This window comes from Woeseia sp. D3-10, from assembly GCF_055809415.1.
On the sequence record NZ_JBVVTW010000007.1, the window covers coordinates 1958583 to 2016253 of the forward strand.

The window sequence follows — 57671 nt, forward strand, 5'->3', positions numbered from 1 at the left end:
GGAATGATAAACAAATTGATCGCGATGTATGGCGTAGATCCGCAGCGCGTCGTGGTTGTTGGTGATTCTGTTCGTGATCTTGATGCGGCCGTGGCGGCTGGAGCGGAGCCCGTCTTGGTTTTGACGGGGAACGGCACACGGTCCGCAAGTGAACTGCGCGACCGCGGTCAAAGTGTATTGGTGTTCGACGACTTATTGGCGTTCGCCAATAAAGTGACCGCATCAGGTTAACGGAGTTTGATTTTGCAGCTGATTCGCTCACTGGTTTTTCAGGTTTGGTTTTTCCTTTCGGCGGTTTTTTTCGCTGCGGTTGTGGTGCTGTGTGCGCCATTAGAATACGTCACCCGGTTTTCGATAGCTCGTGGCTGGGGTCACACGATGTTATGGGGTGGACGGTTTTTTTGTGGTCTTGATTACGTCATCGAAGGGAAAGAGAACATCCCTGAGGAGGCGAGCGTGATTATGATCAAGCATTCCACGGTGTTTGAAACCTACGCGCAATTGGTCACGTTCCCGCCGCAAACCTGGGTGCTAAAGCGTGAGCTGCAATGGATACCGATATTTGGTTGGGGACTCGCGTTAATGAAACCGATCGCCATAAATCGCAGTGCGGGAAGGCGAGCAGTTACTCAGGTCATTGAGCTCGGCAAAAAAAGGTTGGCTAGCGGTATTTGGGTTTCGATCTTCCCGGAAGGTACGCGGGTAGCGTCGGGCGAGAAGAAAAAGTTTGGCGTCAGTGGTGCAGCACTTGCGGTTGAGGCGGGCTGTGTCATCGTGCCGGTCGCGCACAATGCCGGGGATTTTTGGCCGCGCCGTGGACTGACGAAAAAACCGGGATTGATTCGTTTTTGCATCGGCCCGCCAATTGATCCTGCGGGACTTACACCGAAAGAAGCGAACGAGCTTGTGCGTGAGTGGATTGAAAACAAGATGGCCGAGATCAGCGTTGCGCATCGCTAATCCCGGCCACTGGCGTTCTGTCTAAACGTCCAGGTTGGAAACGGTCAGGGCGTTTCTTTCGATAAATTCCCGACGCGGTTCAACCTGATCACCCATCAGCGTGGTGAATACTTCATCCGCTTTTATGGCGTCTTCTATTTTCACTTGCAGCAAGCGGCGTGTTTCCGGATTAACCGTGGTATCCCACAGCTGTTCGGGATTCATTTCACCGAGACCTTTGTAGCGCTGAATAGATTGACCCTTGCGAGCTTCCGCCATGAGCCAGTCGACGGCTTCGTCGAATTTGCTGATTGGCAGTTTCTTGTCGCCGCGTGCCACGTACGCATCCGGACTTAGCAGGCCACGAAGTTTGTCGTTCAGGGCCATGATGTGCCGGTATTCACTGGTATCGAAAAATTCACGTGGCAGGTACCGGGTCGTGCCTATGCCGTGCTGAACCCGAAGGATGGCAATCCGCTCACCTTCACCATCAGCGTCACCTTTCTCGAGTGCCGCGGTATAGGTAATGTTTTTGCCATTGCCGGCGCGGCCACCGTCGGCTTTGGGCAGGGCGGCGGAAAGTTTCGCGGTCCATGCTTCGAGGTCGGTCAGGTTGTCAGACTCGAGGGTGTTGCGGTGAACGGTGTCGAGTTTTGCAATCGTGCGTAGCACCGCTTCGTCGTAACGATTGGATAATCGTTCGATCATTCGCTCGACGGCAATGTATTCGTTCGACAACGTTTCAAGAGCGGGTCCGGATAAAGCAGGCGCGTCCGCGTTGACGTGAACCAATGCATTGTCGAGGGCCGCGTTCAGAAGGTGAGAGGTCAGTTCAGCGTCGTCTTTGACGTAAACCTCCTGCTTACCTTTTTTGATTTTGTAGAGCGGCGGCTGAGCGATGTAAATATGGCCGCGCTCTATCAACTCTCGCATCTGCCGATAAAAGAAGGTTAGAAGCAACGTTCGGATATGGGAACCATCAACATCAGCGTCAGTCATGATGATGACGCGGTGATAACGCAGCTTATCGGGATCGAAATCAGTGCGGCCGATACCGCAACCCAATGCGGTAATTAGTGTGCCGACCTCAGCCGATTGAAGCATCTTGTCGAAGCGGGCTTTTTCGACATTAAGGATTTTGCCCTTGAGGGGCAGAATTGCCTGCGTGCGCCGATCACGGCCTTGCTTCGCCGAACCACCTGCAGAGTCACCCTCCACCAGGAACAGTTCGGACAGCGCCGGGTCTTTTTCCTGGCAATCGGCAAGCTTGCCGGGTAGTCCGGCGATGTCGAGTGCGCCTTTACGGCGAGTCATCTCGCGCGCCTTGCGGGCGGCTTCACGGGCACGGGCAGCATCGATGATCTTGCCAACAATGGCTTTCGCTTCCTGCGGGTTTTCCAGCAGGAAGTCTTCCAGCCGTTCAGCCATTGCTGATTCGACGATGCCTTTAATTTCTGACGAAACCAATTTATCTTTGGTCTGTGACGAAAACTTGGGGTCGGGTACTTTGACGGACAGCACCGCTGTCAATCCTTCCCGCGCGTCGTCGCCGCTCGGCGTGAACTTGTCTTTGGGGCCCGTCATCTCCCTTTCTATATAACCGTTCAGGGTGCGGGTCAGTGCACTGCGGAAACCGGCCAGGTGAGTACCGCCATCTCGCTGCGGAATATTGTTCGTGTAGCAGAACATGTTTTCCTGGTAGGTGTCGTTCCACTGCAGCGCCACTTCAACCCCAACGTGATCCCGTTCCAGGACGAAGTGGAAGACGGACGGGTGGATTGTTTCCTTGTTCCTATTAAGGTGCTCAACGAAGGCCCGGATACCGCCTTCGTATTCGAAGGTGTCCCGACGCTCATTGCGTTCGTCAATCAGCTCAATGCGAACACCGGAGTTAAGGAACGACAGCTCGCGTAAGCGCTTGGCGAGGACGTCGTAATGAAACTCGATATTCGTGAACGTCTTGTTACTCGGCTTGAACCGAAGGGTCGTTCCGGTCTTGTTGCTATCGCCGATGATCGCTAGAGGCGCAACAGGCTCGCCGCCGCGGTATTCCTGCTGGTGTACTTTGCCGTTGCGGTGAATCGTGAGCACCAGGTGCTCCGACAGGGCGTTTACAACCGAGACGCCAACGCCGTGCAGGCCGCCAGACACCTTATAGGAATTATCGTCGAACTTACCGCCGGCATGCAGCACGGTCATGATGACTTCGGCAGCCGAACGGCCCTCTTCGGGGTGTATGTCTACGGGAACGCCACGACCGTCGTCAGTAACCGTTACCGATTCGTCAGCATGGATGCTGACCGTTATGACACTACAATGGCCGGCGAGGGCTTCGTCGATGGAATTGTCGACCACCTCGAAAACCATGTGATGCAAACCAGTGCCGTCATCGGTATCGCCGATGTACATTCCCGGCCGTTTTCTGACGGCCTCAAGGCCTTTTAAAACCTTGATGTTACTGGAGGTATATTCGATATCCTCTGCCATTACCTGTCCTCAAAAAGCTAGCCGGGCATTGTACCAGTTTGGCGCCCGTCAGGGGCTGTCTTTAGGGCACTTTGCAAGGGTTGAGCGGGCCGAACGCCGGGCAGCAAGCTAGGTAGGCTCGGCAGGGTGTAACTGCCCTTGTTCCACGTGGAACAGGGCGTAGTCTGCGGGTAGTGGCACCGCATTGACACTTAATGCCGTCGCAATCACCTGGCCGTTCAGAGAGCCCACCGCCGACATCAACTTGCTCAATGAGTTCTGATCCAGTTCCGCCGCTGGGTCATCGAGCAAGAGCAACGGCACGCGGCCTAAGGCATCGCTGGTTACCCGCAAGGAGCCCAATACCATCGCGCAAGCCAGCAGCTTCTGTTGGCCGCGGGAAACCAGCCGTTTCGCGAGTCTATCCTCAACCCGTAAACGCAGATCACCTCTATGAGGCCCCACATTGGTAGTGCCCGTCGCAACATCGCGAGATCGCCCGGCTAATAATTGCGCTGCAAGTTCCGAACCATCAGACCAGCCGCGTTGGTACTCAAAGCGGGCTCCAGTGCCCAGTAAACCGGTCGCGTCTTGTTCCAGAACCGGAATTGCCGCGTCCAACACCTTCGTTCTAGACTCGTGCAAGGCCAAGGCAGCGTTCACAAACTCCCGATCCCAGCTGTCCAGGGAGGCCCCACCGTTCTTGAGCACTGCGTTTCGTTGCTTCAGAGCACGGCGAAACCGCCGCCAAATATCAAGATAGCCACGTTCCACGTGGAACGTCATCCAATCCATGAAGCGTCTGCGCTGATCCGGCGAACCCCCAACCAACTCATGAACATCAGGGTCAATGATCTGTAACGGCAACACATCAGCCAACGCCGCCGTGCCACCATCCCGATCGCCATCCACGCTGATCTCCAGCCCCGACTTGCCGTTCCTAACCCCGAGTCGGCGGTTACGCCCAGAAACCTCAACGTTTCCCCGCAACAAAAACTCAGCATTGCCGTAACGAATCAGGTCCCGAGTACTGGCACCACGGAAAGACCGCCCACGACCCAAGTAAGCGACAGCCTCGAGGAGGCTCGTCTTACCGGAGGCATTTGCTCCGCAAACCAGAGAGAAGGAGGGATGCGGTTGAAATTCAACCGCACCCAGGCACCTGAAGTCGGTGCACGAGAATTGACGCAGCGGCAAGAGACCGCCCGCGGACTACAGACGCATCGGCATAACGACGAACCGCGTGTCGTCAGAATCCGGCTCACGAAGCAAACAACTGGAATTACTGTCCTGCACAGACAATGTCACCTGATCCGCTTCAATCGCACCAAGCGCGTCCAGAAGGTAATTCACGTTAAAACCAATCTCGATATCCGCACCACTGTACGCAACCTCGATCTCTTCCTCTGCTTCTTCCTGTTCCGGGTTGTGCGCCTGAATGGTCACACCACTGTCCCGAATAATCAGCCGAATACCCCGGTACTTTTCATTCGACAGAATCGCCGTTCGCTGCAGAGCACTTCTCAACACCAGGCGATCCGCCGACAACTGGTTACTGGTGTCCTGCGGGATAACCCGCTCGTACTCTGGAAAACGCCCGTCTATCAATTTAGAGGTGAACCGGATCCCGTCCAGCTGAACCCGAATATGATTGCTGCCGAATTCCAGCGAAACCGCTCCTTCGCCTGACAACAAACGTTGCAGCTCCAGAACACCTTTCCGCGGCACAATAACCTGCTGTTCACTCAACTTCGCACCGATAACTTCCTGCTGACACAACGCCAAACGATGCCCATCCGTCGCCACCGCCCGCAGAAACTTATCGCCGGTTTCCAGCAGCAAACCGTTCAGATAATACCTAACGTCTTGTTGTGCCATGGAAAAATGAGTTTTCTCAAGCAACTTAACGAGAATGCTTTGTGGCACATCAACCGTCTGCGACGAGTTAATATCCTCAACCGTCGGAAATTCCGCAGCCGGCAATGTAGTTAACGAAAACTTGCTGCGACCGGACTTAATGGAGATCTTCTCCCCACTCCGACTAATCGATATCACGGCCTTTTCCGGAAGGGCCCGGCAGATATCCAGTAATTTCCGCCCGGGAACGGTAACTTCACCCGCCGTATCAACCTCGACATCAGCGCACGCCACTAACTCAACTTCCAGGTCTGTCGCTGTAACCGCCAACTGTCCGTTTTTTGCCACCAACAAAACGTTTGCCAAAATTGGCATAGTCTGCCGACGTTCAACAACACCAATTACCGCCTGTAACGGTTTCAGCAGAGTTTCGCGAGCCGCGCTTAACTTCATGAAAGCCACCTGTTAATAAATATTGAATATAAAACTATATTTACTATTATTAAGCAGACCAAGTCTTGTGGATAACTTTATAATAGTACGTTTAATCAACGACTTGCGCCCGTTTTTCTTTGTTCCAACCCGGTGTGTGAACACGGTCGAGCTTGTGGTTTAGCTGTGGATAAAAAGCCATGCAAAAGTTGTACACGACTTATCCACATCATCCTGTCAGAGTTCTGAGCAAATTCAAGTAGTCATCGTCCAGTCGCTTTTCGACTTCCCGGAGACTCGCAATCCGCCGACAACCGTGCAGCACTGTCGTATGGTCGCGACCGCCAAAAGCGTCGCCTATCTCCGGCAAACTGTGATTGGTCAATTCTTTCGCCAGCGCCATCGCCATTTGTCGAGGTCTAGCCACCGAACGGCTCCGCTTTTTCGACAGCAGATCAGCCACCCTCAGTTTGTAATAATCGGCAACGGTCTTTTGAATGTTCTCGATTGAAACCAACCGCTCCTGCAACGCCAGCAGGTCCCGCAGTGCCTCCTTCGCAAACTCAAGACTAATCGCTTGCCCGGTAAATTCCGAATTTGCCATGACCCTGCGCAACGCGCCCTCCAGCTCACGAACATTCGAGCGGATCCGTTTTGCAATAAAAAAGGCGACTTCTTCGGGTAACGCCACCCCCGCGGCTTCCGCCTTACTCATCAAAATTGCGACGGACGTTTCAAGCTCAGGCGGCTCTATTGAAACCGTAAGACCCCAACCAAAACGCGATTGCAGCCTTTCCTCAAGTCCGTGCACCTCTTTCGGGTAACGATCGCAGGTCAGCACGATCTGTCGTTGCCCCTCGAGCAAAGCGTTGAAGGTGTGAAAAAACTCTTCCTGGGAACGCTCTTTGCCCGCGAAAAACTGAATATCATCGATCAAAAGTGCGTCAAGTGAACGGTAAGATCGCTTAAATGCCGATATCGTGTTGTGTTGCAGTCCCTTCACCATGTCGCCAACGAAGCGCTCCGAGTGCACGTAACTCACCCGCGCTCCGGGATTCCTCGCGAGCATCGCGTTGCCAATCGCCTGCATAAGGTGGGTCTTCCCCAGACCAACACCGCCATAAATAAAAAGCGGGTTGTAGCTCTTGCCAGGATTCTCGCCGACCTGGCTCGCTGCCGCTCGCGCCAACTGGTTGCTCTTGCCTTCCACGAAGCTGGAAAACACGAAACCGGGGTTCAGGGTACTGACGACCGGATCTGCTGCGGCACCGGCACCGGCACCCCCAAAGGAACGACCCGGTGACCTGTTTGGCTTAACCTCAGGCGCCACTTGTCTCGAGCCAACCTCGATCACGACCACCATGGCGTCGTCAATCGCGCCTACCAACTTGTGAATCTGTTCTATGTAATGCTGTTTCAGCCAGTCCACAACAAAGCGGTTAGGTGCCAGCAACCGCAAGGTCTGCTCACTTTCCACGGCCTGCAAAGGCCTGATCCAGGTGTTGAACTGTTGCTCTGGAAGCTCCGCCTGGAGGTCGCGAACACAGCGATTCCAAAGCGACGAATTGCCCTGCAATTGAGCCCCCAAGGGTATAAACCTGAAAGAAAACCGCCGATTGGCGAGTGGACGCGCCAGTCTATACCGTCTAACGGGGTCGCGCCAGCAACCGAGCTCCGTGCAAAAAGGCGAACCAAAGCAGCCTTCTATTGACACAAATTAAGGCGCCGCGTACCCTTGCCGGCTCTTTTTAAGCCGGGGATAAACCCTGGTCGATTTACAGGTATCCGGCACATGAAACGCACGTTCCAGCCCAGCACCCTCAAGCGGGCCCGTACCCACGGCTTCCGCGCTCGCATGGCAACCAAAGCCGGCCGCCTCGTCCTGAAGCGTCGTCGCGCAAAAGGCCGAGCGCAGCTAACACCGTAATTACCCGCGAACCGGACAACGTCACGTCACGCCATTCTGGCAGGGACTCTGACGCAGCACCGTTCTCGTTCGGACTTAACCGACGCCTTCCCAATAAAGCCGCCTTTAGCCGAGTTTTCGCGAAAGCGCGCCGCAGCAGCGATCGATGTTTTACTGTCCTGTACCGACCCAGCGAGCAACCCGCTGCACGGCTCGGTATGGCTATCGCGAAAAAAAATTGTCCGAAAGCGGTAGCAAGAAATCGTCTGAAACGCATAATACGCGAATCATTTCGTATGCATCAGGCGAGCCTGGCTGGTATCGACATCGTCGTTCTCAACAGGCCGGGCGCTGAACGCATGAATAACTCCGAGCTTTTCACGAGCCTTGCCCGGCATTGGCGGGCTTGCCAAACCACCGCACAGCGCGGGCAGGAAAACCGCTAAATGGAAAATCAAAGACTGCTGATTTGGGCTACGTTCGGCCTCATGTTGTGGCTCAGTTATGAAGCGTGGATGCAGGACTACGGCCCTGCGCCGCAAGCCGCAACCAGCAGCGAAACTACCAGCGCTCCCTCTGAACCATCAGTAACAGATGATTTGCCGCAATTGGCCGCGACTGCAGACGCCGCGACCGCTGACGGACCGAGCCTGATGGAACCGCAAGCGCAAGCGACCGCATCAACAACGGCAGCGCCAACCGTGCACATATCTACCGATGTGCTGGATCTGACCATTAGCTTGCGCGGCGCCACGATCACCGACGCTCACCTCAAGAAATACCCGATCGCCAAAGATCAACCGAACAAAGTGATCGCTCTGTTGAGCACCGAGAGCGGTGAAACGGGCGCATTGCAAACGGGATTGCGGGCAGCCGATGGTGCGCCGGAAGCCAACCACCTGACCACCTTCAGTACTACTCGCGCCGACTACGAGCTTTCCGGCGATGTACTTGAAGTACCTTTTACCTGGACAGACGAAAGCGGTCTCGTCGTTGAAAAACGGTTTCGTTTCTCGCGAGGCAGTTATCGAATAGACGTCGTCCAAACTGTTCGTAACGGCTCCGCCTCCGTATGGCGCGGCGCGAGTTACGCGCAACTCCAGCGGCGCTCCAAAGCGGCCGACCGCTCTATGTTCAATGTCGACTCTTATTCCTTCGATGGCCCGATCATTTACGACGGAGAAAAGTCCACCAAACTGCAACGCGACGACCTTCTGTCTGATGGTGCCTACAGCGTCACCGCCAGCGACGGCTGGGTCGCCGCCATCGAACACCATTTCCTGAGCGCCATTATTCCGCCGAAAGCAGACGCTCAGCGATACAACATCGCGATCAGCAACGATGTCGTCGTTGCCAGCACCATCGGCCCCGCGCAACGCATTGCGCCTGGCGCAGAAATGGAGTTTCCGACGACGTTGTTTGTCGGTCCGAAACTCCAACGGCAACTGGACCAGATATCTCCAAAACTGAAACTGACCGTCGACTACGGATGGTTGACGCTTATCTCCGGACCGTTGTTCTGGTTGTTGAGTAAAGTGCATACGCTGGTGCAGAACTGGGGCCTGGCGATTATTCTCGTCACCATTCTGATCAAGCTCGCGTTCTACAAGCTCACGGAAGCCAGTGGCCGTTCCATGGCGAAGATGCGCAAAATACAACCGCGCATGAAGGCCCTTCAGGAGCGTTATAAAGACGACCGCCAAGGCCTGAGTCAGGCCATGATGGATCTCTACAAGCGAGAGAAGGTCAACCCGGCTGCGGGCTGTCTGCCGATTCTGATTCAGATGCCGTTCTTCCTGGCCTTCTACTGGGTGTTGCTCGAAAGCGTTGAAATGCGCCAGGCACCCTTCGCGCTGTGGATCACCGACCTGTCATCGCGCGACCCGTATTTCATCCTGCCCATCATCATGGGCGTCGCCATGTTGTTTCAGCAACGACTGAATCCGGCGCCAGCCGATCCGATTCAGGCACGGGTCATGCAAATAATGCCCATCGTCTTCACAGGCTTTTTTGCCTTTTTCCCGGCAGGCCTGGTCCTCTACTGGGTGACGAATACCTTGTTGTCCATTGCCCAGCAATGGCGCATCAACAAGGTTGTCGAACAGGAAGACAAGAAACGCAACAGCGGCCAAAAAATTAAAAAGAGCGGCGACGGCGACTGATCGATACCCTAGTTACCCGAACGGCGGCGAAGGCGCGCAACCAAGCGACCAACAGAAAGCGTCTTCACCTGAAGATCACTGTCTTCCGGTTGAGCAGAGCGGCAATAGGTTTGCCGCTGCGCCGTTCAGCTCAGCAGAGTCGCCTACGAGCGAGCGAACCACTAACCTCAGCAGTCCCAGCGACAGCGAGTTATTTCACGCAGGGCATTACGCCTTGAAGTTGGTCACGTGTTGGGCGAACAATGCTGCTGGTATTTCTCGCCGCGACACACCCGCAACGTGCGCAGACGCTTGACACCCCCGACCAGCTTCACAGAACACGCCTTATGACCGCACACGACAGCCATTACATTGCAGACACTATTGTTGCTGCTGCCACACCGCCCGGCCGCGGGGGCGTGGCCATCGTCCGTTTGTCCGGGCCCGATGCCGGCCGCATCGGCCAGCAGATGCTGAACCGACCGTTACGCCCGCGGCAGGCAGTGCTCAATACATTCTGCAGCGCGACCGGCGAAGCGCTTGATCGAGGTGTAGCGCTGTGGTTTCCAGCGCCGGCATCGTTCACCGGCGAAGACGTTCTGGAATTGCACGGTCACGGCGGACCACTGCCGGTCGCTGCGTTGATAACGGCAGCCACCGATCTCGGTGCCCGCCGCGCCGAAGCTGGCGAGTTTTCCCGACGCGCTTTCCTGAACGGCAAACTGGATCTCGCCCAAGCAGAAGCTATTGCCGATCTGATTGACAGCGGTACACAGCAAGCAGCGCGCGCGGCATTGCGAACCCTGAACGGCGACTTTTCCAATGCCGTTCACCACTTGCTCGAACAGCTCATTCAGCTGCGACTGCACGTCGAGGCCGCCATAGACTTCCCCGAAGAAGAAATCGACTTTCTCTCTGACCGCCAATTGCTCGCGCGGGTGGACACCGTCGCTGCTGCACTAACCGACCTCGGTGAACGCGCCCGCGCAGGAAGGGTCCTGCGCGACGGCTTGCAGGTGGTCATCGTCGGCGAACCGAATGCGGGCAAATCAAGTCTCTTGAATCTCCTGTCCGGCCAGGACGCCGCCATAGTTACTGAAATCGCGGGGACCACCAGAGACATACTTCGTGAACGTATCGATATCGACGGCTTGCTGGTCGAACTCATCGATACCGCGGGCTTGCGCGATAACCCTGACCGCATCGAAGCGGAGGGTATACGCCGGGCTTTAGAGGCCACCCAAACGGCAGACGCCGTCCTGTGGGTCATCGACTCCGCCAAGTATCCGAGTCAGGAGCCCACACCTCCGGCAGAAATTCCGCCTGGAATTCCTGTGCTGAAAATTCGTAACAAAATTGACCTAAGCGGAGAAGCCGCCGGTACCCAGACCACCGCGACCATTGGAATATCTGCTCAAACCGCTATCGGCGTAGATACCCTGCGAGCAGAACTAAAACGCGTTGCTGGAATCGGCGATCTCGGCGAGGGAAGTTTCACTGCCCGCCAACGCCACCTGGACGCGCTTGCGCTGGCCCACAAACATTTCAAACAAGGTGTCAGCGCTTTGCAGCAAGATGCGGCCGGCGAATTGTTTGCTGAAGAGTTACGGCTGGCGCAGGACGCGCTTGGAACGGTTACTGGCCGCTTTAGCAGCGATGACTTGTTGGGCCGTATATTCTCAGAGTTCTGTATAGGTAAATAACCCCACGCCGCGACACCGAAAACGTTCTTTTAGCCGAGCAAGCCCTCGCGTCGGTACAGACGCGCGCACAACCATGCGGTTGCTGCACCGAGCGCCAGAGTCGCACTCGCCGATACTGTAACGTGCAACAGGTTAACGGGTTCGTTGCGAATCAGGCTATTGAGTAGCAAGTGTTGACTAAGGCTTGGAATCAGCATCAGTTCAATACTTGGACGAACCTGCAAAATGCTGACTATGAGTATGGGCAACGTCGGCGCCAACAGAACGGCACTCAACCAGGTTTGTGCTTCCTTGTAGCTGCGCGTGAAGGATGCGACCAGCGTCATCAGTGCCGCCCCCAGCAGTGCAAAAGGTACCAGCAGAAAAAACGCCGTTACCACAACGAGGGGGCCAAAATTCGGCGTCATGCCAAGTTGTTCCAACGGCACGAAACGCAAGGTCACGTAAAACGAAACGAGGCTCAGGCTCAACGACAAGGCCATGAACAAACAGGCGGCGAGTATCTTGCCAACTATCAACTGGTCACGCGATACCGGCAGGCATAACAGCGGTTCGAGAGAGCCACGCTCGCGTTCCCCCGCCGTGGCATCAATGGCCAGGTTCATTCCGCCCGTTAACAAAGCGAAGATGAAAAAGTAACTCAACATGCCGAGCAATATCGCCGACCGTCCACTCGGTGTCGAAACATCAACAACGTCAATATTCAGCGGCCGCATAAGCATCGGATTAACACCGCGCAAGGACAGGCGCAGTCCCGCCAGCTCCCTGCCGTAACCGCCCAATGCACGCATTGCCCGTCGCGCTTCACGTTCCGCGCCGGTGTTGGCCTGGTCCGATATGACTTCAATTAACGCCGGCACAGCCGCTGCCAATTGCTGGCCGAACTCTTCCGGAATAATGACAACGACATCATGAGTGCCGTCCTTAACCGCTTGCAGCGCAGCCTCGCGATCAGCGGGTCCCTCAACAACCTCGATGTTTTCGCTCTCCAAATAACTCAGCAAGTTCGGTGCGTACTCTTGACCGATCACCGGCAACGACAGCGCCTCGGAATCATTGCTCAGCGACTGATTGAGTGAAAGATTAATAACGAAAGCAAACAGAATGGGCCCGAACAACGGACCCATGAGCAAGGCCGACAAAAGAGTTCGCCGGTCACGGAAATTATCCATGACCTCTTTCCTGAACACGATGCGAAGTGTGCGCATCAGGTTTCACCCGGTTTCGAAATCGCGCTTACGAAAGCATCTTCCAGGTCATCGCAGCCGGTTGCGTTCCGAATGCCGTCCGGACTGTCGTGCAAGGCAACTCTACCGTCCGCGATAATGACGATCTCATCGCATAGCGCCGCCACTTCCTGCATGACGTGACTGGAAAACAACACACAGCGCCCTGCGTTTTTTAGTGTACGTACGAGCTCCCGCAAGGAGCGCGTTGCCATAACATCAAGACCGTTACTTGGCTCGTCGAGCACCACATTCTGGGGGCCGTGCACCAACGCCCGAGCGAGCGCGACTTTGGTTTGTTGGCCCTGCGAAAAACCGCGGGTCCGGCGATCGGCAAAGTCACGCAGATCGAGTTCGTCAATCAGGCTTTCAATTCGTTCTTCAATGCTGTCTTCCGCCACGCCATACAAGCGGGCGTAATAACGAATGTTCTCGCGGGCCGTGAGATGCGGATAAAGTCCTGAGCCGTGTGGCAGTGTGCCAATCTTGCCGCGTGCTTTGAGGCTGTCGTTGACCACATCGACACCATCAATGGTCGCTGTGCCGCTGTCCGGTTTCAGTACCGTGTAAAGGATGCGCAGAGTGGTCGATTTGCCGGCGCCATTCGGTCCAAGCAGGCCCGTAATCCGGCCGTCATCCGCCGAAAAACTAACGCCATCGACAGCCTGGACGGCACCAAACGATTTACGCAGATCGTTAACTTCAATCATGGCGCCGGCCCCGAAAAGTCGAGAAAGAACGGCATCGCGAACATTTGCTTTTCGAGGCAGCTCGCGTCGAGGTCCTGCACTGAAGCTGTATCCACAAACTCAGCGATGAGGTCAGGTACACAACCGCGCGACACGAGGCCATGACCCTGATTTCTGCCGACAAGGTGCCGGGCGTTGCGTAGCTCGACGGCTGCCAGTTCAGCGTATGCCGGTGGAGTGATCGGATCTGCCTCGCCTGACAGTAGAAGAACCGGCAGGTCAGTGGCGAGCGGCTGTTTGAAATCGTCGTCGATGACCCCAGCCGGCCAGACCGAACAGGCAATGCGCATGCTATCGAGTAGCACCGGACCGATATAGGTTTGCCCAAGCGCCGCCCGCTCATCCGCGCCGACCTTTACAAACGGAATATCTTCTGTGCAAACAACTGCGTTGTGCATGCCGAGACTAATCGACTCCGAGAGTGAGCCGGTATTCTGCAGATACTGTCCGGCGACAGGGGCGAAGTTGTCGCTAGCCGCTTCGTGGATCAACAAGGGCATCAATGCAATCGTACTTGGGTGGTAACTGAGTAAACGTAAAGCACCGGCAAGCTCGGCCGTGCCAAATTCGAGCGTGTCAGGCCTCCCGGTTAGCGGGTCATTCAGGGTCACCGTGACCGGCTTGGCCGCGAGCTGCGCTTTGAGTTCCGCAAACTCGGCGTCCAACTGTGGAAAACGGTCATTGCAGCCGGCGTCTTCCCGACAACGCTCGAACACGGAATCAAGTGCGCGCTGAGCTTCGATGGCAATTGCCGGGCCCAAAGCAAGCTGCGGTGGCACAACACCATCGAGAATTACGCTACGCACGGAATCGGGATAACGGCGAGCGTAATGCTGGGCCACCCGGGTACCGTAGGAAATGCCGTACACATTGAATTGTTCATAGCCCAGCGCTTCGCGCAGCGCCTCAAGGTCCTGCACGGCGATACTGGTCGTGAAATAACGCGGATCGTGCTCCAGTGCCCCGAGGCAATCGCTGGTGGCATCCAGCGTTTGCTGATCATCTATCGTCGCCGTGATCAGCGGTTCCTCGACCGCGCAATCAAGGGCGGATGATTGGCCGGTACCGCGCTGGTCGAGTAGCACGATGTCGCGCGTTCTGCGGATATCCTCAAAAGCCGTAGCAATCGCCGCGTAGAACTCGGTAGAGGCCTGACCCGGACCACCGGCGATGGGAACAAACGGGTCGGCTTGTGGCTCAAGGCTCAGGGCGGGCACAACGGCTACGTTCAAATCGATGAGTGGTGACCCGGCATCGGCCGGGTTCAAGGGTCGCAAAAGAATGCCGCAGCGAGCTTTGATGCGCGGAAAGCCAGGCCCTGCGCTGATCCGACAGTCCTGCAAATCAATGCTATCAGCGGGTGCCGCTGGCAACAGGCCCGGTAACAGGCAGAAGGCGGCAAGCAGTGCTGTTCTCAACAATCGGGCCTCGGTCGACAAGCCGCTCATCTTCCGTTTTGCGGCCAGCGGAGTCAAAAGGAGTCGACGAGGAGGGCGGCATTTCACGGGCTTTTCTGGCAAGTGGCGGGGCCGACGATTAGAATCCGCCCTCCCGGAGCTTGCCTGTCGAGTCCCCATGTCCCAGCAACAGCAATTTGATGTGATCGTCGTCGGCGGCGGCCATGCCGGCACCGAAGCGTGCCTTGCGGCGGCGCGCTCGGGCGCGCGCACGCTGTTGCTGACGCATGCCGTGGCAACGCTGGGCCAGATGAGCTGCAACCCGGCCATCGGCGGCATCGGTAAGGGCCACCTGACCCGCGAGATCGACGCGTTGGGCGGTGCGATGGCCCGCGCCATTGATCAGGCCGGCATCCATTTTCGGACATTGAATGCCAGCAAGGGACCGGCCGTGCGCGCAACCCGTGCACAGGCCGACCGCGACCTGTACCGGCAGGCCATACAGCGCATCCTGCTCAGCCAGCCCGGTCTCACGATCGTGGAACAGCCGGTCGACGACCTGGTGGTCCGCAACGAAAAAATCGGCGGTGTGGTGTGCGCCAACGGCGATCGTTACACCGCCGCAGCCGTGGTCCTGACGGTAGGCACCTTCCTCGGCGGTCGCATTCTGATTGGTCAGACCGAGCGGCCCGGCGGCCGGGTCGGCGATCCGCCCTCAATCCGACTCGCCGACCGGCTGCGCGAACTGCCGTTCCGGGTAGCCCGTTTGAAGACCGGTACGCCACCGCGCCTGGACGGCACCACCCTCAATTACGCCTTGATGGATGAACAGCCCGGGGACGAACCGGTGCCGGTGTTTTCATTCCTCGGCAAGCGCGCTGAACACCCGCGCCAGATCAGTTGCTTCATCACCCGAACCACCGAGCGTACCCACGACATCGTGCGCGGTGCGCTCGATCAGTCCGCCATGTACAGCGGCAAGATCGAAGGCGTTGGCCCTCGCTATTGCCCATCAGTCGAAGACAAGATCGTTCGCTTCGCCGACAAGAGCTCGCACCAGATCTTCGTCGAGCCGGAAGGCCTGACGACCAGTCTTGTTTACCCGAACGGCATTTCGACCAGCCTGCCGGAGTCCGTGCAGGAAAAATTTGTGCACTCGATCCCGGGTTTCGAGAATGCCCGCATTACCCAGCCCGGTTATGCCATCGAGTACGACTATTTTGATCCGCGGGATCTGAAGCTAACGCTGGAAACCCGGTTTATCGGCGGTCTGTATTTCGCAGGGCAAATCAATGGCACGACGGGTTACGAAGAGGCCGGCGCACAGGGTTTGCTCGCGGGCCTGAATGCGTCCCGCCATTCGCGCGGTCATGCAGGGTGGCAGCCCGCCAGGCACGAAGCGTACCTCGGCGTGTTGGTCGACGATCTCGTGACCCGCGGCGTCAGCGAACCGTACCGTATGTTCACGAGCCGCGCGGAATACCGCCTGATGTTGCGCGAAGACAATGCCGACCAGCGGCTGACACCCATCGGCCGTGATTTTGGCCTGGTGGACGAAACACGTTGGCAGACCTTCAATGACAAGTGTGCGGCCGTGAAGACCGAGCGTTCACGTCTCGCCGGCATCGTGCTGCACCCGGCGGCCATGACGGCTACGGACAACGAGTTGTTAAGTTCGCCGTTGCAACGTGAGGCAACCGCCCTTGACCTGATCAAGCGGCCGGAATTGAATCACGCCAGTTTGTGTTCGCTGTCGGCCGTTGGCCCCGCGGTCTTCGACACCCTCGCAGACGAAGTTGCAGACCAGGTCGCGCTAGCCCTCAATGTCGAAGCGAAATACGCGGGTTACATCGAGCGACAGGAGCGGGAAATTGCGCGCCATGCCCGTCAGGAAACGCTCGCGCTGCCCGCCGATATCGATTACTCGACCGTAACCGGGCTGACCACTGAAGCACGGCAGCGTCTCGAGGCCGTGCGGCCGCAAACCCTGGGTCAGGCGTCGCGCCTGGAAGGCGTAACGCCATCTACCATCTCCCTGCTGCTTATCCACCTCAAAAAACAGACCTTCCGCCGCAGCGCCTGAGGGTGTAAAAACTGCGACGCGGTTGCCACCCGTTGCCAGCATTTGCGCTATGCTCACGTGCCCCGGGGCTGGGAAAACAACAACTTGGAAGCCAAGCACCACAAGCTGAGCTCATGGTTACTGACGGCTGTTGCCGTGTTGGTTGTGCCGCTGTTGTTCGCTTGTTCCGGACCGCCGGACACGGCAGGCTCGCTCCTGAACCGCGGCGTCGGACCGGAGCCGGAGTCACTGGACCCGCACCATACCCGCACGACCCAGGCGCACCGCGTGCAACGCGACTTGTTCGAGGGGCTGGTCGGTTATTCCGCCGATGGCACACTGATCCCCGCCGCCGCCGAACGCTGGGAAATTTCCGAAGACGGCAGGACCTATACTTTCTGGATCCGTGAAAGTGCACGTTGGTCCAACGGTGACCCGGTTACCGCTGATGACTTTGTTTACAGCTTTCGGCGGCTGGTCAATCCGGATACTGCCGCGTTCTACGGTGAGTTGCTGATCGCCGTTACAAACGCGCCAGCCATCATCGAGAAACAAAAGAGTGCCGACACGCTCGGCGTTACCGCAGTGAACCCGCGGCAACTGCAGATTCAGCTCGACTACCCCGTACCGTATTTCATTGGCCAGCTCGCATTGGTCAGTGCTTACCCTGTGCACGCAGCGAGCATTGCCGAACACGGCGACAGTTTCGCGCGCGCCGGCAAGCTCATCAGCAACGGTGCTTATCAGTTGCAGACCTGGGAGCTGGGCTCGTTCATTGAGCTTACGCGTAATCCGCATTACTGGAATAACGCCGCAACCCAGATCGACCGGGTTCGGCATCACGTGACCGTCGAGGCGAGCGCCGAGTTGTACCGATACCGTGCGGGCGAACTCGATATCACGGCGGTTGTACCGTCGGAGGCCTATGCGCAACTGGCGGAAGACCGGCCCGATGAACTGCGGGTGGCGCCGTTTCTTGGCACGTACTTCTACGGCTTCAACCTCATGCAGGAAAAGCTGCGCGATAACCCGAAACTGCGCGAAGCACTGTCCATGGCCATAGACCGCGATGTGTTGACCGAGAAAGTGACTGCGCGTGGCGAGAAACCGGCCTGGAGCTGGGTGCCGCCCGGCATCACCAACTACGAGCCGCAACGTTTCAGCTATGCGGATATGCCGCGGGCAGAGCGGCATGCGGCCGCACGCGCGCTGTACCTGGAAGCTGGTTACGGGCCCGATAATCCGCTGCAAATAGAAGTTCGCTACAACACCGCCGAAACGCACGAGCGTTTGGCGCTCGCGATTCAATCCATGTGGCAAGACGTGCTTGGCTTCGAAGCAACTCTGATCAACGAAGAGTTTCGCGTCCTGGTAACCAACATTCGTGAAATGCGCATTACAGAGTTGTTCCGCTTGAGCTGGAACGGCGACTACAATGATGCGCATTCATTCCTGAGCATTTTTGAATCCGGTAATGCGTCTAACCTTACCGGCTACCAAAACCCGCGGTTTGATGAGCTGATGCAAGAGGCCGCGCAGCAGGTTGATCCGCAGGCGCGGCGGCAATACCTCGAACAAGCCGAACGGGAGATGCTCGACGATCACCCGGTAATCCCGCTCTACATTCATGTCAGCAAACACCTGGTAAGTCCGCGTGTACGTGGCTGGCAAGACAACGTGCTCGATTTTCACTACAGTCAGCACCTGAGTTTGCGCGACAGCAACGACCCAGAATAACGCGCGACAACCATGGGTAACTGAATGCACAGAACGGGCGCCATTCGCTTCGCCTTGTTTCGCCTGTTGGCTGCGATCCCGACCTTGTTGCTGGTCATCGCTATCGCATTCCTGATGGTGCATGCCGCACCCGGCGGCCCGTTTGACGAAGAACGCCGGCTGCCGGCCGAGATCGAAGCGAACATCGCGGCGGCCTATCACCTCGACGAATCGCTCCCCGAACAATTCTGGCGTTATCTTTCGGGACTGGTGCAGGGCGACCTCGGCCCCTCCTATCGCTATCGCGAATACAGTGTTGCGGAACTCATCGGTGCGGCGATCCCTGTTTCTCTGGCGCTCGGTGCGGTTGCGATGCTGCTGGCTTTGCTGGTCGGCGTCAGCGGCGGGGTGGCTGCCGCGCTGGCACACGGAAGTCGTCGCGATCGCATTGTCTCCGCACTCGCGATGAGCGGCATTTCATTGCCGGTATTCGTCATCGCTCCGGCGCTCTTACTGTTTTTTGCTGTTTATCTCGGCGTGCTACCGGCGAGTTGGAGCGGCGCAGACGGAGGGGCGTCGCGGTTCGTGTTGCCGGTGATTGCGCTGGCCTTGCCGCAGATTGCGTACATCACACGCCTGACCCGCGCGAGCATGATCGAAGTGTTGAACAGCGATTTCATTCGCACCGCGCGCGCCCAGGGCCTGCGAACCGCAAGCGTGGTCCGACATCATGCGCTGAAGCCCGCCATGCTGCCGTTGTTGTCGTACATGGGGCCAGCTATTGCGGGCATCCTTACCGGTTCGGTGGTCGTTGAACAAATCTTCGGAATTCCGGGTCTTGGGCAGTTGTTCGTTCGAGCGGCTCTTAACCGCGACTACACGCTCGTTCTCGGCAGCGTAATTTTTTACGCGACGCTGGTCATACTGCTGAACCTGCTGGTGGATATGCTGTACGGCTTTCTCGATCCACGGATACGTCAGCGATGAACCCGGCGATACAAAGACTCACAGCGCGTATTACGTCGAGCCGCACAGTGCGTGCCTGCGGACTATTACTGATCGTCATTGCCGCCTTTGCGGTGCTTGGTCCACTCGTTTCCCCGAACGACTTCCGTACAGCCGACTTCGATTTGCGGTTGGCGCCACCGACGCTGGATGGGCTGCACCTGTTCGGTACTGACGATCTGGGCCGTGATCTTTTTGTGCGAGCAATGATGGGCGTGCAGATCACACTGGTCGTTGCGATCGTCGCGAGTCTGGTCAGTTTGCTTATCGGTGTGGTGTACGGCGCTATCGCCGGTTACGTCGGTGGCCGTGTGGACGCACTGATGATGCGTATTGTCGATGCCTTGTACGCGTTGCCATTTATCTTCCTGGTTATTCTGTTGATGGTCGCGTTCGAGAGAAATTTTTTGTTGATATTCGTCGCTATCGGCGCGGTCAACTGGCTGGATATGGCGCGCATCGTTCGGGGCCAGACGCTCGCGTTGAAGGAACGGGAGTTCGTCGCTGCGGCCCGGGTTAGCGGCGTGTCAACATCGAGAATAATTTTCCGGCACATAACCCCGAACTTGCTGAGCGTTGTGATCGTGTACGTTACCTTGACAGTGCCACAGGCAATTTTGATCGAGTCGTTCCTGAGTTTTCTTGGTCTCGGAATTCAGGAACCGCGAACGTCACTCGGCGCGCTGGTTGAAGGTGGGACCGGGCACATGGAACAAGCGCCGTGGGTATTGCTCCTGCCGGCAGTGTTGCTGGCGATCATTCTCTACTGCTTTAACTTTCTCGGCGACGGACTTCGCGACGCGCTCGATACGACGGAGCACGACCGGTGACCCTGCTCCATGTCAGCGACCTGCAGCTTCGTTACGGCCAGAACACCGTGCTGCAGGACTTACATTTCACTGTTGAGCGCGGTGAATCAATCGGCCTGGTGGGTGAGTCCGGCAGCGGTAAGTCGCAAACTGCGCTTGCGCTAATGGGCTTGCTGCCAAACGGTGCCGAGCTCCAGGGCAGCATTGCATTTGCGGGCACAGAACTGCGTGGCGCCGGTATGGACACGTACAACAGTGTCCGCACCCGCCGCATGGCGATGGTCTTTCAGGATCCGTCGCAGGCACTGAATCCGTACCTGACCATCGGTGCTCAACTGCAACGCGTGTTGCTGGAACACAAGCTGGCAGCAGGCGCTGCGGCGGTAAGCCGCGTTACTGACATGTTGCGACAGGTTGGTTTGCCGGATCCGGCGCGACAGTTGCGGGCTTATCCTCATCAATTGTCCGGCGGCATGCGTCAGCGAGTGATGATCGCGGCAGCCTTGCTGGGCGAGCCCGAGTTGCTCATTGCGGATGAGCCGACCACGGCGCTGGACGTAACGGTGCAGGCACAAATTCTTGACCTGCTGGCGGAATTGCAAGCGCGCTACGGCAGTACCTTGTTGTTGATCACTCACGACCTCGGCATCGTCGCCGGCATTTGCGGGCGGACGCTCTTGCTTGATCAAGGTCGCATCGTTGAGGCGGCGGACACGGCGGCATTTTTTGCCGCACCGAAACACGCGCGTGGCAAATTGATGCTTGCCGCGAGCCCGGCATTGCATGACATCAAAACGGTGTCGCCGTTGCCCGTGACGGCGCCGCTCATTGAAGTGCTTGATGTCAATGTCAGTTACTTCAGCAAGCCGTACGGCGCTGTCTGGAAGCGTGATGAAATCAAGGCAGTCCGCAACGTCAGTTTTGAGGTGCAGCGAGGCGAAACGGTCGCGTTGGTCGGTGAGTCTGGATCCGGAAAAAGCAGCCTTGCCCGCGCGTTGCTTGGCTTGCAGCCGCCCGCGTCGGGGCGCATTCGTATTCTTGGTGCTGAGCTCGAGGCTCTGACCGAAGACAGGCATCAAACCCAACGCCGCGATATGCAGCTCGTGTTTCAGGATCCACTGGCATCGCTCGATCCGTCGATGCGGGTAGCGGCCATTGTCGAAGAACCACTGCGCGTGCACGAACCGCGGATGGCGGCGGCAGAACGCCGCGCTGCCGTTGCCACGATGTTGCAGCGAGTCGGATTGTCGGGTGCGATGGAAAGCCGGTTTCCGCAGCAGCTGTCCGGCGGTCAGGCGCAGCGGGTTGCACTGGCGCGCGCGCTGATAGTCATGCCGAAATTGCTGGTGCTCGACGAAGCCGTGGCCGCGCTCGATGGGGAGGTTCGTGCCGACGTGTTGCGGCTATTGCGCGAAGAACAATTGGCACGGGGTTTGTCGCTGTTGTTTATCTCGCACGACCTGAGCGTGGTGAAATCGATAAGTCACCGGGTGCTGGTGATGTACCTCGGCACAATATTCGAGCACGCGGCCAGCGAGCAGTTATTCCGTTGGCCGCGCCATCCGTATACGCGTGCCTTGATCGATTCCGTGCCGATTCCGGACCCGACGGTCGAGCGGCATCCGGCGGCCGTACCCGGCGAAGTGGCATCCATTGCCGCGCCGCCCGCCGGCTGTCGATTTCATCCGCGCTGCGCGTACGCCGAGGAACGCTGCCGATCGCGAGTGCCACCGCTGTGCAATGTGGAGGGTGCCTGGGTTGCCTGCCACCGCGTTGGCGAACTGGACTTACGTTTGCCGCTGACCAGTAATCACCCTCAATCGTCCTGAGCACCCAACAGGGGAATAGGTATCGGCGCGCCGTTAATCGTTGCGAGGCCTTTCGCATATGCGGCATGCATGACGTAATTGTCGCCGTCGCGGCGCAGGAAACCGGTGGCAATCAACGGTTGTAGTTGCAGGGCCAGGTCCGGCATTGCACTGACCAGGTTGACGGGCAATTCGACATCCGCTTTGCCATCGAGCACGAGCAGCAGGCCCGGCCAGCTGCGCAGACGGTCTGACGCGGGTACCTCCAGCGCCATCAGGGCCGCGATCACGCCATCGTCGGTTTCCACGCGCAGCTCGTCGATAGTCAATTTGCTGCCCGCTGACAACAGCAGACGCAGTTCTTCATCGGCCTGCGCATAAGTGAGGTCATTCAGTGCAGAAGGGTCGGCAGCAGTGGTCGACATCCGGCGCAGCACGGGCCGCAGAAAGCGTGCTTGCAGCTCACTGACTGAAGCCTGCAGATGGACATCTTGCTCACCGCGCGCGCCGTTCAGGTCGGCTATGTCCAGACGCAGACTGCCGTTGAATAAGTCGTCCTTCAGTGCTGATTCCGCGTTCGCCGTCAGTGCCGACCAGCGCAGCTCCGAACCCGCCGTCTGGCGTATCCGGGTGTCCGTGAGTTCCAGGTTGAACGAGCCAACGGCGATACCCCATTCGCTCATGACGATATCCGTGACGGATGTCAGGCTGGCGAAGGACAGCGCTTCGTCGCCAAGGTTGATGGACCAGTCGACCAGCTTCGCCTCGGCGCGCAATGCGCTGCCGTCGGTACTGCTGGTGGCATAGATGTCTGCCGAGGCCCAACTGGCGGCAATGCCATTGGCCTCGCGGCGGTCGGCTGGCAACTGGTAGTGGAAGCGAGCCGAGCCGTTGATGCCGAGCCGGCTGACCAGCTTGCCCGGCAGATCGACAGTACGTCCCGGCGCCAGCTCGAGACGCAGGGTGGACAGTCCGCTCGCGATGGCCGGTAACAACGAGCTGGCTTCACGGCCGATAGCTCCGAAGGGCAGCAGCCCATGGTCGAGCCGGGTATCAATCAGCAACACCGGGGTCACGCCGGCTTCCGCGGCCGAGCCGGCCATCGCGAGTGCCAGTTCGGCCAGCTCCGGATCGGTGATCGGGACACGGTATTGGCCCGCAGAGGTGAACCAGCCGCGTTCGAAGCGGGTCGTGTCGACAGCGAGTTCCGGATCGCGGGCTTCGGCAAAGTCTATTTGCTTTTCAATAGCGCGTTCAGCCAGGTGACCGACGATCCCGGGCGATATCAACAACAACCCGGCCAGCGCCAGCAAACCAACCAACAACCAACGTTTCAAGGACAACCTCCACGGTCACACGGGGGCAGGGCCGTTTCGCGTGCATGCTAGCACGCGGTTTCACGGTGGCAGTTTGCGAAATCGGCACACCGTCTCTGGAAATACGCCGCCGCTGCCACTAACATAGCGGCCTCCTATTGTGTCGGGCACGTCGTCCGACCATCGTAAGTGCCGGAAACCCAACGTGAATATTGTCAACAGATACGCCGCCCTCGCCGCTGCCGTGCTTGCATTCAGCGCGCTTGCTCCAGTGACCGCCTACGCCGATGGCAATCCGGAGCAGGGCGAACAGCTCGCCTATACGTGCATGGGGTGCCATGGAATCCCTGGCTACCGCAATGCCTACCCGTCTTACCGGGTGCCAAAACTGGGCGGCCAGAAAGCCGCTTACATCGAAACGGCGCTGAAGGCATACCGCGATGGCAATCGGCCGCACCCAACGATGCAGGCGCAGGGCGAAAGCCTCTCCGATCAGGATATCGCTGACATAGCGGCCTATTTCCAGGGCGCAGAAATGGCGACCGACACAGTGACGGCTGATGACATCGCCGGGCTGGATGCCGCTAAAACCTGCCTTACCTGCCACGGTGCGCAAAGTGCCGGTATGGTACCGACGCCTGCCACCTTGTCCGGCCAGCATCAGGATTATTTGATACACGCACTTGGACAGTACAAGAGCGGTGAGCGCGCAGGCACGGTGATGTCCGCATTTGCCGGCATGCTGAGTGACGACGACATCGAGGCTATCGCTCGTTTCTACAGTCGTCGCGACGATGGCGTACACACACCGGACAAGTCCGACTGAGCAACGACAGCGGAGATGCCATGACGACGGCGCGTAGTACGCATCTCGGTCATGGCATTACGGCAGTGGACACGGACTACGTCCGGCCACTGCTCGCGGCGAGCCATCTCATCAATGAAGGCGGCCGCTGCGCCTTCGTTGACACCGGCAGCAACCACAGCGTCCCGTTTCTACTGGATGCGCTCCGTCAGCAGGGCCTTCCGCCCGCGGCGGTCGACTACGTTTTTCTGACCCACATTCACCTGGATCACGCGGGCGGCGCCGGCTTACTTATGCAGTCGTTACCCAACGCGCGAGCTGTGATACATCCGCGCGGTGCGCGGCACATGATCGATCCCTCCAGGCTGATCAAAGGCTCGCAGGCGGTCTACGGCGATGACGTGTTTGCCAGCTTGTACGGCAAGTTGCAGGCGATCGACAAGGCGCGGGTGATTGTTGCCGAGGACGATCAACGCTTCGATCTCAATGGTCGCGAACTGCATTGCTTCTACACCGAAGGCCATGCCCGGCATCACTATTGCCTGCACGATGCCAAGGCGTCTGCGGTATTTACGGGCGACAGTTTTGGTGTGTCTTACCGGGAACTGGACACAGCCAACGGTGAGTTTATTTTTCCAACAACGACCCCGGTTCATTTCGACCCGCGCGAAGCGCATCGTACGGTGGACCGAATCGTTGCACTGGCACCAGCCCAGTGTTTGCTGACGCATTACAGCAGGGTGACTGATATTGCGCGCCTTGCAGCCGACCTGCACCAGTGCCTTGATGACTTCGTTGCCATGGCCGAGTCCTGCCGAAACAGCGCGACGCGCACATCGAGTCTTGAAGCGGCCATGTTCGACTATCTGCGTGATCGTGCTGCCCGGCACGGATTGGCGCATGATGAGGAGCGCCTGCGCGCCGTCATCGGCATGGACGTCAAACTGAATACGCAGGGACTGGAACACTGGCTCGAACACGGATCACCGTCCGACCGCTAGAGGATTGCCAATGAGCAGCACACAGAGTTTTCGCGCCTACCGCATCGACAAAGATGACGAGGGAATCAAAACCGGGTTTTGCGATCTCGGTCTGGACGACTTATCAAGTGGCGACGTGGTGATCCGCGTCAGTCACTCAACGATCAACTACAAGGACGCGCTGGCAGCGACCGGTGCTGGCCGGATTCTGCGCAGCTACCCGCTGGTCGGCGGCATCGATCTGGCCGGAACCGTCGAGCCGAGCGAGAACCCGGCCCTTGAACCCGGCACCCGGGTGGTGGTTAACGGCTGCGGTCTGAGCGAAACCCGCGACGGCGGCTACGCGGAGTTTGCCCGCGTGCCGGCCGATTCGGTAATCACGTTGCCGACCGGCATCAGTCAATTGCTGGCGATGCAACTTGGCACGGCCGGTTACACGGCGGCGCTGGCTATTCATCGGCTGGAACAAAACGGCCAACTGCCGGAAAACGGCCCGATCGTGGTCACCGGTGCAACCGGCGGTGTTGGCAGCATTGCAATCGACATGCTGGCCGGTCGTGGCTATGAGGTTGTTGCTGTTACCGGCAAAGCCGAGCAAGCCGACTACCTGAAGTCGATAGGCGCACAGCGAGTACTGCTGCGCGATGAAATTGATTTCGGCACACGGCCAATGGAGAAAGCGGAATGGGCGGGCGCCATCGATAATCTGGGCGGCGACGTCTTGTCCTGGCTGATTCGCACCACTCAGTACGGCGGCAATATTGCGAGCATCGGGCTTGCAGCGAGCCACGAACTACAGTCCACGGTTCTGCCTTTCATACTTCGGGCGGTGTGTTTGCTCGGTATCAATTCGGTGGAGACCCCGCGCTTGTTGCGGCAGGCCGTATGGAACCGGATAGGCGGCGATCTCCGGCCGCAGCACCTTGAGGCCATAGCGACGGAAACCGTGGCGTTCGCGGATCTGCCGAAGCATTTCCAGCGCTTCATCGACGGCAAGGTTACTGGCCGTCTGGTTGTCACAATTCCCTGAGCCGCTTTATCTGCCGTAGTGAGTCACCGCCTGGCGTTTTTCCGCCCGGATCTCCCGCTGCCTTTAAGCGGCAGCGATTAGTACGAGTGGTAGATTATTCGCCGCCATGCAAGCGCGTTCAGCGGCCTGCGCGCCCAACCACCATTTGGGAAACGCCTGTTCGGTAGTTTAGAATCCGCTGCTCCGGGTCCCCCTACGTGCATCGCTGGCCAATAAGCCGCTGGCTGGCGCGCAGCTCCCGGTTTTAATCTGCATTAGAATTTGGAGCAACGTGATGGCAGCAGGTGGCAGCAAACGGTTTTGGCAGGCTCTTGATGAGGAGCGGCCGCTGCAAATTGCCGGCACGATCAATGCGTACGCGGCGTTGCTTGCTGAGCGGGCGGGCTTCAGGGCGATCTACCTGTCCGGTGCCGGTGTCGCCAATCACTCCTTCGGACTCCCCGATCTGGCGATGACTACCCTGAACGATGTCTGCGAGGACATCCGCCGAATCACTTATATCAGTGAGTTGCCGTTGCTCGTCGATGCCGATACTGGCTGGGGCAGCGCCTTCATGATCGGCCGCACCGTCCGCGAAATGGCGCGCGCCGGTGCCGCTGCCTGTCACCTCGAAGACCAGGTTGCCGTAAAGCGTTGCGGCCATCGGCCGGGCAAGGCGCTGGTCGACAGTCGCGAGATGTGTGATCGGATCAAGGCCGCTGTCGATGGTCGGGATGACGAGCAGTTCGGGATCATGGCGCGTACGGACGCGCATGCGGTTGAAGGCCAGCAAGCGGCCATCGATCGTGCCGCTGCCTACGTGGAGGCGGGTGCTGACATGATTTTCGCTGAAGCACTGACGACCCTTGACGAATACCGCGAATTTACAACGACGATCAAGGTTCCGGTGCTGTCGAACCTGACTGAGTTTGGCCAGACCCCGTTGTTCACGCTCGACGAACTGGAATCCGTCGGTGTGCGCATGGCGTTGTACCCACTCAGCGCCAGCCGGGCCATGGCCGCGGCGGCGCAGAAGGTCTACGAAACCTTGCGCCGCGACGGTACGCAGCAAGCAGTCATCGAGCGGATGCAGACCCGGGCGGAGCTGTACGAGGTTCTCGGCTACCACGACTACGAACAAAAACTTGACCAATTGTTCGCCGAACAAGGCAGCAAGCGCGACAACTGAAATTCGCACCGAGTGAGGAATTAAAATGGCAGCAAGCAAGAAAACAGGTGGACTCGCGGGCGTTGTTGCGGGTGAAACAGCGCTGTGTACTGTCGGTAAGGAAGGCGCTGGCCTTACCTACCGCGGCTACGATATCTACGATCTCGCCGCCAACGCCCGCTTTGAGGAAGTGGCCTATTTGCTGATGCACGGTTCGCTGCCGACTCAGGCTGAGTTCGATGCTTATATCGCGCGCCTCAAAACCTTGCGCGGCCTGCCCGATGCATTGAAGACAGTGCTGGAAATGGTTCCGGCGCACGCGCACCCGATGGATGTACTGCGCACCGGTGTGTCGATGCTCGGCAATCTTGAACCTGAAACCGACTTTTCATTGCAGGCTGACGTGGCGGATAAGTTACTCGCCTGTATCCCGTCAATGTTGTTGTACTGGCATCGCTTTCATACCGACGGCAAACGTATCGATGTGGAAACCAGTGACGACAGCGTCGCCGGACACTTTCTGCACATGCTGCACGACAAACCACCGTCGGCGTTGCACCAACGTTGCCTGGACACGACGCTGATCCTGTACGCGGAACATGAGTTCAATGCATCGACCTTTACCGCGCGGGTCATCACCGGCACTTTGTCCGATTTCCACTCGGCGGTAACCGGCGCTATCGGCGCATTGCGCGGCCCGTTGCACGGCGGCGCCAATGAAGCTGCGATGGAGCTAATCCAGAAATTCTCCTCACCCGAGAAAGCGACAGCAGGCGTGCTTGGCATGCTGGAACGCAAAGAAAAAATCATGGGCTTCGGTCACCGCGTTTACACAACTTCGGATCCGCGTAATTCCGTCAACAAAAAAATGTCGAAGCAACTGGCAGAAGAGGCCGGTGATACGCATCTTTACGACGTATCTGAAGCGGTTGAGACCGTCATGTGGGATCAAAAAAAATTGTTCGCCAATGCGGATTTTTTCGCTGCCAGCGTTTACCACTACATGGGCATACCGACGTACTTGTTCACGCCGATCTTCGTTTGCTCCCGGATCACGGGCTGGTCCGCCCACATCATGGAGCAACGTTCGAACAACAAACTGATCCGTCCAGGCGCGGATTACATTGGTCCCGCCCTGCAAACCTGGGTGCCGATAGAAAAGCGTTAGGCGCGACCACGGTACTGACAAACATTCCGTTACAACCCGGCGCGGTTGCTACCGCGCTGCAATTATTTTGAGGAAGCTTCATGTCCGGACACGACATCCGCTCGGCCGAACGGCCGGAACCCGATCAGGTCCTGCGCGACATTGCCGACTACGTTTGCAACGACAGCATCGACTCGGCACTGGCATACGAAACTGCACACTACTGCCTGCTCGACACGCTGGCCTGCGGGTTTCAGGCGCTGGATTATCCGGCTTGCACCAAACTGTTAGGCCCCGTTGTGCCAGGCGCAACTTTGGCCGGCGGCGCGCGGGTACCGGGTACCTCGTATGAGCTGGATCCGGTGCAGGGCGCGTTCAATATCGGCGCCATGGTGCGCTGGCTGGATTTCAACGACACCTGGCTCGCGGCCGAATGGGGTCATCCGTCCGACAACCTCGGCGGTATTCTCGCAACTGCCGATTACCTCAGCCGCAAGCATCGCGCTGAAGGCAAAGACCCGCTGACGATGCAGGACGTGCTGACCGCCATGATCCGCGCCCATGAAATTCAGGGCGTGCTGGCACTCGAAAACAGCTACAACCGGGTCGGTCTTGATCACGTGTTGCTGGTGCGCATTGCGTCCACCGCGGTGGTTACGCGGATGCTCGGCGGCAATCGGGACCAAGTCATCAATGCGGTCTCGAACGCCTGGATAGATGGCGCCGCGTTGCGCACCTACCGTCATGCGCCGAACACCGGTTCACGCAAGAGCTGGGCGGCAGGCGATGCCACGAGTCGCGCAGTCCGCCATGCGCTGATCGCGATGACCGGCGAGATGGGCTACCCGTCAGCGTTGACCGCGAAGACCTGGGGCTGGTACGACGTACTGTTCAAGGGCAAGCCGTTCGCGTTCACGCAACCTTACGCAAGTTACGTGATGGAAAATATTCTGTTCAAGATTTCCTACCCGGCCGAGTTCCATGCACAAACCGCTGTAGAGTGCGCGATGCAGCTGCATGGCGACGTGAAAGACCGTATCGATGACATTGAGAAAATCGTTGTCGAAACTCAGGAGCCAGGTGTTCGCATCATTGACAAGACCGGACCACTCGATAATCCGGCCGATCGGGATCACTGCATCCAGTACATGATTGCGGTGCCATTGATCTTTGGTCGCCTGACCGCTGCGGACTATGAGAACGACGTCGCTTCGGATCCGCGGATCGACCGGCTGCGGGGCCTGATGGAAGTCAGCGAGAACAAGCAATTCACCAAAGACTATTTTGCCGCCGACAAACGTTATATCGGTAACGCGATCCAGGTTTTCTTCAAAGACGGAAGTTCCACCGCCAAGGTCTCCATCGACTTTCCGATTGGTCACCGTCGACGCCGCGACGAAGGGATACCGGTGCTCAAGCAGAAGTTTACCGACAGCGTTTCTGGCAAACTGGCGGCAGGTCAGTGGCAAGCACTGGCAGAGCTGGCTGCAGCGCCGGAACAACTGGCGAGTACCGCAGTCGATGACTTCATGGCACTTTTGGTTGCCTGACCGAACCGGGGAAATGTAAATGACGTACCGTCTGCTGGGGTCGCTGGCTTTTCTTTCGCTTTCAGCGACGGTACTCGCGCAGGACCAGCGAACTGCCAACAACGGCAATCTGGTCATGGAAGACATCCCGACTATCCCGGCTGAAGTTGTCGCCGACCTGAACCGTTTCCAGAACGTACGCTCCGCCAGCTTTCTGGACTGGAGTGCCGACGGCAACAGCATCTTCATCAGCACCCGGTTCGCTGATGTGAACCAGTTACACCGTGTTGATCGTCCGGGTGGCGCACGTCATCAGCTGACGTTTTTTGACGAGCCGGTATCGGGGGTCCTCCGCCGACCGGGTAGCAACACATTGAGCTTCCAGCGCGATGCGGGTGGCAGTGAGTTCGCGCAGTTATTCTTGCTGAACCCGGATGATGGTGTTGCCACGCTGTTGAGTGATGGCGAGTCACGCAACGGCGCAACCGTCTGGAACCGGCAGGGTAGCCAGCTCAGTTTCCTGAGCACGCGGCGCAACGGTGCCTCTAACGATATCTGGGTTATGAACCCGGACGATCCGGACAGCGCCCGGCTGGTACTCGAATCGCAGGACGGTAGCTGGTGGGGTGCTGCCGAGTATTCGGCTTCCGGCAGCAAGCTGCTGGCCTACAACTACGTCAGCATTGCCGATTCGCGTATTCATTTGCTGGATCTCGATACCGGCGAACACGTTCGACTGGCTGGCGGCGGTGAACAGACGTCGTCCAATTACCCGCTGGCGTTCAGTGAGAACGATGACGGCATGTGGCTCATCACCGACAGTGGTGGCGAGTTCGATCAGCTCGCGTGGCAGTCGTTGCAGCCAGGTAGCCGACCTGAGCTGGTAACCGCGGATATCCCGTGGAATGTCGACGCCGGCGCAATCAGCAACGACCGTAAACGCATTGCGTTTTTGGTCAATGAGGACGGCCGCTCTGCTTTGTATCTGCTGGACACGAAAAGCCGGGAATACCGCCGCGTGGACAGTTTGCCGACCGGCCAGGCTTACGGCCTGGAGTTCAGCCCGAACGATCGCAAGCTCGGCCTGACCCTGAACTCGCCGCTGTCGCCGGCCGACAGTTACGTGCTCGATCTCGGCCCGCGGCCACTGGATTCGGGTGCGCTGACGCGCTGGACATTCAGCGAAGTGGGCGGACTGGATACCACGCAATTTGTGACGCCGGAACTCGTGCACTACCCGACCTTCGACCAGGTCGACGGCAAGCCCCGGCAGATTCCGGCGTGGGTCTATAAGCCGCCCGGACCGGGTCCGTTTCCGGTCGTGGTTTCTATCCACGGCGGGCCGGAAGGTCAATCGCGACCGTACTTCAGCAGCACCTACCAGATGTGGCTGGCGAAGCTCGGCGTTGCCGTGGTCGTGCCCAACGTGCGCGGCTCGGCTGGCTATGGCAAGAGCTATCTGGCACTCGACAATGGCTTCAAACGCGAGGATTCGGTACGGGATATTGGCGCGTTACTGGACTGGATAGCCGATCAGGATGATCTCGATGACGATAGAGTAGCGGTCTATGGCGGTAGCTACGGCGGTTACATGGTGCTCGCGAGCGCCGTGCACTACAGCGATCGTCTCGCCGCCGCAGTGGACGTTGTCGGTATCAGTAACTTTGTTACTTTCCTTGAAAACACTCAGGACTACCGGCGCGATCTGCGCCGCGCTGAATACGGCGATGAACGCGACCCGGCAATGCGCGCGCACCTGCAAACCATCAGTCCGCTGAACAATGTGTCGCGTATCAAAGTACCGATGCTGGTCGTGCAGGGTGAAAACGACCCGCGCGTGCCGGTGACCGAAGCCGTCCAAATGGTGTCGGCGCTGCGCGCCCAAGGCAGTCCGGTGTGGTACATGAATGCGCTCAATGAAGGTCACGGTTACAAGAAAAAGGAAAACCGCGACATCTATCAGCAAGCCATGGTGCTGTTCTTTCGCCAGCATTTGCTAGACGGAGAATAAGCATGACTCCGGCAGCGATCGCGACCGCGATCAAACGTGGTGCGGCCCAGTTGCCGCAGGAAATGACCGACACGGCGGCGGACAAGCTGGCACTCCTGCTCCTTGAGCTGCAGCGCTGGAACGCGCGGTTCAACCTGACCGCGATCCGCGATTTACCCGGCATGATCAGAGGGCATGTCCTCGACAGCCTGACCGCGCGGCCATTGCTGAAGGGCACACGGATACTGGATGTCGGCACCGGCGCCGGGTTTCCGGGCCTGCCGCTGGCGATCGTAGATCCGGATCTGGAGATCACTCTGCTGGACAGCAATGGCAAGAAGATTCGCTTCGTGCAGCACGTCATTGGCGAGCTGGGCCTCCGCAACGCCAGCACCGTGCATTCGCGCGTCGAACGGTATGCCCCGGAGGAGCGCTTTGATACCGTAATCGCGCGCGCCTTCGCGCCTTTGCCCCGAATGCTGGCGCAGACCGGACATCTCATCGCGGAAACTGGCATGCTGCTCGCACTCAAGGGAAAATACCCGGCCGCGGAACTTGCCGAGCTTGGCGAGGCCGCTGAACCATGGAAAGCAGACGTGAGCAAACTGAAAGTACCCGGTCTCGACCAACATGAGCGGCACGCGATATGCCTGACGCGGCAGCTCGAGGTGCGCGCATGACGCGCATTATTGCCGTCGCCAACCAGAAAGGCGGCGTAGGCAAGACCACCACTTGTGTCAATCTGGCCGCATCACTGGCCGCTACCCAGCGCCGTGTGCTCCTTATTGATCTCGATCCACAGGGCAATGCCACGATGGGCTGCGGCGTTGACAAACGCGAGGTCGAAAGCACCGCCTGCGACGTGTTGCTGGGTGAGGTGTCGGCGGCGGATGCCATCGTTTCTGTGCCGGAAGGCGATTTCGCACTGCTGCCGGGCAATGAAGACCTGACCGTCGCCGAAGTGCAATTGCTGCAGGAAATCGGCCGCGAAATGAAACTTCGCACGGCATTGAAGCCGGTCGCCGGCCTCTACGATTTCATCCTTATAGACTGCCCACCCTCTATCAACATGCTGACCGTGAATGCCCTTACGGCTGCGGATGGCGTCCTGATCCCGATGCAGTGTGAGTACTACGCGCTTGAAGGGTTGTCGGCATTGTTGAACACCATCGAACAGGTTCGGGCCAGCGTAAACCCGGACTTGAACGTATTCGGATTGCTGCGCACCATGGTCGATCCGCGCATAAACCTGTCGAACGAAGTTTCGGATCAACTTATCGCGCATTTTGAAGACAAGGTCTTCCGCACCGTGGTCCCGCGCAATGTGCGCCTGGCCGAGGCACCGAGTTTCGGTCGGCCAGTGCTGTACCATGATCGCAATTCTCGCGGCGCTTTGGCGTACCTGGCGCTTGCGGGCGAAGTATTGCGGCGCGAAGATGAGCGCGCTTCCGCCGGACACTGACTGGCGCTGCTAAAAAACCATAAGAACAGCAGCCAGGCGAAACCCTCGATGCAGAGATCAAAATGACAAAGAAAAAACGACTGGGACGCGGTCTGGACGCGCTGTTGAGCAAGCCGGCCGCCGCGCGTGCGCCGGATACGGCCGCGGCCCCCGCGCCAGTGGCGGCAAGCGGCGAAGACGAGCTGCGCAATATTCCCATTGAGCAGTTGCAGCGCGGCCAGTACCAGCCACGCGTCGATATGCGTCAGGACACCCTTGAAGATCTCGCCCGTTCAATTGAAGCGCAGGGTGTTGTTCAGCCGATTGTCGTGCGTCCACTGGACAAAGGCGCCGACGGCCAGCCGCGTTATGAAATTATTGCCGGTGAACGCCGTTGGCGGGCCTCGCAAATCGCGCAGCTGGATGAAATTCCAGCGATCATCAAGCAGATTCCGGATGAAGCGGCCATCGCCATGGCTCTCATCGAGAATATCCAGCGCGAGAACCTGAATCCGCTGGAAGAAGCACGCGCTCTCGAACGATTGATTCGTGAATTCGAACTGACCCATCAGGAAGCTGCGCAAGCGGTCGGCCGTTCGCGCGCGGCGGTGAGTAACTTGCTGCGCTTGATGGACCTGAGTGACAAGGTCAAACCGATGCTGGAATCTCGCGAGATAGAAATGGGCCACGCTCGTGCCTTGCTCGCGTTAAGCAATCCGGCGCAACAACTCGATGCCGCACGGCAGGTGGCCAAAAAGAAACTGTCCGTACGTGATACCGAAGCGCTGGTGCGACGCATGCAGTCCGACCGGCCAGCTGCCAAACCCGGAAGTAAGCCGAGCGCGAACGGTGACATCCGCCGTCTGGAAACTGAGGTGACCGACAAGTTGGGCGCGACCGTACGGATAGACCATACGGCCAAGGGCAGCGGCAAAATGGTTATCAGCTACAACAACCTGGATGAGCTCGACGGCATCCTGAAACACATCAAGTAAGGCGATCGCGGCGGGATTGCTGCAGCAGTTTGCAGCCGGCGAGTATTTCCGGCGTTAGCGTTGCCCATGGCTGTTACGCCTGGCTGTCAGGCCGAGACTCCGCAGCAAACCCGGCTTGTTCTCAACAGGGAATTCACAGGTCATTTCATCAGGGCCGGCGCCTGCCTGGCGCTGGTGTTGTCCACGGACACTGCGGTACGGCCCGCCTACTTTGGCTCAACGATCAGGTAACTGGACGTTGTGTCGCCAACGTTGAGCACTTCGTGCCATTCGACACCGGCACTCGTCCAGCTCGCACCGCTGGTTAGCGTTTGAGTACGCGTCCCGCTGGAATCCGTGATCTGCATACGACCACCTTCGATGATGTAGCCGAAGTGCGCTGCGTGAAAATGCCGCACGTGGCCGCCGCCAGGAGGGAAAACGCAACGCAGCACGCGTTGCCGGGCATCCTCGTGGAGCTTTTCGCAAACAGGTTCGTCATTCCAGCCGGCGGCGAGTGGATCAGGAAGGTCACCAGCCAGCGCCAGTGAAGCAAACAAGGACAAAATCAGTAATCGGTGCACAGGGTTACCCAGCTACAAAATTAAGCGCGGGAGTCTACCTGTCTCAGACCTCAAGAGCAGCAAGCGCTGGCGAAGTACCACCAACACCAGCCGCGTAGCGCGATCGGTGGACGTTTGCTGTCAGGAGGTTTGCCTTCAGATGTTCGCAGATGCGGTGTGCAGCAATGCTTCAGGCCACAGCGTGTATATCAATACTTTCGGCGCTATACCCGCTTTGAATCAGGTCCGGCATGACCGCCTCACTGATCAGGTAACCCTGCAACTTGTCGCACTCGATCTTCTCAAGAAAATCGTAAGTTTCCTGATCTTCCACGCCCTCGGCACATACCGAGATGCCGAGGTTGTGTGCAAGGCCGGTAACCGCTGCGAGCATTTTTTGGGCAACGTCGTCTTGCCGGGCACGTTTCAGTGCGGCGGAATGAATCTTGATTTCATCCACCGGCAACTCGATCAGTTTGCCCAGTGATGCAGCAGCGATCCCGAAGTGGTCCAGCGAAATGCGAAACCCCCGTTCCCGCAACCGTTTGACGACCTGCAGATGCGGCGCATCCGTGTCAGCAAGATTGTGCTCGACAATCTCGAAGGTGAAATTCGAGCATTCCAGGCCACGTTCTTTGACGATCGCCTCATAGCGGTCTGGCAGCTTCGGCTGATTCAACTGGCTCGAGGCAAGATTGATGCACGAACTGAGGTCGAGCCCACCTTGCCGCCATCGGATCAACTGTGCCGCGGCCTCGTGCAACACGAATTCGCTGGTAGCGCGCATCATGCCAAACGCTTCCAGCTCTGGCAGAAAGTCCATAGGACTGACGTTGCCGCGTGTTGGGTGTTCCCAGCGCAGCAATGCCTCAACCTCGGCGGTCTTCCACTCCTGGCCATCGCCCCGTACAACTTTGGGCTGGTAGCGCAGTGAGAATTCTCGATTGACCATTGCCGACGCCAGCTCGAGTTCGGGAACCTGCAATAAGGCCTGCCTGCTGTTGCGCACGGCGGTCAGCAGCTCGTCACTGCTGAACTTCGGGCGCAACCATTGAATGTTCGGGATAGGCGCCAGTTCATCGATCAGGTAATCCTGATTCCGGAGACGCAGCGCTTCCCGGTCAACGCACACCACCAGGCCGAGCGGTGCTTTTCTTGCCGCTTTGTTCAGGACCGCAACCGTGCCGGCACTGATGTCATGCTTGGTGAGGAGCACAATCCGCCGAAGTTTTCCGGCCAATTGCCGATCGAGGCCAAGGGCTTCCGAAAACCTGCCGGGGATCAGGCTGAATTCGCGCGCGACGTCGATGGTATTGAGGTTCTTGGCGGCGAATTCACTGGTCAAAAATAGCATTGCATCTCCTGCCAGCATGCGGCTGGTGATTCTTCCCTGCCGGTTCTGGCCACTTGATTCATGGCGGTTGGTCTTCGCGCATTTATACGCAGGATCGTCGGCCGACATTGTGCGACAGGTCGCATTGTCGAAATTTGACCAATTATGACCGTTGCGGGCTTGACCATTCAGCATCTGGCACCATCCTAGGGAGAGATCTCAGGGGAAATCCGGTGCCCGGTTCTGTTGCCTTAGCTAGACCTCACAACTATAATGCGCGGCCTAAACGCAGGCCCGCTACGTTTGACAGTGATTTCGACGCCACCCACCGCCGGATACCCGGTGGACGTGGCGTTTTTAATGCCGGAGATACACGAGAAATGACGGTAAAGGCCGGGGAGCAAACCAAAGGCTCCGCTGCTCACCCCCTCATTTGGCTGCTGTTGTTGCAATTGGGCCTTTGCGTGGCACTGGCTTTGTTGTTTTGGGGCACAAAAGGACGGATAGCAGGCTATTCGGCGCTTCTGGGCGGCTTGACCTGTGCAATCCCGAATACCTGGCTAGCGATGCGTCTGGTCGCGCCCCGGCGAGATCCCGGCGCGCGAGCCCTGCTAAACGCAGCCTATATTGGAGAGACGGGAAAGCTCGCGCTGACCTTAACGATGTTTGCACTGATCTTTGCGCTGGTACGGCCGATCGCCGCGCTGCCACTGTTTATGACGTTCATCGTCTGTCAACTGGCAACGCTCGCGGGGTTGTTAATGCGTCATCAGGAACCACACCGAGATACGGATACGACAAATGGCGAGTGAAAGCGGACACGGCCCGGTAAGTTCCGGCGACTATATCCAGCATCACCTGCAGAATCTGCAGTTGTGCCGGGCTGATGGCGAATGGGTCTGGAACCAGTGCGCAGGCAATTTCTGGGCGGTTAATGTTGATTCGATGGTCATTTCCATCGTGCTCGGGCTGGTTTTCATTCTGTTGTTCCACAGCGTCGCCAAGAAATCGACCAAAGGCACTCCTGGCAAAATGCAGGCAGCGGTCGAGCTCATCGTAGATTTCGTAGATTCCAACGTCCGTGACACGTTCCATGGCAAGAGCAAACTGATCGCGCCATTGGCGCTGACCATATTTGTCTGGGTGTTCATGATGAACCTGATGGACCTGCTGCCGGTCGATTGGTTGCCGTTCACCGCTGCTGCGGTGGGCGTACCCTATCTGAAGGTCGTGCCCACGGCCGACGTCAACGTCACGTTCGCCATGTCTATCGCCGTGTTCCTCCTTATTATTGCCTACACAATAAAGAGCAAAGGCGTCGGCGGCTTCGTTGCCGAGCTGACCTTGCATCCGATTGCACCGCCGACCAAGGGCCTCGGCATCATTGCTGCGCCTCTGATCATCACGTTCAACTTCCTGCTGGAATCGGTCTCGCTGCTGGCGAAGCCGCTGTCACTGTCATTGCGTTTGTTCGGTAATATGTTTGCCGGCGAATTGATCTTCATACTTATTGCACTGGTTGGCTGGTACCAGCTGCCGCTGCACTTCGGTTGGGCCGTTTTCCACGTCCTGATCGTGACCCTGCAGGCCTTTATTTTTATGATGCTGACTATTGTTTATCTGAGCCTTGCCTCGGCTGAGCATTAACAGCGGACGCTCAACCTATTTTTAATTGTTCGACTTGATCCTCGACAGGAGATACTGATGGAAACTGTTATTGGTTTAACCGCGATTGCCGTCGCGATTATGATTGGCCTTGGCGCACTCGGTGTGGCCTTAGGCATGGGCATGTTGGGCGGCCGCTTCCTGGAAAGTGCAGCGCGGCAGCCAGAGCTGGCCCCCATGTTGCAGGTCAAGATGTTCCTCGTTGTGGCGCTGCTTGATGCTGTAGCCATGATCGGCGTAGGTGTTGGCCTGTTCTTCGCGTTTGCAAACCCATTCGTTGCCCAGCTGCAGAACGCAACTGGCGGTTGAATGCCGTTTGCTGCAAAGCAAGGGATAGTAGCTCGACCCCAAGGAGTCTCTAGTGGACATTAATATCGGTACCCTGGCCGGCCAGACAATCGCGATGATCGTGTTTGTCTGGTTCTGTATGAAATTCATATGGCCGCCGATCATGAACGCTATCGAAGCACGCCAGACGCAGATTGCGGATGGCCTCGCGGCCGCCGAGCGCGGCCAGCACAGCCTCGAGAAAGCACAAGCGGAAGCGGACGAAATCGTTGCCAACGCGAAAAAGCAGGCTACTGGCATACTTGATCAGGCGCACGGCCGTGCCAACGAGATCGTTGCAGAGGGCAAGGCTGACGGCATCAAAGAACGCGACAAGCAGCTTGCTGCCGGGCGTTCCGAAGTCGAGAAAGAAATCAGTCGTGCACGCGAAGAGTTGCGTGGTCAGGTTTCCGCCATTGCTGTTGCAAGTGCCGAGAAGATTCTGCTGCGCGAAATTGATCCGAAGGCGCATGAAGACATTCTCAGCAAACTTGCTGCGGAACTGTAACGCGGAGTAGAACTGGCAATGGCAGACAACAACACGATAGCGAGACCCTACGCCCGCGCGGCGTTTGATCTTGCGCGCGATGCCGGCGAGCTCGGCCCGTGGTCCGACGCGTTAAATATCGCCGGTAGTCTGCTGGCTGACGGGCAGGCTGCAAAGTTCATGGCCAGCCCTAAGCTGAACGACGCCGCGCGGCTGAAGTTCCTGACCGGCCTGATTACCTCGGCCGGCGGCAATAACGTTGTGTTTGATGGCAGCAACCAGCAGGGCGAGAATTTTCTCAAGTTGCTGATTGAGTACGATCGGGTTGACGTGTTGCCTGAGATCGCCGTGCATTTTGACCAGCTCAAGGCCGAAGTTGAAAACACGATCGACGTTACCGTTACGGCGGCCGTGCCGCTGAATGACGCACAGCAGCAGGAGATCGCGTCGGCGCTGAAAGCCCGCCTTGGGCGCGATGTTCGGCTCACGATGGAAACAAATGACACACTCATCGGCGGCGCGATCATACGCGCTGGCGACGTAGTAATTGATGGTTCACTGCGCGCCCGACTGCAAGGTCTGGCTACCGCACTGACCGCATAACGAGGAAAGCAACATGGCACTCAAAGCTTCTGAAATCAGCCAGCTGATTAAAGAGCGAATCGAGAATTTCGAGTCCGCAGCCGAAGCTCGTGACGTTGGCACCGTAATCGGTGTTACTGACGGCATCGTGCGTATTCACGGCCTCGCCGACGCTCGCTACGGCGAAATGCTCGAGTTTCCGCAGAACACCTTCGGCCTGGCCCTGAACCTTGAACAGGATTCGGTCGGTGCGGTTGTTCTCGGCGAATACAAGCACATCTCGGAAGGCGATACGGTCAAGACTACCGGCCGAATTCTTGAAGTGCCGATTGGCGAAGAGCTGCTGGGTCGGGTCATTGATTCCCTCGGCGAGCCCATCGACGGCAAAGGCCCGATCGGCGCGAAAGAGACCGCGCCTATCGAAAAAGTTGCTCCCGGCGTAATTGAGCGCAAGTCGGTTGATCAGCCGGTGCAGACCGGCTTGAAATCCATCGACTCCATGGTGCCCATCGGTCGTGGCCAGCGTGAGTTGATCATTGGTGACCGCCAGACCGGTAAAACGGCTGTGGCGATTGACGCGATCATCAACCAGAAAGGCACCGGAATTAAATGTATCTACGTTGCTATCGGCCAGAAAGCCTCGTCGATTGCCGGTGTTGTTCGCAAGCTCGAAGAAGAAGGCGCCATGGCCCACACAATTGTGGTCGCGGCCTCGGCCGCCGACTCAGCGGCCATGCAGTACATTGCACCGTATGCCGGAACCACGATGGGAGAATACTTCCGCGACCGTGGTCAGGATGCGCTGATAATTTTTGACGATCTTACCAAGCAGGCTTGGGCCTATCGCCAGATGTCGTTGTTGTTGCGACGTCCGCCGGGCCGTGAAGCCTACCCCGGTGACGTGTTCTATCTCCATTCCCGTTTGCTGGAACGCGCCGCACGGGTCAGTGCCGAGTACGTTGAAGAATTTACCGGTGGCAAGGTAAAAGGCAAGACCGGCTCACTGACCGCACTGCCCATTATCGAAACCCAGGCCGGTGACGTTTCGGCGTTCGTACCGACCAACGTAATTTCCATTACCGACGGCCAGATCTTCCTGGAAACCGACCTGTTCAATGCTGGCATTCGTCCAGCCATTAACGCTGGCTTATCCGTATCGCGCGTTGGTGGGGCGGCCCAGACCAAGATCATCAAGAAACTCGGTGGTGGTGTCCGTCTTGCACTTGCACAGTACCGCGAGTTGGCGGCGTTCGCCCAGTTTGCATCGGACCTCGACGAGACGACCCGCAAGCAGCTTGAGCGTGGTCAGCGCGTTACCGAATTGATGAAGCAAAAGCAGTACTCACCGCTGTCTGTTGCCGAGATGGGCATTTCACTGTACGCAGCAAACGAAGGCTTTATCGACAAAGTGCCAGTCAACAAAGTTGTTGCCTACGAAGAAGCTTTGCATGACTTCGCACGGGCGAATCACGGCGACCTGCTCGACAAGATAAATTCAACGGGTGATTACAGCGACGAAATCCAGGCAGGCCTTAAAGCGGCGTGTCAGGCTTTTGCCGACAATGGCGCGTACTAACACGTTCACATCTGGCAGTAGTGGCCGACCTTGCGGTCTGACGCTCACTTAAGCACGCAGTAAACGACGAGAACAGAGATACGATATGGCGGGCGAAAAAGAAATTCGCACCAAGATCCGCAGTGTTAAAAATCTGCAGAAGATCACCAAAGCGATGGAGATGGTCGCAGCCAGCAAGATCCGCAAAGCGCAGGATCAGATGGAAGCGTCGCGTCCCTACGCCCAGCGTATTCGTCGCGTAGTCGGTCACCTTGCGCTTGCGAATCCGGATTACAAGCATCCGTACCTCATCGAGCGCGAAGTGAAACGCGTTGGTTACATCGTTATTTCCACCGATCGCGGAATGTGCGGTGGCTTGAACGTCAATCTGTTCAAGAAAGTCATCGGCGAGATCAGCCAGTGGCAGGAAAAAGGTGTTGAGGTCCAGTACTCGCTGGTGGGCTCGAAGGCGGTGCAGTTCTTCAAGCGTCTGGGTGGCAAGGTGCTGGGTACCACAACCCACATTGGTGATCGCCCGAGCGTCAATGAATTGATCGGCTCGATCAAGATCATGCTTGATGCTTACAGCGACGGCCAGATCGATCGCTTGTACCTCGTCAACAACAAGTTCGTTAACACAATGACGCAGTCACCAACGATAACGACGCTGTTGCCGGTCAGCCAGATTGACCTTGGCGAAGAGTCGTTGCAGGACCATTGGGATTACATCTATGAGCCTGATGCAACTGAGCTGCTCGACGATGTACTGATGCGTTACATCGAATCGCAGGTTTACCGCGGCGTGGTAGAGAACCTGGCCAGTGAAATGGCAGCAAAAATGGTGGCGATGAAATCTGCCACAGACAACGCCGGTGACATCATCGAGGATCTGCAGCTAGCCTATAACAAGGCGCGACAGGCAGCGATCACCCAGGAAATTTCAGAAATTGTAGGCGGCGCAGCTGCCGTCTCAGGTTAGAGGTCAAAATAATGAGCACCGGAACAACTGTGCAGATCATTGGCGCTGTCGTGGACGTGGAGTTCCCGGCCGATGCCATCCCCAAGATTTACGATGCGCTCGTCATTGAAGAAGGCGGCATCACGCTTGAAGTGCAGCAGCAGCTCGGCGACGGTGTGGTGCGCACGATTGCGATGGGTGCCAGTGAAGGGCTGAAGCGTGGCATGAACGTCCGCAATACGGGCACGGCCATCCAGGTGCCGGTTGGCGAGAAAACCCTCGGCCGCATCATGGACGTACTCGGCAAGCCCATCGACAACAAGGGCCCGATCGGCGCGGAAACGGAAATGCCGATTCACCGCGCAGCGCCAACTTACGAAGAACAGGCGGCCGCTACCGAACTCCTCGAAACCGGTATCAAGGTCATCGACCTGATCATGCCCATCGCAAAGGGCGGCAAGATCGGCCTGTTCGGCGGTGCCGGTGTGGGCAAGACGGTAACCCTGATGGAACTCATTCGTAACATTGCGGCTGAGCACTCGGGTTACTCGGTCTTTGCCGGTGTCGGTGAGCGTACTCGTGAGGGTAACGACTTCTACCACGAAATGACTGAGTCGAACGTTATCGACAAAGTTTCACTGGTCTACGGTCAGATGAACGAGCCACCGGGCAACCGCCTGCGTGTGGCACTCACCGGTCTGACCATGGCCGAGGCGTTCCGCGACGAAGGCCGTGACGTGTTGATGTTTATCGATAACATCTACCGTTACACCCTGGCCGGAACCGAAGTATCCGCACTGCTTGGTCGTATGCCATCTGCTGTGGGCTATCAGCCAACACTGGCAGAAGAAATGGGCGTCCTGCAGGAGCGTATTACTTCAACAAAAACCGGTTCTATTACCTCATTCCAGGCCGTCTACGTGCCTGCGGATGACTTGACCGATCCGTCACCGGCCACGACTTTTGCTCACCTTGACGCAACGCTCGTACTGTCGCGTCAGATTGCCGAGCTGGGTATCTACCCGGCCGTTGACCCGCTCGACTCAACCAGTCGTATTCTTGATCCGCTGGTTATCGGTCAGGAACATTACGATTGCGCGCGTGGTGTGCAGGCGGTACTGCAGCGCTACAAGGAATTGCAGGACATCATCGCGATTCTCGGTATGGACGAATTGTCAGAAGACGACAAACAGTCCGTTACCCGCGCGCGAAAAATCCAGCGCTTCCTGTCGCAACCGTTCTTCGTTGCTGAAACCTTCACAGGTAGTCCGGGTAAGTACGTTTCACTCGCGGAAACCATTCGCGGTTTCAATGGCATTGTTGCCGGCGATTACGACCACCTCCCCGAGCAGGCGTTTTACATGGTTGGCTCGATCGAAGAAGCGGTCGAAAAAGCCAAGACGATGCAATAAGCATCGATCAGGAATAGACAATGGCAACGATCCAGGTCGACATCGTATCCGCCGAAGGCGAAATTCATTCAGGCGAAGCCAGAATGGTTTTCGCACCGGCAAGCATGGGCGAACTTGGCATCGCGCCGCGCCATGCTCCGTTGCTGACTACCTTGAAGCCGGGCGAAGTTCGGGTTGAAGATACGGAAGGCAAGGAGCACTTTTTCTACATCACGGGTGGCATGTTGGAAATTCAGCCGCACCTGGTCACCGTGCTTGCTGATACTGCGTTGCGCGGTGAACAGCTGGATGAAGCGGCTGCGTTGAAAGCGCAACAGGATGCAGAAGAAAGTCTGAAAGGTGCCTCCGGTCACACTGATCTCAAGCGGGCTCAACTGGAACTGGCCGAAGCGCAAGCACGGTTCCGCGCTGCGCAGCGCTTGAAAGGTAAAAAATAGGGCGATAGCTCGGGTTTTGCTCGCCGGCCGTAAGCTTGGTGTTGGCTGCGGTTGGGTTGGTGCAACAACGAAATAGGAATGCCGGATTGGTTACGACCGTCCGGCATTTTTTTTGCACCGGATGCTGATCGCGACAGGCAACACGAAGGCTACGTTTTCTGGCGGTTGGTGCTACCGGATAGCGGACGATCGAGCAACTTACGGGAACATAGCTACGGCGGACTGAAAGTTCTCCCGCCGAACAGCAGGACGGATCAATCGCAAAGAGCCTTACGGCGGCGGTATCGGCGACACGCTTGCTGATGCGATTCGCATCGTGGACTTACTACGCTGAAGAAGCCATCTCATCAAGCAGCCATTGACGAAACGCTACCAGCGGCGGAAATTCGGCGCGATCCGTTGGCCAAAACAGGTAATAACCGCCGGGAGTTTGCATGGGGCGGTCTATGGCACAGACCAATGACGACCGTTTCAATTCTTCTTCGAACAAGAAAGTGGGAAGCAGAACAACTCCGAGCCCGGCAACTGCCGCGGCCGCGGCCGTCGCCAACTCGTCGAACAACATGCCACGGACGTGGTCTGCTTCTACGTCGTTGTTCATTAACCATTGTTCCCAGCCGTCCGGGCGGGACTTCAGGTGCAGTAGCGGCGCTTTCCGCACGTCTTTCGGTTCCTTGAACGCGAATTTATCTACCAGTTCCTGACTGCAGTAGGGCAATACAACGTCATTCGACAAAAACGCACTTTGCGCTTCCGCCCAATCTTTCGTTCCGTAGTGCAATGCTGCATCAACCGATTTCTTGCGGAAATCAAACGGTGCACTTTGAGTGACCAGATTCAGCGTTATATCCGGGTTCAAATTCAGAAACTTTGGAAGCCGCGGTACGAGCCAGTTCTTCCCAAAGGTAGGCATAACCGCAATATTCAGAACGCCTCCGGTAGGATTCGCTCTTAAGTTCATCGATGCGGCACCGATGTGTTCCAGGCTTTCCCGGATTTCACGCGCGTAAGCGCGACCCGCTTCCGTCAGACGAATCGTTTGCCGTTCACGCCAGAACAACGGCACTTCCAGTTGTGACTCAAGTAACTTTATCTGCCGACTAACTGCACTCTGAGTGAGATTCAAATACTCAGCTGCCGCGGTCACGCTACCCGTACGTGCAGCTGCTTCAAACGCCGAAAGTGTAGCTAAAGAAGGTAAAAACCTACGCGGTATCTTCATGTAACTTCATTCCACCTAGGAATAATGTATTGCGAAACATCTCGTATCTTGTGCAGGAATGCTTGTCCATTATATGTACAAATAGTTTGAGGTCGTCAAGACAATAAATGTCATGACCGACTTCCAAAAAATACTGAATTGTCAGCAAAAATCTAATGCTGCTGGACGCCAACTAGTACATAAAATTTGCAAGCAACGGACCGCCGTTATGAGTAAAGAACCGTACCGTAGTACTTATAGACAGCACGCTTTCTCTGGTCTCGCGCAACATTGCAACTACCAACCGTCAGTCTTCATCGCACCCGTTACGTTTATCCAACGTACACTGAAAAAAGCTCGCGTGCTTGTCCACGCAGACTGTATGCCGCAGGAACACCTGCCTACGAATCACTATCGGCCACTATTTCCAACTATCTGTGCTGTCTAGAGTGGCACCGCTTTGCCATGGCCGAAGACTGCACCTGACAGCTGTCAACATTAGTGTCCACTGAAACCGGAACTGATATTTACGAAACAGACATGCTTACGTAATCGGACCCATAGAAAACTCTTGGTTCCGAACCAGTCGCGAAGCAGGTCATCGCTTGAAAGGAGAAAACATGTCTGCGCCAGGTCGAGATCTCATACCGCTTGAGATTAGTTTTACCGATGATCCCCGTGTTGTGAAAGAAGCAGCAACGGAGGATTACACTACTCATGTCGTTCCACATTCGTGGCGTAGCAGCAAGAAATCACTCTCCATGTCGTGGTCTTCTCTGGTTAGCGGCATCTTCTACCTTGTCACCGCAGCTACCATCGCCAGCGTAGTCGGCACGGTCGATACCTTAATCGGTATAGTCCTCGCGTGTGCCGCGTTCGGAGCCCTCGGGCATGTTATCTCGGTGTATTCAGCGAAGACCGGCCTGACGGTTGCCCTGGTTTCGCAGCGACTGTTTGGCGCATCGGGTTCGATAGTTGCTCCGTTAATTCTGACGGCAACCGCCATGTACTACGCCGTTTTCGAAAGCACCATGATCGCACACGCTTTTGACTCCTATTTTGGCGGAGTCGATATTCGCGTTTGGTATGCGGTCGCGGTGCTGATGAACTTGCCGCTCGTTATGGGCGGAATCAGGCGCTGGATGGACAAGTACAACGCGTTCTTGCTGCCAATTTATTGGGCAGGCCTGATCATTGTTGTCGTCATGGCTGCTGCTCAGTTCGATACTTCGGGCTGGCTGACACACGCGCCTGCGGCTGCTCACGAACTGAACGCTCCCGGCTGGTTGTACGCGTTCTTCGTCTACCTCGGTGTGCTCGTCTTGATGATGTTTACCGTGGACTTCGCGCGTTTCGGCAAAGTTGAAGATACGAAGTTCAACGGGATAGTCACCTTCGGCCCCGTGTTCTACGCATTCTGCTATCTCGGCAACGGTCTCCTCGGTATTTATATCGCCTACGCTGCTGGCCTTTCCGGTGAAGTTTCCACGGCAGGTATCGTGAACTTCATCGTGACGCTGATGGGCGGCTGGGGTTTGATCCTGGTCTGGGTAACTCAGGCGAGAATCAATACTGCGAATTTCTATGTTGCGTCAACCAACATGGAAGACCTTTGGGCGCGACTGTTCCGGCATAAAATTTCGCGGGTCGGTGCTGTGCTTGTCTGTGGCGTCATCGTATACGCCTGCATGCTCACCGATGTGCTTAGCTATCTGTTTGTCGCGCTGGCATGGCAGGGCGCGTTCATTGCGTCCTGGGTCGCCATCATGCTGGTCCACGTAGTCCGCGCAGGCGATGAGCTGGCCGAATTCCGGCCGGGTCGCCTTGCCAGTTTCAGCGCTGGTACTTGGATCTGGGTCGGTAGTTCCTTGTTCGGCGTGCTGTTCTACGAGTTCGGCGGATCCGCCGGAATCGTCTGGTCGACACCTGTCACGTTCATTGTCAGTGGCTTCCTGTATGCATTGACCTACGAAGTTCAACGTCGCAAGGTTCTGCTCCAAAGAGACGGCGATCCCCGCAACGAAGTGGACAACGTTTGGGAAGCCCGCGTGAAGTGCCATGTCTGCGACCACAGTTATATCGCTGTCGAAATGGACCGTGACCCCAGTGTGGACGGTAGCCCGGCGATCTGCCTGGCGTGCTCCAGAATCAATCTCGACTATCGCAGAGCGTGCATCACTGAGCACGAACACACCGTGGTTGCCCGAGCGTCGGCGATACCCGCTGAACAACCGGTCTAGAAAGGCAAACGCAAAGCAACGGCTTGCCGTTGCGTGTGCGAACGTTGCGGCCGGCAAGCCGGGTTAACACCCCTTGCCGGTCCCGCAACGGATCGGTTTCCCAAGCTGCTGCTGTCAATGGCAGGCTTGTTATTGGCGCGCAGACCGCAGGAGCAACATTCGTTGCTCCTGACTACGCCGTGACACTACAAGCCTGCGAACTTATTGTGTTTGAGTAGCGCCGCTTGTCGAGGCTCCCGAACAAACATGCGATAAACCATGCTGGAGTCTCTTACCGCTTGCCGGTATGTGCAGCCAATACACAGAAGAACCAGTTACTTTCGGCAGCATGTCTCCTGTTCCTTGCAACGAAGTTCGTCGCGCACCGTAGCGATGCCATGGAGCCTGGGTCGATCTGCAGGGACGGGATGCCAATCGGCTTACGGCCAGAGAGCTCCCTGCAAACAGCGAAACTGGTCAGGTATTCAGCACGAACGTGCATGCCTTGCGCCGCGACCGGCACAGAACATTAATGGCATAGAAGCCCGCAGCCTATTCGCAGCAATGGTAAACACTGCGAACAGGCGAGCTCACTGTAATGTAACGGCCAACGCCGTCATGCGCAGACGCGCAGGGGGCGCGCGGCTGCGGGAACAGAAGCGCTTTGATCAGCGCTTCGTCCCGCCGGGACAAGTCAATATTGTCCCTTAGATAAGGGTTTCAGCGATTCTGCGGACTGTGGGCCAGGCACACAACCTCGACCAGCAATCCGAAGGCCATCCCGTTCGTGGCGAACGAGCTACGTGCCGGGCGCTTCCCGGGCGTGAAGAAACTGACATAAATATCATTGAATTCAGCCCATGTCGACATGTCTGCCAGCATCACGGTGCATTTGAAAACGTCGTCCATGCTGCCACCATGTTGCGCCACAGCGGCAGACAGGTTCTCCATCGTGAGCCGGGTTTGAGCCTGGATACCCTCAGGAATACTCCCATCCGGACGGATACCTACCTGCCCGGAGAGGTACAGCACATCGCCAACTCTGACGGCATCCGAGTACGGTTTGTCGAGCCCGTCGGCGAAGAATTCGATTGGCGCACGAGTGTCTGACCCTGCAGCGCAGCCAGCACCGAGAACAAGTGCGAGGCACAAACTACCGATCAGAAAAATCCTATTCATATATACGTCTCCAAGCGCCAAGAAAAAAACATAGCCGTAAGCTGATTGGCGAAGCCAGGCCGTTGCCGGGTTTCCCCGTACTTCGTGTTGCTGGCATTCAGTTCGGTTCGAACTTATGAGCTGATAGCCGCAGATCCATGTCCCTGCAAACTCAGGTCTGGGTGGTGCCCTGCCGTACCGCAAGTTCGGCTGCAGCCAGGTCTTCGAGCGCTGAACCGACCGACTTGAACAAAGTAATTGCTTCCGGTGAGCGCCGAGGCGTGCAGGTTCCGCGAGTCAATTCGAACAGGTCACCCACAATATCGGCTCGCTCAAGCGAGCCGGACTTCATGGCTTTGACAATTTCTCCAGCCTCAACCAGTGCGCCCGCGTAAGTGTCGACATAAACGTCCGACAGCGACATCGCCTCATCGTCGGCTTCGCTCATCTCGGGAGTGAACGAACCAACAAGATCTACATGCTGCCCTGCACGCAACCAGCCGCCTTTAACCAAAGGCTCGGTTGCCAGTGTTGCGCAGGAAATTATGTCGGCCTCTTCCGCCGCGGATTGAATGTCTGCCACGAAGGTCACCGAATACGGTTCGTCGGCCAGGCTATCAGCAACTGCCTGCGCGGCTTCCTGCCTGCGACCCCAGATTAAAACGCGCTCAAGGGGGCGAACTGTCGCGTGGGCCCGAATCAGGTGGGGCGCCAGTTTGCCCGTACCAACCATCAGCAAAGTGGATGCGTCAGCTCGCGACAAATACTTTGACGCCAGCGCAGACGCTGCGGCGGTGCGACGCACGGTGAGCTCCGCACCGTCCAGTATGGCCATCGGTTGGCCGGTAGTGCCGTTCATCAACAGGTAGCTGGCATTAACCGACGGCAAACTTTTCTTCATGTTGCTCGGGAAAACTGTCGCAATCTTGATGCCGAGGACGCTACCTGTGCGCCAGGCGGGCATCAGCAATAACGTGCCGTCCGCTTCGTCCGGGACCTTAATCTGGTGATGCGCTCGATCCGGAACGTCAACTTCGCTACGGAAAGCTTCTTCCAGTGCCGCTATGAGTTGATCGTAAGGTAAGGAATTCGCGACAGCTTGTGCATCAAACGTCAGCATATTGAAACGTAGTCCGGCATTTTTATGGGCACCAAAAGTGGGTGAAGAACCAGTGTAGAGATCAAGAACGCCGAATCACAGCCAAGGGTTTGTTAACCGGCCAGATCAAGGCGCGCGCTGTTCATTGGACAGGATAACCAAATTTCCGGCTCTCGTTCACCTACAAAAAATGCAACAGGAACCTCATAGCGCGCTTACGCCTTGCAGTAGCTTGCCCTTCGCAAACCATTGAAGGACTGAACATAAGAGTGTCGCAGCAACTACTTGTTGCACGCGTCACCTGCAGAGGTTCCTTTGCTCACGTACTCATTATCGACCGAGGTGTTGTTCGCTGGTCATTACAATTTTGAACTACATGTTGCCGAAACCTCGTTTTTAATCGCATGCGTTAAGCCCGACACTCTGGGGCCATGCGGATTAGCTCAAATAAAATCAGCGGGAAAAGCATGGCACTTATTCTCGTATTGACTGCGGAGGCAGCGTGACGTTACGGCTAAATGGCATCGCATTCGAAATGAATGAGGCAGCTGACACCGAAACCGGTGCTTGCCATGCAGTTCTGGACTTGCCATCTGCGCCGCACCTGTCAGTAAGCCGGGGTGCTGGCGATGTGTTGACCACGCTTGCCATCCGTAACTGGCACACCAGTAACTACACCAGCTTGTACAGCGCAAAAAAATCCCGCGTCTATCGCGGTCCTTCGATGACTTGCAATCATCGGAGTGTGTAGCAATGCAGAATGACCCGAGGACACACGGCTTATGGGAGGTGTCCGCTCCCCCGGTGCCCCCGACAGAAGTTCTGAAAGCTGACATCACTGCAGACGTCGTGGTTATCGGCGCGGGCTTTACAGGCCTATCAGCCGCCCTGCACCTGGCCGAGCAAAAGCATCGTACGGTGGTGCTTGAGGCTGGGGAGATTGGTTTTGGTGGCTCGGGCCGTAACGTTGGGCTGGTTAATGCCGGGATGTGGGTCAAGCCGTTCGACCTGTGCAATACCCTGGGAGAAACGCTGGGCCGACGGCTTATTGAGCAACTTAGCGAAGCACCGGCTATGGTTTTTCAGCTTGTTGAAAAATATGGCATGGACTGCGAAGCGCTCAATAGCGGTACGCTCCACTGTGCCGTCGGCAAGAGCGGCCTCAAAGAAGTGACTGAACGTGCACGTCAGTGGAAGTCACTGGGCGCGTCCGTCGAGTTGCTGGATGCCAAGAGTACCCGGGAAAAGGTTGGTACTGATACTTACAGTGGTGCGTTGTTCGACAGGCGAGCCGGAACAATTCAACCTCTCGCTTACGCACGGGCATTGGCCCGAGCCGCGATAACGGGTGGCGCAACCATTCATACCTCGAGTCCGGTTCTGTCAGCAGAATCGGTGTCTGGCGGCTGGAAAATCAAGACCAGTCGCGGGAGTGTCACCGCACCCCGGGTGATCGTCGCTACCAACACCTACTCGAACGGTTTCTCACAGGCACTGCAGACTGAACTCGTTCGATTGCCGTATTTCAACGTCGCTACCCGGCGACTCAGTGACTCGCTACTCGCCACAATACTGCCCGAACGTCAGGGTCTCTGGAATACGTCAGCCGTCCTGTCATCGATGCGTCTCGACGCCGAAGGCCGTTTGGTATTCGGCAGTGTCGGAGCATTACGCGGCACCGGCAAACAGGTACATCGAAGCTGGGCGCGGCGGGCACTTTCCAAGCTGTTTCCACAGTTGAGCGACGTCGAATTTGAGCACGAATGGTATGGCTGGATTGGGATGACGCCTGATTCTTTGCCACGTTTTCATCGCCTCGACGAAAATATTTTTTCAATTAGCGGCTACAACGGTCGCGGTATAGGCGCTGGAACATCATTCGGTCGCGATCTCGCAAGGCTCGCTACCGATGCCATGGCCGAGTCCGAACTGGCACTGCCAATCAGTGAGGTCGCGAGCTCGCAGTTCCGCGTTGCGAAAGAATCCTTTTACGAAATTGGTTCACAGGTAGCGCACATGGTGGGCCACCGATTTTAGAAAAAAATGAAAGAAAAGATGGGGATGGGGATCCGGGCCATGAACTGAGTTCGGATTATTCACTTGATAGTGGGGAAATTAAGATGATTTTTATGCATGCCATTGACCAGCACTTGGCAAAAACAGAGCTGAGTACTAGGCCTGACACTGAGCTAAAGACTATTAGCAAAGTGTTCTTACTGATAGCAGCAGCTTCGTTTGCTGCGCCAGGGCTAAGTTTGGCCCAGTCAGCTGACACATCCGAAGATCAATCGGCAGCGGACGACAGACCGATCGAACAGATCACCGTCACCGGAACGCGTATCTCGCGGGTTGACGGCTACGAGGATCCGACGCCTGTATCCATCTTGAGCGACGAAATGCTCAATTCTTTTGGGTCAGAGAACATCGCTGAAGCGGTAAACACTCTTCCAGTATTCGCCGGTAGTTACACGCCGGGTTCCAGCATCCAGAACGCGAGCTCTGGTACTGCGGCAATGAATATCCTGAACCTCAGAAGCCTGGGAACGAACCGCACACTGGTGCTCCTCGATGGCAGACGTGTCGTACCTTCTGTTATGGAAGGGACCATTGACGTCAATAACATCCCGCAGAACCTCGTGAAACGCGTTGAGGTGGCCACAGGTGGTGCTTCCGCCGTTTACGGTTCAGATGCTGTTGGCGGTGTCGTTAACTTCATTCTGGACAAAGAATACACCGGCCTTAAAGCCAGTGTGTCCGGTGGTGCTACCAACTACGGCGACCGTGACAACGTCGGTGCGTCGCTGACCGGCGGCATGGACTTCGCCGGCGATCGCGGCCATATCGTAGCGAACGTTGCTTACAAAACGGCTGACGGCATTTCAATCAACGACCGCCCCTGGAACATGAAGGGCTGGCAGTTCATGTACAACCCGCACTACACGCCAACCAACGGTCAACCGGAGCGTATTCTCCTTGATCAGGTTGCAACCAGTAATGGTATTGCAGGCGGCATCATCACCAACACAGCGCTACGCGGTACGGCGTTTGCCGAGGGTGGCACACCTTATCAGTTCGTATACGGTGATCTGGTTTTCGATCCGGACATGCGCGGTGGTGACTGGAAGAAGGCCGACGTCCGTCCCACAAGAGCTGGTCAGACATTGGCTCCAGAGGCGGAGAATCGGAATTTCTTCACGCACGCCAACTATCGCATCAATGATTCGGTCGAAGTCTATGCAGAGCTAAGCTCGGATTACAGCAAGACATACAACTGGGCCTACTCGCTGGAATGCAACGGCTGTATCACGATTCAGGACGACAACCCGTTCATCCCTGCAAGCGTCGCGACGGAAATGGCAACGCAAGGTATAACGGAGTTCCGGCTGGGTACGCAGCATCCCGATCTCGGCATTATCGGCACCGACGGTGAGCACGAGGTAAATCGCGTGGTCCTGGGTGTTAATGGCCTGTTTGAAGCCTTTGGCTCCAACTGGAACTGGGACGCGTACTACACGAAAGGCGTTTCCAAACACACGGAAATTGCAGATCATGCGCACTATATGCCCAATGTTGCTCTTGCACTTGATGCCGTTCGCGATCCTGTAAGCAACGAGATCGTTTGCCGCTCGACGCTTACCGATCCGACCAATGGTTGTGCGCCTTACAACCCGATGGGTATTGGCGTTAATACGCAAGCTGCTGTGGACTTCATCGAAGGTGCAGGTGTCAGAGCGTTTCGTAAGCAAGAGATCACTCAGGATGCAGCGGCATTCACGATCTCGGGCGAACCGTTCTCCGTCGCGGCAGGTCCGATATCAGTAGCAGCCGGCCTCGCTTACAAAAAGGATTCCGTCGAAGGCGAGAATGATCCTTACTCACGCGACCGCGACTGGTACATCGGTGGTTATGGCGTTGCCAACGGCAGCGTCGATTCGACTGAAATTTATATGGAAACGGTTGTTCCGGTGCTCCGCGATGTATCCTGGGCCGATTCACTGGACCTCAATGGCGCTGTTCGCGTCACTGACTACAGTACCTCCGGCAATCTTACGACCTGGAAAGTAGGTGCCACGTATCAGCCGGTCGAAGGTATCCGGTTCCGCGCTACGCAGTCACGAGATGCCCGTGCCCCTAACCTGGCCGAGCTGATCAGCGAAGGCGGCGGCGGTATCGTCTCCGGCATCAACCCATTCACGGGTGATCCGTTGATCCTGATTCCTGCACCACGTACCGGTAACCCGAACCTCGTGCCGGAACTGGCCGATGCAACAGGCGTAGGCATTGTTCTGCAGCCGACCTTCATGCCGGAGTTCAGCCTGTCCCTCGACTACTGGGCTGTGGAAATCGAAGATTCAATCGATACGCTGTCTCTGCAGGAAACGCTTGACCGATGCTTCCTCGGCAACCAGCGCTTCTGTGATGCGATTGACTTTGTTCCGGGCACTCAGGACATCACCGAGGTTAGACGTTCACCGTTTAACTACGTTGAAGAAACGGCAAAAGGCTACGACATTGAAGCCTCTTACAGCCTGCCGATCATGGATGGCAACCTGCAAGCCCGTGTCCTGATGTCACGTTACCTTGAAAGAACCACCAACGACGGTAGCGGTGTAATTCGGGAAACAGCCGGTGAGAACAGTGCTAGTGAGCCGCCGAACTGGCGTCTGAATGCCAGCCTGTCTTATGCCACAGAGCCGATGACGGTTTCAGTATCCGCCCGCGGAATCAGCGCCGGCGTTTACGACAACCGCTACATCGAGTGCAGTGCGTTCTGCCCGCCATCAACGGCTGCGCACCGGACGACCAGCGAGAACGACATTGCCCGTCAGTTCTTCTACGACGCGGCGTTCAGTTACAAGGTTCCGTTCGGTGATAGCGAGGTCGATTTGTTCCTGAACATCCGAAATATCTTCGACACGGACCCGACGGTTGTAGCGGCAAATCCAGGTTCTGATGGATTCTTCTACTCACCTGTCAACCATGCGCTCTACGACTACCTGGGTCGTGTTTACCAGGGTGGTTTCCGAGTCGAGTTCTGATCGGTAGCTAGCGTTATTGTTTGGAATGAGGGGGTGGTGGCACATACGGATGTAGCCACCACCCCCGAATTTTAACGGTGTAGGGTTATTCATCGTTAAAACCAGGAGCAGGCGCACCCGCGCCGGAGTTCTACCTCAGACTGCGCTCCTGCAGGCCTTCCCGATCCCCGCCAGCGACTACGTTCCGTTCTACTCCGGATCGAATCGGGTTGAACGCAGCCAACGAGCATCAACCGCTGCACGGACGCGAACAAGCTCCTCGCAGTGCGTTTCGATGACCTATCGACTATCGGTACAACCGAGATTTCATTGGCCTACGTGCACGGTGTGCGTCGTCGGTCGATCCCACCGGGCCGGGCGTCGAACCGGAGTTCGCCGCAGCCGCCGACAGCGATGACCACTCATCGTCTGTCGGCGACACTTACTTGTCAATCAGGTAGTGACGCGATATTCACTCACTGAATCAAGGGCATAACTCTCCTTGCTCAGTCCTGCGCGATAGCCTTGTTGACCGCATCAGCCGTTACAGTCGCACGGTAATCAATCAACTTGCGGCCCCATTCGACTGTCTTTTCTCTATCAGCGATTGAAACGCCATCGATGGTTGCCTGGCCGGTCTTGACTCGCTGTTCCCAGCGCACCGTCTCAGGGTCCGTTACCATCATGATCAGTTCGACAGTTGCGTCATCATGAACGCCGTCACTGACGCCCGCTTCCTGCACGCCTTTCTCTACCAGCATGTCCTCAACCGCACCCCAGCTCCTGTAATACTCGGGTATATACAGAACCGCCTGAGTGCCCCACGCCGCGTTCAGTTTTTCGGCCACAGCCTGCATGCCGGGTCCGACGCTGCCACCGTTGTCACTGATGAGCACAATATGTTCGAAGCCGTGTGCCTTCATGCTTCGTGCGGTGTCCGCAACGATTGCTTCGTACGTGCTCTGCTCGACGCTGATCGTACCGGCGGTGTTCATGTGGCCTGTCTTCTTTTCGATATCGCCTTCTGGCACGAACTTGATGACCGGCGCGCATAACGCGTTGCCAAGCTTTCTGGCAATCGCGTCACAGGTCGATTGCAGAATGTAATTGTGCTTGCCCAGCGCCGTCCACGGACCATTGGGCTCAACTCCACCGGTAGGAATAATGATGGTCTTCTTGCCATTGGCCATGGCATCGCGTACATCCATCCAGGTCATTTCTTCAATCCAGACCGAGTCAAACCTGGGTAACGGGTTCGGTGTATCGTTGCAGTTCAAACGATTCTTCTTGCACGCTACGCCGTCGGCCGAACGTGCATCCACAGGTTGCTGGGCATTAGCAGTAACCGCGAAAAACAGGCAGCAAATAACGCTCGCGGTGGCAAAGAATTTTTTAACGATACTCATAAACGATTTTCTCCAGAAGTAGATCGGCACGGGGTTGGCCGCTGACAATGGCTGAATCGGTAATCGGCCCCAGTGACTCGATGTGTCTGGCGGCGGATTCTTTCGCAGAACTTGTGTGTCGTATCGACAAGACGACCAAAGCTTTCGCTTTGGCCGTACAAGACGTTGTGCAAACTTTTTAATTGTTGTTCGTGACGAGTCTACACATGCACCCATAGACTGAGAAGCCATCGCCAGTGAGCAACCGGCGCTAAAAGCGCTACACGACTTTGCGTTGTAATCGAGGAAAATACGCTTCGAAAAATGCTTGACCGTCGCCCCTGGCGCGGTGCCGCAATCGTCGCTGAAAGCGGCTCTGCACCTGCATTGTCAGCGATTACGGGCTCTTGCGGCCTGACCGCCTGCAGCGGGTTTTCAGGTCGTCGAAAGCCTTACAAAATAACCCCCGAAAACCAGATAAATCAGACTGTTAGTAAATACGAGTCATAGTTCATAACTTTTTATCAAGATCGAAGCGGCGATATCGGATAAGGGACCTGATAGCATCCAAGAGCATAGGCGGCTCTACAGGTGAACCACATGGTACCGACGGAAAACGCTTCTGCGCTTCTGTTAAATAGAAGTTCCAAACCGGCCTCTCATGGCCAAGCTAAAACGTGGTTGCGCGGCTGCACTGTCAGTCTGCTTTCGGCGTTCGTTCTTGCTGGCTGCTCGGCATCCGCACCGGAGCCCGAAAGCGCCGGAACGCCACCGCGTGCGTCCCTCGTTTCTACCGCCCAGTACTTCAATTCCTTACGGTACGTTTTTGGTTCCAGTATCGACCTGCAAGTCGAGTTCCCTCCCTTCGAACGCAAAGAAGGTTTGCTTGCGAACGGTGCGGCAATCGCCGGTGTCAGCAGTTCTCAACTTGAACAGTTCCAGTCGGCGGGTACAACCGTAGCCGCACAAGTCGTTGGACCCACGCACCGCGAATTCTTGCTGCCGTGCAAGCCCGCCAACGCCAAGACCGCGGACAAAGCGTGCGCCACCCAGTTTCTGTCGGAAACGGGTCGCTTGCTGGTTCGTCGCCCTTTGACGGATATTGAACTCACAACGCTGGTCGACAATGCCGGAATGGGTGCTGAGAAGTTGGAAGACTTCTACGCTGGCCTTGAAATCGCACTCGAAGCCCTGTTGCTTAGCCCGGAAGTCCTGTTCGTCGTCGAGCAGTCCGAACCAGACCCCGATAACCCCGGGCAGTTGCGCCTCGATTCGTACTCACTCGCCTCGCGCTTGAGCTACTTTCTCTGGGATGCCGCGCCGGATGCCGAGTTGCTGGACGCCGCTGAAAGCGGCGACCTGCAGACCGAAAGCGGACTGACCCAGCAGGTAGATCGTATGCTGGCCAGCCCGCGACTCGTCGCTGGTATGCGGGCGTTCTTCGGCGACATGCTGCACTTCGCCGATTTCCAGACCCTCGCGAAAGATCCAACCATCTATCCGAACTTCACAGGTGTGACCGCGGCAGCCGCCCAGGAACAAACCCTGCGCACCGTGATCAATCACCTGTTGACAGAAAACAAGGATTACCGCGATCTGTTTACAACCCGGTCAACGTTCATGACCCCTGAGTTGGCGATTCAGTTCGACATGCCAGCGGGTCCCGGGTGGGTACCTTACGAGCTTCCGGCAGACAG

The 57671-nt window shown here is 57.1% G+C and carries 49 protein-coding genes (2 of these 49 cut by a window edge); 35 read left to right on the forward strand and 14 right to left on the reverse strand.

What is annotated here, in order from left to right; genetic code table 11:
• Both gmhB and AC0L8N_RS09275 read left to right on the forward strand, forming a co-directional pair.
• Positions 1 to 231, forward strand: the end of a protein-coding gene (gene gmhB / locus AC0L8N_RS09270) for a D-glycero-beta-D-manno-heptose 1,7-bisphosphate 7-phosphatase (protein ID WP_473667358.1). 318 nt of this gene lie to the left of the window's left edge; the window shows 231 of its 549 coding nt (coding positions 319–549); the start codon falls outside the window, past its left edge; it ends in the stop codon at positions 229 to 231.
• A gap of 12 nt (positions 232 to 243) precedes the next feature.
• Positions 244 to 960, forward strand: a complete 717-nt coding sequence (locus tag AC0L8N_RS09275; RefSeq protein WP_473667359.1) for a lysophospholipid acyltransferase family protein — start codon at positions 244 to 246, stop codon at positions 958 to 960.
• Between the two features lie 21 nt (positions 961 to 981).
• On the opposite strand, the gene gyrB is transcribed toward AC0L8N_RS09275, so the two are convergent.
• From gyrB to dnaA, 4 genes are all read right to left on the reverse strand, one after another.
• Positions 982 to 3426, reverse strand: a complete 2445-nt coding sequence (gene gyrB, locus AC0L8N_RS09280; RefSeq protein WP_473667360.1) for a DNA topoisomerase (ATP-hydrolyzing) subunit B — start codon at positions 3424 to 3426, stop codon at positions 982 to 984.
• 108 nt (positions 3427 to 3534) lie between these two features.
• A complete protein-coding gene (gene recF / locus AC0L8N_RS09285) occupies positions 3535 to 4602 on the reverse strand; it encodes a DNA replication/repair protein RecF (RefSeq protein ID WP_473667361.1) in 1068 nt (355 codons plus the stop codon).
• A gap of 15 nt (positions 4603 to 4617) precedes the next feature.
• Entirely contained in the window at positions 4618 to 5715 is a 1098-nt protein-coding gene (gene dnaN / locus AC0L8N_RS09290) for a DNA polymerase III subunit beta (protein WP_473667362.1), read from the reverse strand.
• Between the two features lie 208 nt (positions 5716 to 5923).
• On the reverse strand, positions 5924 to 7282 hold the full coding sequence (gene dnaA, locus AC0L8N_RS09295; RefSeq protein WP_473667363.1) for a chromosomal replication initiator protein DnaA: 1359 nt from the start codon (positions 7280 to 7282) through the stop codon (positions 5924 to 5926).
• 204 nt (positions 7283 to 7486) lie between these two features.
• Between dnaA and rpmH the strand changes: the two genes are divergently transcribed.
• From rpmH to mnmE, 4 genes are all read left to right on the forward strand, one after another.
• Positions 7487 to 7621: a 50S ribosomal protein L34 gene (rpmH, locus tag AC0L8N_RS09300; protein ID WP_082989713.1), complete on the forward strand. Its 135-nt coding sequence runs from the start codon at positions 7487 to 7489 to the stop codon at positions 7619 to 7621.
• Entirely contained in the window at positions 7621 to 8046 is a 426-nt protein-coding gene (rnpA, locus tag AC0L8N_RS09305; RefSeq protein ID WP_473670109.1) for a ribonuclease P protein component, read from the forward strand. Before rpmH ends, rnpA begins: the two co-directional genes overlap by 1 nt.
• On the forward strand, positions 8047 to 9762 hold the full coding sequence (yidC, locus tag AC0L8N_RS09310) for a membrane protein insertase YidC (RefSeq protein ID WP_473667364.1): 1716 nt from the start codon (positions 8047 to 8049) through the stop codon (positions 9760 to 9762).
• Positions 9763 to 10088: 326 nt separating this feature from the next.
• Positions 10089 to 11444 (forward strand): tRNA uridine-5-carboxymethylaminomethyl(34) synthesis GTPase MnmE, encoded by a 1356-nt coding sequence (gene mnmE, locus AC0L8N_RS09315; protein WP_473667365.1) that lies wholly within the window; start codon positions 10089 to 10091, stop codon positions 11442 to 11444.
• A gap of 29 nt (positions 11445 to 11473) precedes the next feature.
• Here the strand turns inward: mnmE and AC0L8N_RS09320 are convergent, their stop codons facing one another.
• Genes AC0L8N_RS09320 through AC0L8N_RS09330 form a run of 3 tightly spaced genes read right to left on the reverse strand, consistent with a single transcriptional unit; the run spans position 11474 to position 14837 of the window.
• Positions 11474 to 12652, reverse strand: a complete 1179-nt coding sequence (locus tag AC0L8N_RS09320; protein WP_473667366.1) for an ABC transporter permease — start codon at positions 12650 to 12652, stop codon at positions 11474 to 11476.
• Positions 12652 to 13380 carry an ABC transporter ATP-binding protein gene (locus AC0L8N_RS09325; RefSeq protein WP_473667367.1) on the reverse strand — a complete coding sequence of 243 codons (729 nt, stop codon included), beginning with the start codon at positions 13378 to 13380 and terminating at the stop codon, positions 12652 to 12654. The genes AC0L8N_RS09320 and AC0L8N_RS09325 overlap by 1 nt, the downstream gene beginning before the upstream one ends.
• Positions 13377 to 14837, reverse strand: a complete 1461-nt coding sequence (locus tag AC0L8N_RS09330) for an alpha/beta hydrolase (protein ID WP_473667368.1) — start codon at positions 14835 to 14837, stop codon at positions 13377 to 13379. Before AC0L8N_RS09330 ends, AC0L8N_RS09325 begins: the two co-directional genes overlap by 4 nt.
• A gap of 157 nt (positions 14838 to 14994) precedes the next feature.
• Between AC0L8N_RS09330 and mnmG the strand changes: the two genes are divergently transcribed.
• From mnmG to AC0L8N_RS09355, 5 genes are all read left to right on the forward strand, one after another.
• The gene (mnmG, locus tag AC0L8N_RS09335) at positions 14995 to 16899 is read left to right on the forward strand and encodes a tRNA uridine-5-carboxymethylaminomethyl(34) synthesis enzyme MnmG (RefSeq protein ID WP_473667369.1); all 1905 of its coding nucleotides are present in this window, start codon (positions 14995 to 14997) and stop codon (positions 16897 to 16899) included.
• 84 nt (positions 16900 to 16983) lie between these two features.
• The gene (locus AC0L8N_RS09340; RefSeq protein WP_473667370.1) at positions 16984 to 18615 is read left to right on the forward strand and encodes a peptide ABC transporter substrate-binding protein; all 1632 of its coding nucleotides are present in this window, start codon (positions 16984 to 16986) and stop codon (positions 18613 to 18615) included.
• A gap of 24 nt (positions 18616 to 18639) precedes the next feature.
• Positions 18640 to 19581 carry an ABC transporter permease gene (locus AC0L8N_RS09345; RefSeq protein ID WP_473667371.1) on the forward strand — a complete coding sequence of 314 codons (942 nt, stop codon included), beginning with the start codon at positions 18640 to 18642 and terminating at the stop codon, positions 19579 to 19581.
• Positions 19578 to 20429 (forward strand): ABC transporter permease, encoded by an 852-nt coding sequence (locus AC0L8N_RS09350; protein WP_473667372.1) that lies wholly within the window; start codon positions 19578 to 19580, stop codon positions 20427 to 20429. The genes AC0L8N_RS09345 and AC0L8N_RS09350 overlap by 4 nt, the downstream gene beginning before the upstream one ends.
• Positions 20426 to 22237, forward strand: coding sequence for a dipeptide ABC transporter ATP-binding protein (locus AC0L8N_RS09355; protein ID WP_473667373.1), 1812 nt, complete (start codon positions 20426 to 20428; stop codon positions 22235 to 22237). Before AC0L8N_RS09350 ends, AC0L8N_RS09355 begins: the two co-directional genes overlap by 4 nt.
• Here AC0L8N_RS09355 and AC0L8N_RS09360 read toward each other — a convergent pair.
• Positions 22225 to 23553 (reverse strand): YdgA family protein, encoded by a 1329-nt coding sequence (locus AC0L8N_RS09360; RefSeq protein ID WP_473667374.1) that lies wholly within the window; start codon positions 23551 to 23553, stop codon positions 22225 to 22227. The genes AC0L8N_RS09355 and AC0L8N_RS09360 overlap by 13 nt on opposite strands.
• 184 nt (positions 23554 to 23737) lie before the next feature.
• On the opposite strand from AC0L8N_RS09360, the gene AC0L8N_RS09365 reads away from it, so the two are divergent.
• The 10 genes from AC0L8N_RS09365 (at position 23738) to AC0L8N_RS09410 (ending at position 34596) form a co-directional block, all read left to right on the forward strand.
• Positions 23738 to 24358 (forward strand): c-type cytochrome, encoded by a 621-nt coding sequence (locus tag AC0L8N_RS09365; protein ID WP_473667375.1) that lies wholly within the window; start codon positions 23738 to 23740, stop codon positions 24356 to 24358.
• A 20-nt stretch (positions 24359 to 24378) separates the two neighbouring features.
• Positions 24379 to 25338 carry an MBL fold metallo-hydrolase gene (locus AC0L8N_RS09370; protein ID WP_473667376.1) on the forward strand — a complete coding sequence of 320 codons (960 nt, stop codon included), beginning with the start codon at positions 24379 to 24381 and terminating at the stop codon, positions 25336 to 25338.
• A 10-nt stretch (positions 25339 to 25348) separates the two neighbouring features.
• The gene (locus AC0L8N_RS09375) at positions 25349 to 26347 is read left to right on the forward strand and encodes an acrylyl-CoA reductase family protein (RefSeq protein WP_473667377.1); all 999 of its coding nucleotides are present in this window, start codon (positions 25349 to 25351) and stop codon (positions 26345 to 26347) included.
• A 274-nt stretch (positions 26348 to 26621) separates the two neighbouring features.
• Entirely contained in the window at positions 26622 to 27515 is an 894-nt protein-coding gene (prpB, locus tag AC0L8N_RS09380; RefSeq protein WP_473667378.1) for a methylisocitrate lyase, read from the forward strand.
• Between the two features lie 25 nt (positions 27516 to 27540).
• The gene (prpC, locus tag AC0L8N_RS09385) at positions 27541 to 28662 is read left to right on the forward strand and encodes a bifunctional 2-methylcitrate synthase/citrate synthase (RefSeq protein ID WP_473667379.1); all 1122 of its coding nucleotides are present in this window, start codon (positions 27541 to 27543) and stop codon (positions 28660 to 28662) included.
• An 80-nt stretch (positions 28663 to 28742) separates the two neighbouring features.
• On the forward strand, positions 28743 to 30191 hold the full coding sequence (locus AC0L8N_RS09390; RefSeq protein WP_473667380.1) for a bifunctional 2-methylcitrate dehydratase/aconitate hydratase: 1449 nt from the start codon (positions 28743 to 28745) through the stop codon (positions 30189 to 30191).
• 19 nt (positions 30192 to 30210) lie between these two features.
• Positions 30211 to 32181, forward strand: coding sequence for a S9 family peptidase (locus AC0L8N_RS09395; RefSeq protein ID WP_473667381.1), 1971 nt, complete (start codon positions 30211 to 30213; stop codon positions 32179 to 32181).
• Positions 32182 to 32183: 2 nt separating this feature from the next.
• The gene (gene rsmG, locus AC0L8N_RS09400; protein WP_473667382.1) at positions 32184 to 32840 is read left to right on the forward strand and encodes a 16S rRNA (guanine(527)-N(7))-methyltransferase RsmG; all 657 of its coding nucleotides are present in this window, start codon (positions 32184 to 32186) and stop codon (positions 32838 to 32840) included.
• Positions 32837 to 33622, forward strand: a complete 786-nt coding sequence (locus AC0L8N_RS09405) for a ParA family protein (protein ID WP_473667383.1) — start codon at positions 32837 to 32839, stop codon at positions 33620 to 33622. Before rsmG ends, AC0L8N_RS09405 begins: the two co-directional genes overlap by 4 nt.
• 62 nt (positions 33623 to 33684) lie before the next feature.
• On the forward strand, positions 33685 to 34596 hold the full coding sequence (locus AC0L8N_RS09410) for a ParB/RepB/Spo0J family partition protein (RefSeq protein ID WP_473667384.1): 912 nt from the start codon (positions 33685 to 33687) through the stop codon (positions 34594 to 34596).
• Between the two features lie 206 nt (positions 34597 to 34802).
• Here the strand turns inward: AC0L8N_RS09410 and AC0L8N_RS09415 are convergent, their stop codons facing one another.
• Positions 34803 to 35159 (reverse strand): cupin domain-containing protein, encoded by a 357-nt coding sequence (locus AC0L8N_RS09415; protein WP_473667385.1) that lies wholly within the window; start codon positions 35157 to 35159, stop codon positions 34803 to 34805.
• A gap of 169 nt (positions 35160 to 35328) precedes the next feature.
• Positions 35329 to 36492 (reverse strand): EAL domain-containing protein, encoded by a 1164-nt coding sequence (locus AC0L8N_RS09420; RefSeq protein WP_473667386.1) that lies wholly within the window; start codon positions 36490 to 36492, stop codon positions 35329 to 35331.
• A gap of 359 nt (positions 36493 to 36851) precedes the next feature.
• On the opposite strand from AC0L8N_RS09420, the gene AC0L8N_RS09425 reads away from it, so the two are divergent.
• From AC0L8N_RS09425 to AC0L8N_RS09465, 9 genes are all read left to right on the forward strand, one after another.
• Complete coding sequence (locus AC0L8N_RS09425) at positions 36852 to 37283, forward strand: ATP synthase subunit I (RefSeq protein WP_473667387.1); 432 nt, start codon at positions 36852 to 36854, stop codon at positions 37281 to 37283.
• Positions 37273 to 38118 carry a F0F1 ATP synthase subunit A gene (atpB, locus tag AC0L8N_RS09430; protein ID WP_473667388.1) on the forward strand — a complete coding sequence of 282 codons (846 nt, stop codon included), beginning with the start codon at positions 37273 to 37275 and terminating at the stop codon, positions 38116 to 38118. Before AC0L8N_RS09425 ends, atpB begins: the two co-directional genes overlap by 11 nt.
• Positions 38119 to 38175: 57 nt before the next feature.
• Complete coding sequence (atpE, locus tag AC0L8N_RS09435; RefSeq protein WP_473667389.1) at positions 38176 to 38445, forward strand: F0F1 ATP synthase subunit C; 270 nt, start codon at positions 38176 to 38178, stop codon at positions 38443 to 38445.
• A gap of 58 nt (positions 38446 to 38503) precedes the next feature.
• Positions 38504 to 38971, forward strand: coding sequence for a F0F1 ATP synthase subunit B (locus AC0L8N_RS09440; RefSeq protein WP_473670111.1), 468 nt, complete (start codon positions 38504 to 38506; stop codon positions 38969 to 38971).
• Positions 38972 to 38989: 18 nt separating this feature from the next.
• Positions 38990 to 39553: a F0F1 ATP synthase subunit delta gene (locus tag AC0L8N_RS09445; protein ID WP_473667390.1), complete on the forward strand. Its 564-nt coding sequence runs from the start codon at positions 38990 to 38992 to the stop codon at positions 39551 to 39553.
• Between the two features lie 13 nt (positions 39554 to 39566).
• On the forward strand, positions 39567 to 41108 hold the full coding sequence (atpA, locus tag AC0L8N_RS09450; protein WP_473667391.1) for a F0F1 ATP synthase subunit alpha: 1542 nt from the start codon (positions 39567 to 39569) through the stop codon (positions 41106 to 41108).
• Positions 41109 to 41193: 85 nt separating this feature from the next.
• The gene (atpG, locus tag AC0L8N_RS09455) at positions 41194 to 42066 is read left to right on the forward strand and encodes a F0F1 ATP synthase subunit gamma (RefSeq protein ID WP_473667392.1); all 873 of its coding nucleotides are present in this window, start codon (positions 41194 to 41196) and stop codon (positions 42064 to 42066) included.
• A gap of 11 nt (positions 42067 to 42077) precedes the next feature.
• The gene (atpD, locus tag AC0L8N_RS09460; protein WP_473667393.1) at positions 42078 to 43457 is read left to right on the forward strand and encodes a F0F1 ATP synthase subunit beta; all 1380 of its coding nucleotides are present in this window, start codon (positions 42078 to 42080) and stop codon (positions 43455 to 43457) included.
• A 20-nt stretch (positions 43458 to 43477) separates the two neighbouring features.
• On the forward strand, positions 43478 to 43894 hold the full coding sequence (locus AC0L8N_RS09465; RefSeq protein ID WP_473667394.1) for a F0F1 ATP synthase subunit epsilon: 417 nt from the start codon (positions 43478 to 43480) through the stop codon (positions 43892 to 43894).
• 325 nt (positions 43895 to 44219) lie between these two features.
• Here the strand turns inward: AC0L8N_RS09465 and AC0L8N_RS09470 are convergent, their stop codons facing one another.
• The gene (locus AC0L8N_RS09470) at positions 44220 to 45116 is read right to left on the reverse strand and encodes a LysR substrate-binding domain-containing protein (protein ID WP_473667395.1); all 897 of its coding nucleotides are present in this window, start codon (positions 45114 to 45116) and stop codon (positions 44220 to 44222) included.
• Between the two features lie 599 nt (positions 45117 to 45715).
• Here AC0L8N_RS09470 and AC0L8N_RS09475 point away from each other — a divergent pair.
• A complete protein-coding gene (locus tag AC0L8N_RS09475) occupies positions 45716 to 47335 on the forward strand; it encodes a purine-cytosine permease family protein (protein WP_473667396.1) in 1620 nt (539 codons plus the stop codon).
• A gap of 699 nt (positions 47336 to 48034) precedes the next feature.
• Here AC0L8N_RS09475 and AC0L8N_RS09480 read toward each other — a convergent pair.
• Entirely contained in the window at positions 48035 to 48493 is a 459-nt protein-coding gene (locus AC0L8N_RS09480; RefSeq protein ID WP_473667397.1) for a RidA family protein, read from the reverse strand.
• A gap of 151 nt (positions 48494 to 48644) precedes the next feature.
• A complete protein-coding gene (gene lhpI, locus AC0L8N_RS09485; protein WP_473667398.1) occupies positions 48645 to 49592 on the reverse strand; it encodes a bifunctional Delta(1)-pyrroline-2-carboxylate/Delta(1)-piperideine-2-carboxylate reductase in 948 nt (315 codons plus the stop codon).
• 481 nt (positions 49593 to 50073) lie between these two features.
• On the opposite strand from lhpI, the gene AC0L8N_RS09490 reads away from it, so the two are divergent.
• The 3 genes from AC0L8N_RS09490 to AC0L8N_RS09500 all read left to right on the forward strand — a co-directional run bounded on the left by AC0L8N_RS09490 (position 50074) and on the right by AC0L8N_RS09500 (position 54610).
• Complete coding sequence (locus tag AC0L8N_RS09490; RefSeq protein WP_473667399.1) at positions 50074 to 50322, forward strand: hypothetical protein; 249 nt, start codon at positions 50074 to 50076, stop codon at positions 50320 to 50322.
• Between the two features lie 2 nt (positions 50323 to 50324).
• Complete coding sequence (locus tag AC0L8N_RS09495; RefSeq protein ID WP_473667400.1) at positions 50325 to 51608, forward strand: NAD(P)/FAD-dependent oxidoreductase; 1284 nt, start codon at positions 50325 to 50327, stop codon at positions 51606 to 51608.
• 218 nt (positions 51609 to 51826) lie between these two features.
• Positions 51827 to 54610 (forward strand): TonB-dependent receptor plug domain-containing protein, encoded by a 2784-nt coding sequence (locus AC0L8N_RS09500; protein WP_473667401.1) that lies wholly within the window; start codon positions 51827 to 51829, stop codon positions 54608 to 54610.
• Positions 54611 to 55095: 485 nt separating this feature from the next.
• On the opposite strand, the gene AC0L8N_RS09505 is transcribed toward AC0L8N_RS09500, so the two are convergent.
• Positions 55096 to 55995, reverse strand: coding sequence for a creatininase family protein (locus AC0L8N_RS09505; RefSeq protein WP_473667402.1), 900 nt, complete (start codon positions 55993 to 55995; stop codon positions 55096 to 55098).
• A gap of 660 nt (positions 55996 to 56655) precedes the next feature.
• Between AC0L8N_RS09505 and AC0L8N_RS09510 the strand changes: the two genes are divergently transcribed.
• Positions 56656 to 57671: the 5' portion of a DUF1592 domain-containing protein gene (locus AC0L8N_RS09510; RefSeq protein WP_473667403.1), read on the forward strand. It continues 667 nt past the right edge of the window; 1016 of the gene's 1683 nt are visible here — the first part of the coding sequence; its start codon is at positions 56656 to 56658; its stop codon lies beyond the right edge, outside the window.

What these genes read in the sequence shown, in the direction of transcription:
- AC0L8N_RS09420 (WP_473667386.1), bottom strand. Translation starts at nt 36,492, where the DNA reads ATGCTATTTTTGACCAGTGAATTCGCCGCCAAGAACCTCAATACCATC.
- atpE (WP_473667389.1), top strand. Translation starts at nt 38,176, where the DNA reads ATGGAAACTGTTATTGGTTTAACCGCGATTGCCGTCGCGATTATGATT.
- AC0L8N_RS09390 (WP_473667380.1), top strand. Translation starts at nt 28,743, where the DNA reads ATGTCCGGACACGACATCCGCTCGGCCGAACGGCCGGAACCCGATCAG.
- gyrB (WP_473667360.1), bottom strand. Translation starts at nt 3,426, where the DNA reads ATGGCAGAGGATATCGAATATACCTCCAGTAACATCAAGGTTTTAAAA.
- AC0L8N_RS09375 (WP_473667377.1), top strand. Translation starts at nt 25,349, where the DNA reads ATGAGCAGCACACAGAGTTTTCGCGCCTACCGCATCGACAAAGATGAC.
- AC0L8N_RS09320 (WP_473667366.1), bottom strand. Translation starts at nt 12,652, where the DNA reads ATGCGCACACTTCGCATCGTGTTCAGGAAAGAGGTCATGGATAATTTC.
- AC0L8N_RS09465 (WP_473667394.1), top strand. Translation starts at nt 43,478, where the DNA reads ATGGCAACGATCCAGGTCGACATCGTATCCGCCGAAGGCGAAATTCAT.
- yidC (WP_473667364.1), top strand. Translation starts at nt 8,047, where the DNA reads ATGGAAAATCAAAGACTGCTGATTTGGGCTACGTTCGGCCTCATGTTG.
- AC0L8N_RS09480 (WP_473667397.1), bottom strand. Translation starts at nt 48,493, where the DNA reads ATGAATAGGATTTTTCTGATCGGTAGTTTGTGCCTCGCACTTGTTCTC.
- mnmE (WP_473667365.1), top strand. Translation starts at nt 10,089, where the DNA reads ATGACCGCACACGACAGCCATTACATTGCAGACACTATTGTTGCTGCT.
- prpC (WP_473667379.1), top strand. Translation starts at nt 27,541, where the DNA reads ATGGCAGCAAGCAAGAAAACAGGTGGACTCGCGGGCGTTGTTGCGGGT.
- dnaN (WP_473667362.1), bottom strand. Translation starts at nt 5,715, where the DNA reads ATGAAGTTAAGCGCGGCTCGCGAAACTCTGCTGAAACCGTTACAGGCG.
- AC0L8N_RS09370 (WP_473667376.1), top strand. Translation starts at nt 24,379, where the DNA reads ATGACGACGGCGCGTAGTACGCATCTCGGTCATGGCATTACGGCAGTG.
- atpB (WP_473667388.1), top strand. Translation starts at nt 37,273, where the DNA reads ATGGCGAGTGAAAGCGGACACGGCCCGGTAAGTTCCGGCGACTATATC.
- atpD (WP_473667393.1), top strand. Translation starts at nt 42,078, where the DNA reads ATGAGCACCGGAACAACTGTGCAGATCATTGGCGCTGTCGTGGACGTG.
- AC0L8N_RS09395 (WP_473667381.1), top strand. Translation starts at nt 30,211, where the DNA reads ATGACGTACCGTCTGCTGGGGTCGCTGGCTTTTCTTTCGCTTTCAGCG.
- AC0L8N_RS09495 (WP_473667400.1), top strand. Translation starts at nt 50,325, where the DNA reads ATGCAGAATGACCCGAGGACACACGGCTTATGGGAGGTGTCCGCTCCC.
- rpmH (WP_082989713.1), top strand. Translation starts at nt 7,487, where the DNA reads ATGAAACGCACGTTCCAGCCCAGCACCCTCAAGCGGGCCCGTACCCAC.
- rsmG (WP_473667382.1), top strand. Translation starts at nt 32,184, where the DNA reads ATGACTCCGGCAGCGATCGCGACCGCGATCAAACGTGGTGCGGCCCAG.
- AC0L8N_RS09325 (WP_473667367.1), bottom strand. Translation starts at nt 13,380, where the DNA reads ATGATTGAAGTTAACGATCTGCGTAAATCGTTTGGTGCCGTCCAGGCT.
- AC0L8N_RS09425 (WP_473667387.1), top strand. Translation starts at nt 36,852, where the DNA reads ATGACGGTAAAGGCCGGGGAGCAAACCAAAGGCTCCGCTGCTCACCCC.
- prpB (WP_473667378.1), top strand. Translation starts at nt 26,622, where the DNA reads ATGGCAGCAGGTGGCAGCAAACGGTTTTGGCAGGCTCTTGATGAGGAG.
- atpG (WP_473667392.1), top strand. Translation starts at nt 41,194, where the DNA reads ATGGCGGGCGAAAAAGAAATTCGCACCAAGATCCGCAGTGTTAAAAAT.
- mnmG (WP_473667369.1), top strand. Translation starts at nt 14,995, where the DNA reads ATGTCCCAGCAACAGCAATTTGATGTGATCGTCGTCGGCGGCGGCCAT.
- AC0L8N_RS09505 (WP_473667402.1), bottom strand. Translation starts at nt 55,995, where the DNA reads ATGAGTATCGTTAAAAAATTCTTTGCCACCGCGAGCGTTATTTGCTGC.
- lhpI (WP_473667398.1), bottom strand. Translation starts at nt 49,592, where the DNA reads ATGCTGACGTTTGATGCACAAGCTGTCGCGAATTCCTTACCTTACGAT.
- AC0L8N_RS09405 (WP_473667383.1), top strand. Translation starts at nt 32,837, where the DNA reads ATGACGCGCATTATTGCCGTCGCCAACCAGAAAGGCGGCGTAGGCAAG.
- AC0L8N_RS09350 (WP_473667372.1), top strand. Translation starts at nt 19,578, where the DNA reads ATGAACCCGGCGATACAAAGACTCACAGCGCGTATTACGTCGAGCCGC.
- atpA (WP_473667391.1), top strand. Translation starts at nt 39,567, where the DNA reads ATGGCACTCAAAGCTTCTGAAATCAGCCAGCTGATTAAAGAGCGAATC.
- AC0L8N_RS09410 (WP_473667384.1), top strand. Translation starts at nt 33,685, where the DNA reads ATGACAAAGAAAAAACGACTGGGACGCGGTCTGGACGCGCTGTTGAGC.
- AC0L8N_RS09475 (WP_473667396.1), top strand. Translation starts at nt 45,716, where the DNA reads ATGTCTGCGCCAGGTCGAGATCTCATACCGCTTGAGATTAGTTTTACC.
- AC0L8N_RS09470 (WP_473667395.1), bottom strand. Translation starts at nt 45,116, where the DNA reads ATGAAGATACCGCGTAGGTTTTTACCTTCTTTAGCTACACTTTCGGCG.
- AC0L8N_RS09445 (WP_473667390.1), top strand. Translation starts at nt 38,990, where the DNA reads ATGGCAGACAACAACACGATAGCGAGACCCTACGCCCGCGCGGCGTTT.
- AC0L8N_RS09345 (WP_473667371.1), top strand. Translation starts at nt 18,640, where the DNA reads ATGCACAGAACGGGCGCCATTCGCTTCGCCTTGTTTCGCCTGTTGGCT.